The sequence below is a fragment of the Actinomadura madurae genome, from assembly GCF_047130825.1.
Lineage (GTDB): Bacteria > Actinomycetota > Actinomycetes > Streptosporangiales > Streptosporangiaceae > Spirillospora > Spirillospora madurae.
Genome location: NZ_CP083237.1, coordinates 2,261,648 through 2,319,318, shown reverse-complemented (window position 1 = coordinate 2,319,318; position 57,671 = coordinate 2,261,648). Strand labels below are relative to the sequence as shown.

Below are 57,671 nucleotides of genomic sequence, written 5' to 3'. Positions count from 1 at the left end.
GACGGGTCGCCCAGCACGTTCTGGGTGTCGTGGGGGCGCGCCGCCGGCCAGGGGCCGACGCCCGCCGACCCGGTGCGCTACGGGGTCGACTTCGGCGCGCCCGTCGAGGTCGGGTCGGTCGTCGTAGGCGGGCGCTCCAACTACGGACCGCGCGACTACGGGATCCAGGTCTCCTCGGACGGGCGGACCTGGCGCACCGTCGCCACCGCCACCGACACCCCGAAGGAGGGCGGGACGACGGCGTTCCCCAAGGTCAGCGCCCGCTACGTGCGCCTCGACATCACCAGGAGCTGGGATGGGATCCGCGCGAACGTGCAGATGAGCGGGTTCGGCGTACGGCCCTAGGCCGGTTCCGGCAGGTACCGCAGACCGCATCAACGAACTGGAGGTCGATCTTCGTGAAACGCCGTGACATGACCCGTTCCGCCGGTTTCCGTCCCGTCCTGGTCGCCGTCGCCGCCGTGACGGCGGCGGCCGTCACCGGGCTGCCGGGCACCGCGCAGGCCGCGCTGCGGGCCGGGCACGCGCCCCTGTCCCCGGCCGGGCTGACCGTGGGGGACCAGGCCCGGCCGCTGAACGTCGAGGGCGCGCCGCTGTTCGGGTGGACGCCCCGTGACCGGGACCCGGGAGAGGTGCAGAGCGCCTACGAGATCGTCGTGCGGGACCCGTCCGGCAGGACGGTCTGGGACAGCCGGCGCGTCCGGTCGGGCAGCCAGGAGTACGTGAGGTACGCGGGGTCGGCGCTGGCACCGGAGACGTCCTACACCTGGACGGTCCGTACCTGGGACAGGACGGGAAAGCGCTCTCCGTGGGCGCGGCCCTCCACCTTCGACACCGGGATCGCCGACGAGGACTGGCAGGCCACCTGGATCCGGCGCACCACCGCGGAGGCCGACGACTACACCCTCGCCCGCAAGGACTTCACGGTGGGACGGTCCAAGGTGGTGCGCGCCCGCGTGCACATCGCGGCCGGCCAGCAGTACGCGCTCCACCTGAACGGCGAGACAGTCGACCACGGCCCCGCCTTCGAATACCCCGACGACGGCTACTACAGGACGGTCGACGTCACGTCCAGGCTGAAGGCCGGGCGGCCGGCGACGATCGGCGCGCTTTACCACTGGTACGGGTCGGGGCAGGGACGCCCGAAGGGCGAACCGGGCCTGCTCCTCCGGCTGGTCATCGACCACGCCGACGGGACGCGGCAGGTCGTCGTCACCGACGGGTCGTGGAAGGTGGCGCGCGGACCCTGGAAGCAAGCGCCGAAGCGCAACGGCGACGCCGGCGACTACGTCGAGGACATCGACGGCACCGCCGCCCGGCTCGGCTGGGACGAGCCCGGCTACGACGCCTCTTCCTGGGAGGACGCGCAGGCCGTCGGCGCCCATCCGACGCCCGTCTTCAAACACCTGACCGGCCAGGAGACCGCGCTCGCCTACCAGACGGTCAAGCCGGCGAAGGTCACGCGGCTGGAGTCGGGGGCGCTGGTCGCCGACTTCGGGAAGGTGATCCCGGCCGTGCCCGTGGTGCGGTTCCGCGACGGCGCCGCCGGACGGCACGTCGGCATGCACGCCTCCTACGTGCTCAACGCCGACGGGACGGTCTCCCGGTCCAAAGACGACAACCAGGACACCGACCTCGGCTTCGGCTACACCCAGCGCGACGGCGACCAGACGTTCCGGCCGCTGACCTACGTCGGGTTCCGCTACCTGGAGATCGCGCCCGGCTCCGGCGCGGAGGCGGGCGACATCTCCGCGGTCGTCCAGCACAACGAGGTGACGCGCGAGGGCGGCCTCCGCACGTCGAACGCGGGCGTGAACGCGGTCTACGACCTCATGGCGCGGTCGGCGCTGTACGGGTCGCAGACCCAGTTCGTCGACACGCCCACCCGGGAGAAGGGCCAGTTCCTCGGCGACTCGGTCGACACCTCGAAGGCGATGATGGGCGCCTACGGGGAGCGGCGGCTGAGCCGGCAGGCGATCCGCGAGTTCATGGCGTCGCAGGCGCGGTACTGGCCGGACGGCGGCCTCAACGCCGTCTACCCGAACGGCGACGGCAAGCGCGACATCCCCGACTACACCGAGATGTTCCCCGGCTGGGTGTGGGACTACTACGAGCAGTCCGGCGACGCGTCCACGCTGGCGGAGGCGTACCCGGTGATGACCGCGGTCGCCGGCTACGTCCGCCGCTACATCGACGAGGGGACGGGCCTCGTCACCAACCTGGAGGGCGGCTCCGGGCAGTACCAGTACGGCATCATCGACTGGCCCGCCACCATGCGCTACGGGCACGACATGGACACCGCCGCCCGGACCGTCGTCAACGTCCTCGGCGTGGACGTCCTGAACGCCACCGCCCGCGCCGCCGAGACGCTCGGCAAGAGCGGTGACGCGGCCGCCCTGCGCAGGGACGCCGGCGTCCTCACCGGCAACATCAACGCCCGGCTCCGGCGTCCCGACGGCGTCTACATCGACGGCCTGAAGAGCGACGGCGCCCAGAGCACGCACGCCTCCCAGATCGCCAACGCCTACGCGCTCGCCTACGGCGTCGCACCCGCCGGCGCCCGCGACAAGGTCGAGTCGTACATCGCCGGGCTCGGGCTGCAGATGGGGCCGATGACCGCGCACCGCCTGCTGGAGGCGCTCGCCGACCGGCCGCGGGACGTCGTCGCCCGCCTCACCGATACGAAGGGGCCCGGCTGGGGCAACATCCTCGCGCGGGGCGGCACGTTCACGTGGGAGTCGTGGGACGCGCCCGAGACCGGGCAGAGCTTCTCCCATCCGTGGGGCGCCACGTCGCTCGTGGAGGTGCAGCGCACCCTGCTCGGCGTCACCGTGACGGCCCCGGCGTCGGCCGCCGTCCGGATCAAGCCGCCGCTGACCGGGCTGGACCGCGCGTCCGGCACCGTCCCGCTGCAGCGCGGCGACGTCGGCGTCACCTGGACGCGGGCCGGGCACGGCTTCGCCCTGTCCGTGGACGTCCCGGTCAACGTCCGCGCCGAGATCCACGTCCCGGCCCGGTCCGCCCGCGACGTGCGCGTGTCCGGACCCCGCGGTCAGGAGCGGGGCGGTGCCCGCCTCATCGGGATGAAGGACGGCTACGCCGTCTTCGAAGCCGGCTCCGGCCACCTCACCTTCCGCTCTGACCACCTCTGAGGAGCCACCTATGACCGAACTGTCGAGAAGAAGGTTCGTCCAGGCGGGCGGGGTCGCCGCGGCGGCGGTCACGGCGAGCGGCGCCGTCGCCTCGCCCGCGTCGGCCGCCCCCGCGGCGGGCGGGGCCCGGACGCTGCGCCCCGCCGACCTGCGGGTCGACCACCTGCGGTCCCCCCTCGGGATCGACGCCACGAAGCCGACCCTGAGCTGGCGGTTCGCCGCCGGGCCGCGCAACGCCGTCCAGTCCGCCTACCAGGTGCGGGTCGCGACCACGGACGCTCGGTTGGGCCGGCCCGACCTGTGGGACTCCGGCAAGGTCGCCGGCGGCGCCGTGTCGGCCGTGTACGCGGGACGCGCGCTGAAGTCCCGGGAGCGGGCGTCCTGGCAGGTCCGGGTGTGGGACGGGCAGGGCCGCGCGTCCGCGTGGAGCGAGCCGTCCCACTTCGAGATGGGCCTGCTCGGAGCCGCCGACTGGACGGCCCGGTGGATCGGGAACCCCGCGTGGTCGTCCGACCCGGAGCCGGCACCGGCCACGGTCGCGTTCCCCGCCCGTTCCGCCCGGTACGTGCGGCTGAACGTGACCCGGCTCGGGCTGCCGCTCCAGGAGGGCTGGCCGTACAAGGTGTCGCGGCTCCAGCTCGCCGAGGTCCAGGTGCAGGACGGGACGTCCGGCGCGAACCTGGCGTCGAAGGCGCCCGTCACCGCGTCGGAGAGCTACACCGTCCCCGGCCAGTGGGAGCCGAAGGCCGTCACGGACGGGTCGCTCACCAGCGACGCCGCCCCGTTCGGCTACACGAGCCTGGAGCGCAAGGACCAGGCCCTCACGGAGCCCATCTGGATCCAGATCGACCTGGGGCAGGAACAGCGGTTCGACCGGATCCTGCTGTACCCGCGGACGGACGCGACGACCGACGACGGGAGGACGGCCAACTTCCCGGAGGACTTCACCGTCCAGACGTCCACCGACGGGCAGGCCTTCGACACGGCCGCCACGGTCACGGGCCAGGAGGCGCCTCCGCCGCTGCACCGGCAGCCCGAAGCGCTTCCGGTCTTCGCCCGCGAGTTCAAGGTGAGCAAGCGCGTCCGCACGGCACGCCTCTACGCCACCGCCCTCGGCGTCCTGGACGTCACCGTGAACGGGCGCCCGGTCAGTGACGCCGTCCTGGAACCGCCCTACAGCGCGTACAAGGAACGGCTGGTCTACTCGACCTATGACGTGACCGAGCTGCTGCATCACGGCGGCAACACCGTTCAGGCGGAGCTCGGCACCGGGATGGCGCACGTGCCCCCGACGCCCGGCCGCTACGAGAAGCTGACCCGGTCGGACGGCAAGCCCGCGTTCCTCGGCCAACTGGAGATCACCTACACCGACGGGTCGCGCGACGTCATCGCGTCCGGCGCCTCCTGGCGCACGGCCCTCGGCGCCACCACGTTCACCAACTGGTACGGCGGCGAGGACCACGACGCCCGCCGCACGCCGCGGGACTGGACGGACGCGATCGCGGTCGCGTCGCCCACCGCGCGGCTCGCCGCCCGCACGGCACCGCCGATCGTCCCCGTCGCCACCCTGCGCACGAAGAAGATCACGGAGCCGAAGGACGGCGTGTACGTCGTCGACCTCGGCACCAACATCGCCGGCTGGCCGCGGCTGCGCGTCAGCGGGCCCGCCGGGACGAAGGTGACGATGCGCCCCGGCGAGCTGCTCAACGACGACGGGACGGTCAGCCAGCACACCACCGGCTCGCCCATCTGGGACACCTACACGCTGTCCGGCAAGGGCGTCGAGACCTGGCATCCGCGGTTCGTCTACCACGGGTTCCGCTACCTGCAGCTCGAAGGGCTGCCGTCGGCGCCGGACGACGGCACGGTCACCGGGATCGTGCTGCGCGCCGCCAACGAGAAGGCGGGCTCGTTCACCAGCTCGCACGGGCTCCTCAACGACATCCACAAGATCATCGACCGGGCCGTGCAGAGCAACATGTACTCCGTCCTCACCGACTGCCCGCACCGGGAGAAGCTCGGCTGGCTGGAGCAGGCCAACCTGGTGTTCCCCGCCGTCGCCCGCAACTACGACGTCGACGCCTACTACGGCGCGATCGTCCGCGACATCGCCGAGGCCCAGACGCCGGACGGGCTCGTCCCCGACATCGCCCCCGAGTTCACGGTGTTCTCCGGCGGCTTCAGGGACGACCCCAACTGGGGCAACGTCATCGTGTTCGCGCCCTGGCAGATGTACCGCGCGTACGGGGACGTGGCGACGCTGCGCACCTACTACCCGAACATGGTCCGCTACGTGGACTACCTGTCCGCCAAGGCGGACGGGCACCTCCTCGACTACGGCCTCGGCGACTGGATCGCCTTCGACACCAGCACCCCGAAGGGCGTCACCGCCACGTTCGGCTACCACCGTGCCGTGTCCGCCCTCGCCCGGATCGCCAAGGTCATCGGGGAGGACGCGGACGCGGCGAAGTACGAGGCGCTGGCCGGGGACATCGGAGCGGCGTTCAACGCCGAGTACGCCACCGGCGACACCTACGGCTCGGGCAGCCAGGCGTGCGACGCGTTCGCCCTCGACATGGGCGTCGTCCCGGACGGGAAGAGGGACGCCGTCCTCGCGCACCTCGTGCACGCCATCGAGGCGAAGGGCTACCACCTGACCGTCGGCGAGATCGCCCTGCCGTCGGTGTTCCACGTCCTGTCCGCGGCCGGGCGCGACGACGTGATCCACGCGTTCGCCACGCAGACCGGCAACCCCAGCTACGGCTACCAGGTCGTCCACGGCGCGACGTCGCTGACCGAGAACTGGGACGGGCCCACGTCCGGCAACTCCCAGAACCACTTCATGCTCGGCGCGATCGACGAGTGGTTCCACGCCGGGCTCGCCGGCCTCGGCCAGACGGGCGACTCGATCGCCTTCGAGACGCTCCTCGTCCGTCCCGCCGTCGTCGGCGACGTCACCCGCGCCGCCGCCACCTACCGGACGCCGCGCGGGGAGGCCGCGACGTCCTGGCGCCGCACCGGGAAGAAGGTGCGCCTGGACGTCACCGTCCCGCCCGGCACCACGGCGCGGGTCGAGTTCCCGCTCCTCGGCGGGACGGCGAGGCCGAAGGCGCCGCGGGACGCCCGGTGGGTCGGCGTCGAGGACGGCCGCGCCGTCTTCGAGGTCGGCTCCGGCGACTGGGCGTTCGAGGGGAGCGGCTCGTGAGCGGAGGGATGAGCCGGCGGCGCTTCCTGGGGGCGTCGGCGGCCGGTGTGACGGGCGCGGTCGTCCTCGGCGACGCCGGCCCGGCCTCGGCGGCGTCCCCGGCGGCGTCTCCGGCGCGGGGGCGGACCCCGTCCGGGCTGCTCACGTCCCTGCTGCCCGCCGGGCTCGGCGTCACGGCGGCCGGGCCCAGGCTGAGCTGGCAGGTCGCCGATCTCGGACCCGGCACGAGGCAGACGCACTACCAGGTCCAGTTCGCCACCACTCCCGCCCGGCTGGAGCGCGGGCCGCGCCTGTGGGACAGCGGCCGGGTCGCGTCCGCCCGATCGGTCGCCGTGCCGTACGGCGGCCCGGCGCTGGAACCGCAGACCGCCTACTGGTGGCGCGTCCGGACGTTCGACGGGCACCGCTCGTCCCGCTGGTCCGAGCCCGCCCTGCTGGCCACGGGCGTCGGCGCGTGGACGGCCGAGCCGATCTGGACCCCGGCCGCGCCGGCTCCGGGCGACGGCGTCCTCAAGGCCCGGGTGCAGATCACCTCTGTCGCGGCGAGCCTGTGGTTCCGGGCGTCCGGGACGAGCGCCAACTACCTCTGGCAGCTCCGCGCGGGATCGCCGGGCGTGCTGAAGAAGCACGTGTGCGTCGACGGCGCCTACCGGGTGCTGGAGGAGAAGCGGCTCTCCACTCCCGTCGAGACGGGCCGCTGGTACGACGTGACCGTCTCGATGACGGGCGCGACGTTCCGGACGTCCATCGACGGCGCCGAGGTCGACACCACCACCGACGCCACGCACCGGACGGGCACGGTCGGGATGCGCAACGGCTCCACCGAGGCGAACGCCTGGGACCGCGTCACCTTCACCGCCCCGGACGGCACGGCGATCGTCGACGAGGACTTCACCGGCGGCCGCGGCACCTTCGGCGCCGGCACGGTCGCCGGGGGCGTCCTGACGCTCGGCAAGGGGCAGTCGACGCTGTCGTCGGCGGGCTCGGCGGACGACGACTGGGCCCTGCTCCGCACCGAGTTCACGCTGGAGCGGAAGCGGATCATCGCCGCCGTGCTCCACGTCTGCGCGCAGTCGCCCGCGCCCATCCGCCAGTACCCGGCCAAGATCTGGGTGAACGGCGAGGTGGCCGGGTTCGCGTCCATGCGCGGCGGGGCCGGGGCCCCGCGCTACCACTCGTTCGACGTGACGGGCGCGCTGAGGCCGGGACGGCGCAACGCCCTCGCGGCGCTCGCCTTCACCACCGCGGACAAGCGGTTCCTCGCCCAGCTCGCCGTCACCTACGCCGACGGCACGACCACCGTCGTCGGCAGCGGCCGGTCGTGGAGGGCGCGCCGCCAGGCCGGGCTGCTCCGCGACGGCGGGACGATCGGTTCGAGCTTCTACGTCGGCCCCCAGGAGTACTGGGACCTGCGGCACGAGCCGGCCGGCTGGACGAGCCCCGGCTTCGACGACGCCGACTGGCGGCCGGCGTCGGCCAGGCCCGCCATCGAGGGGCTCGAACCCGCGCTGGTCGAGCCGGTCGGGCTGCACGACGTCGAGCCCGCGTCGGTCCGGAGGGTCTCGCCCGGGACCTGGCTCGTCGATCTCGGACGGGAGATCGCGGGCGGCCTGCGCCTGTCGGTGCGCGGCAGGGCCGGGCAGACCGTCGAGGTCCGGCTCGGCGAGGAACTGAACGCCGACGGGACGGTCAGGTACGCGCTCCGCGCGGGCGTCACCTACCAGGAGACCTGGACGCTGCGAGACGGCCGCCAGACCGTCGAGCACTGGGGCTACCGGGGATTCCGGTACGCGCAGCTCATCTGCGACGACGACCTCGACCTCTCCCGCGCCGTCACCGGGCGTGCCTGGCGGGCGGCCTGGCGCGACTCCGACGCGTCGTTCTCCAGCTCCGACCCCGACCTCGACCGCGTGTACGAGATGTGCCGGTACTCGATCGAGGCGACCCGCGGCGACCTCTACACCGACACCCCGACACGCGAACGCGGCCCCTACGAAGGCGACGCGCTCATCAACCAGGCGTCCGAGTACGGCGTGCAGCGTTCCTTCGCGCTGGCGCGGGCGTCCGACGTCTATCTCGCGCGGAACCACACCTGGCCCACCGAGTACCGGCTGATGAACGTCATGTCGGCCTGGCAGGACTACCTGCACACCGGTGACCCGGAGCAGCTCGCCGCCGACTACGACATCCTCGCGGCCAAGCACCTGACGGCGTACCTCGGCGACGACGGCCTCGTCCACAAGGACCCCGGCTCGTCCAGCACGGATTTCGCCGACCTGGTCGACTGGCCGGTGTCCAACCGGGACGGCTACGTCTTCACCGAGGTCAACACGGTGGTGAACGCCTGCCAGTACGCCGCGTTCACCGCCATGGCCGACATCGCGGACGTCCTGGGCAAGACCGCCGACGCGCGGACCTGGAGGGGACGCGCCGGCAAGCTGGCCGCCGCGATGCGGGAGAGACTGCTCGACGCGTCCAACGGCCGCTTCTTGGACGGCGCGGGCACCACGCACAGCGCGCAGCACGCCACCGCGTACCCCGTCGCGCTCGGCGTGGCCGGGCCCGGCACGGTCCCCGACCCCGTCGTCCGCGCCCTGGGCAGGACGCTCGCGGACGGCGGCATGAAGGTCAGCGTCTACGGCGCGCAGTTCCTCCTGGACGCCCTGTTCGCCACCGGCCGGGCCGAGGCGGCGATCGGCCTGATGACGGCCGGCGGCACGAGCTCCTGGCTGCACATGATGGACGACCTCGGCGCGACCATCGCCGCCGAGGCCTGGGACCCCTCCCTCAAGCCCAACATGACGTTCTCGCACGCCTGGGGCTCGGCGCCCGCGAACGTCGTCCCGCGCCATGTCCTCGGCGTGCGGATCACCGCGCCGGGCGCCGCCGAGATCGAGGTCCGGCCGCGCCCCGGCGGCCTGACCCGGATCTCCGGGCGCGTTCCGACGATCCGCGGCCCGGTCTCGGTCGCGCTCGACCGGGACCACCGCCACCGCCTGGAGGTGGACGTGCCGCCCAACACCTCGGCCCGGATCGTCGTCGAGCTGGGCGACGACGACCCGCGCGCCTTCCACGTCACCGGACCCCATGCCCGCGCCCCCCGCGCCACGGGCCGCGACGCCACCGGCCGGCTCCTCACCATCGGCCCGGTCGGCTCCGGCCGCACATCAGTGATCAGGAGGAGATAGGTGAACGAGGATCTGATCGGGCAGGGGGTCACGCGCAGGCGCGTGCTGCAGGCCGGCACCGCCGCCGCGGCCGTGGCGGCGGCCGCCCCCGCCCTCGGCGGCCGGGCGGCCGCCCAGGCGGCACCGCGGCCGGGCGGGGGCGGGTTCGCCCGCCCCGGCGCGGCGGTGCGGCCCCGGTTCCGCTGGTGGTGGCCGGACGGCCTGGTCGACCCGGCGGAGATCCGGCGCGAGATCGACCAGATCGCCGCCGCCGGGTTCGGCGGCGCGGAGATCGTCGCCGTCCACCACAGCATCCGCGACAAGTCCGTCCTCGACCCCGCGGGGCACGGCTGGGGCACCCCCGCCTGGAACGCCGGCGTCGAGGCGGCGCTCGACCAGGCCGTCCGGCGCGGCATCACCGTCGACCTGACGATCGGCCCCGCCTGGCCCGCCGCCGTCCCGACGATCACGGCGGACGACGAGGCCGCCGTGCAGGAGCTCGCCTACGGGACGGTCGCCGTCGCGGGCGGCTCCACCCACGACGGCCCTCTCCCGGATCCGGTCGCCGCACCCGGGGACGGCGTGACCGAACGGCACCTCGTCGCCGTCCACGCCGTGCGGATCGACGCGGCGAACGGCACCCGCAAGGAGACCGGCCTCGACCCCGCGTCGTTCACCGACCTCACCGGCAGCGTCGCGGGGGAGCGGATCACGTGGACGGCCCCGGACGGCGGCGACTGGCTGCTGTTCGCCTATTGGCGGCGCGGCAGCGGGCAGCGGCCCGAGTCCGGCCCGCACAGCGCCCCGGACGGCCACGTCGTCGACCACTTCAGCAGGGCGGGCACCCGCGCCGTCACCGCGTTCTGGGAGGCGCACCTGCTCACCCGCGCCATCCGCAGGCTGATCAGGCGGGCGGGCGCGACCCTGTTCGAGGACTCCATCGAGCTGGAGACGGACGCGCTGAACTGGACGCCGGACCTGCCCGCCGAATTCAGGCGCCGCCGCGGCTACGACCTGATGCCGTACCTGCCGGTGGTCGTCCGCCACGACGAGGACACCATGTTCGCCTACGACGCGGCGACCACGTCCCACGTCCGGCACGACTTCTGGCTGACGCTCTCCGACCTGTTCAACGAGTACCACTTCGCGGCGATCGCCGAATGGGCGCACTCGATCGGCCTTGAGTACCGCGCGCAGCCGTACGGGCTGGAGACGGACGCGATCCACTCCTCCGCCATCCTGGACGTCCCGGAAGGAGAGTCGCTCGGGTTCAAGAACCTGGACGACTACCGCGCGCTCGCCGGAGGCCGCGACATGGGCGGGCGGAAGATCCTCTCCTGCGAGGCAGGGGCCTACCAGGGCGGCGCCTACAACACCACCTGGGGCAAGCTCCTGCGCACCATGGGCGGCGCCTACGCGGCCGGACTCAACCAGACCGTCCTGCACGGCTTCTCCTACGCGACCGCACCGGGCGCGGCGTGGCCGGGCTTCGCGGCGTTCACCCCCTACAACGGCGGCATCGGGTTCTCCGAGTCGTGGGGACCGCGCCAGCCGACCTGGCGGCACGTGCCGGACGTGGCCGGGTACCTGTCGCGCGTCCACCAGGCCATGCAGGCGGGCAGGAGCCGCATCGACGTCGCCGTCTTCCGGCAGAAGGGCTACAGCAAGACCGGCATCGGCGCCGGATGGTTCACGGCGAGCGGCGTGCCGCTGGGCTGGACGCACCAGTTCGTCAGCGCGCCCCTCCTCGAACTCCGCTCCGCACGGGTGTCCGGCGGGCGGCTCGCGCCCGACGGCCCCGCCTACAAGGTCCTGTTCGTGGAAGGCGACCGTTTCTCCGGCAAGGAGTGCACGCTGCCGCTTCACACCGCCCGGACCATGCTGAAGCTGACGAAGGCCGGCCTCCCGCTGGTCTTCCTCGGCGACTGGTCGGCCGCGACCGTCCCGGGCCTCGCGCGGGACGGCGAGAACGAGCAGTTGCGGGCGATCCTCCAGGAGCTGTTCGCCCAGCCCCGCGTCCGCAACGTCGCCGCGGAGGCGGACGTGCCCGGCGCCTTGGACGACCTCGGCCTGCGACCCGCGGTCGGCTACGCGCAGAGCTCCACCCTGCTCACCGCCCACCGGCAGGCCGGGCGCACGGACTACTACTACCTCTGCAACGGCAAGCACGCCGAGACGGTCAAGCCGCCCGTGGCCGCGATCGACCACGACGTGACGTTCACCCGCGCCGACCGCGAGGCCGTCCCGTACCGGCTGAACCTGTGGACGGGCGAGACCGAGCGCGTCGCCGTCTACCGCGAGGACGGCGACCGGGTCACGCTCCGGGTGGCGCTCCACCCGTCCGAGGCCACCGTGATCATGTTCGCGCACGGCGGGCGCGCCCCCTCGGCCACCGCGTCGGACGTCCGGGTCCGCGTCGAGGGACACCGCCTCGTCGCCCGCGCGACCACCGCCGGCACGTACACCACCACCCTCGCCGGAGGCCGCACCGTCACGACCAGGATCGGGGCGGTGCCCGAGGCGCGGACCCTCACGTCCTGGCGGCTCCGGGTGGAGGACATGACACCGGACGGAGTGAGGCGGCACGACATCGCGCTGGACGAGCTCACGGCGTGGCCGGACATCCCCGAACTCGCGGACGTCTCCGGCATCGGCACCTACACCACGACCGTGACCTGGGCGGGCGGCGGTGCCCTGCTCGACCTCGGCGAGGTCTTCGACACCTGCCGCGTCACGGTCAACGGCCGCCGCCTGCCCCCGGTCAGCGTGATCGTCCCGACCGTGGACGCCGGCCCGTACCTGCGGCGCGGCACCAACACGATCGAGGTCGAGGTCGCCACCACGCTGAACAACCGGCTCCGCGTCTCCGACCCGGACGTGTACGGCACCGCGTCCCGCCAGAGGTACGGGCTGATCGGGCCCGTGCGCCTCGTGCCCTACGCCGAGGCCGTGATCCGCTGAACAGGCGTGCGGGAGGGCGTTGGCCCGCCCTCCCGCACGGTGAACCCCTCAATCCCACGTCCTGCACAAGACCGGAAACGCGAGGAATCCATGCACAGCAGCGTATCCAGAAGGCGCCGCGGCGTCACCGCCGTCGCTCTCGGCGTCTCCGCGCTGGTCGCGGCCCAGGCCGCCCCGCTCGGCACCGCCCAGGCCGAACCCGGCCGGGTCCCGGCGCCGTGGGAGCGCTACAACCTCTCCCCGTCGTCCCGGACGCTCCACCCGGGGTCGGTGTTCGAGACCAGCGGGACCGTGGACGATGCGGACGCCGTGCTGAAGGGCCGCGCGACGCGCCTGAGCGGCGCCGGATCATCAGTCACGCTCGACTTCGGCAAAGAGGTCAGCGGCCTCCCCACCCTGCGCTTCGCCGGGTCGGACGGCCCGCGGAAGGTCGGCGTCGCGTTCTCCGAGTCGTCCACCTACGTGGACACGACGAGCGACGCGTCCACCGGCGGCCCCCGAAGCCGCGACGGCGCCCTGTCCGTGGACGTCGACGGAGCCACGTCCTACACCGCGCCCGCGGCTCAGCTGCGCGGCGGCTTCCGCTACCTGACCGTCTTCCTTGAGTCGGACGGCCGGGTCGACCTAAACAAGGTGTCGCTCTACTACACCCCCGCGCCGACGATGAAGGACCCGTCGAAGTACGCGAACCACTTCTATTCCAGCGACGACCTGCTCAACCGCATCTGGTACGCGGGCGCCTACACCGTCCAGCTCAACACCATCTCCCCGAGGACGGGCCGGATCTGGGAGCCGCCGGCGGCGCTGTGGGACAACACCGGCGTCATCGGCGCCGGCGACACCATCCTCGTGGACGGCGCCAAGCGCGACCGGACGGTCTGGCCCGGCGACCTCGGCATCGAGATCCCCAGCGCCTACGCGGCGTTCGGCGACACCGAGTCCGCACGCAACGCGCTCACCACCGTGTACCAGCACCAGCGCGACACCGGCGAGCTGCCCTACGCCGGGCCGGAGCTGGACAAGTTCGGCTCGGACACCTACCACCTGTGGACCCTCGCCGCGAGCTGGGACTACTACCGGTACACCGGCGACGCGCGCTGGCTGTCCGGCGTCTGGGACCGGTACAAGAAGGGCGTCGACTTCATCACCGGGAAGATGGACGACAGGGGCCTGGTGTCCATCACCGGCACGTCCGACTCCGTCCGAATCCTGGCCAAGGGCGAGAACCTCACCGCGAACGTGCTGATGTGGCGCGTCCTCGACACCGGCTCCCGCCTCGCCGGGACACAGGGCGACAGGGCGCTGGCCGCGTCCTACGCCGAGCGGGCCGCCGCGCTCCGCACCGCCGTCGACGCGAACTTCTGGGACGAGACCGCCGGCGCGTACAGGTTCTACCCGGACTCCACGATCCACCCGCAGGACGGCAACTCCCTCGCGGTCTGGTACGGCCTGGCAGACCAGGCGAAGGCCCGCCGCATCAGCACGTCCCTCAAGGGCAACTGGAACGAGATCACCTCCACCGCCCCCGAGAACAAGGGCAACCCGGGCGTCTTCTCCGGATCGATGGAGGTGAACGCCCACTTCGCCGCGGGCGGCCGGGCCGCCGACCAGGCCGGTGTGGACATCATCCGCCGCCAGTGGGGCTACATGCTGAATCACCCGGAAGGGACCGGAAGCACCTTCTGGGAGTCGTTCCGCAACCCCGGGGACGGGTGCGTCTTCTGCAGCTCCTACGTGAGCCTCGCGCACGCCTGGGCGACCGGTCCGACACCCGCTCTCACCTTTTCCGTCCTCGGCCTGAACCCCACCGGGACGGGCGGACGGTCGTTCGACTTCGTCCCGCACCCGGCCGACCTCACGTTCGCCCAGGGCCGCATCACGACGACGGCCGGCGCGGTCACCGCGTCCTGGAAGGTCTCCGACGGCGCCTACACCGCGCGGCTGAAGGCGCCCGGCCGGACGGTCGGCCGTGCCGGAGTGCCCACCTTCGGCGCCCGGATCAAGGTCCGCGTCGACGGCCGCCTCGTCTGGGACGGCGCCCGCGCCCGCACGAAAGGCGTGCACACCGACGGCGAATACGTGTACATCGAGGGTCTGCGAGGCTCGCACACCCTACAGAGCAACCGCACATGACGCCGGTCAGCGAAGGCGGTAGTACAGGTGCGTAACGCCGGTGCCCTCGATGACGCGGTACGGGTCCTTCAGCCGGACGGGCGCCGTGGACGGTCCGGCGAAGAAGGGGATGCCCTTACCCAGGAGGACGGGGACGAGGTCGATGCGGATCTCGTCCAGCAGCCCCGCGTCCAGGCAGGACTGGGCGGTGATGCCGCCGGCGACGCTCACCAGCCCGTCGCCGGCCGCCGCGGACGCCCCGGCGACGGCCCTCTCGATGCCGTCGGTGACGACGGTCAGGCCCGGCGGCGGGTCGTCGGGAGCCTCGTGCGTGACGAGCCAGACCGGGGCGTCGTACGGGTGGCGGCCCTCCCAGCCGTGGGTGATGTCGTACAGGCGGCGGCCGGTGACGACGGCGCCCAGGGCGTCCATCGTCTCGCGGATGTGCCGGGCGCTCGGCGCGGAGACGCGGAACGGCGGCATGCCGCCCACCGTCGGGACCTCCACCGGGCCGTTCCCGTACCAGCCGAACAGATCCTCCACCCCGTCGCCGGGGTCGGCCACGTAGCCGTCCAGGGACATGGTCATCTCGGTGACGACGGTCGCCATGGGGCACCTCTTCCCGATCGGTCCTCACCTGTACCGACCGGCGCGGGTGCCCGGACTCATCGGGCACGGGGATGTTCGGGGGGCGGTTTGGCGGGCACGATGGCGGATTGCACACCATGAAGGAGGACGGACACGGTGACCGTACCGAACGTTGATCTCATCGACGGCAACGCGATGCCGCAGCTCGGCTTCGGGGTGTTCCAGGTCGGGAACGACGAGGCCGAGCACGCGGTGGCGGCCGCGCTGGAGAGCGGGTATCGCAGCATCGACACGGCGAGCGCGTACCAGAACGAGGAGGGCGTCGGCCGTGCGCTGCGCGCGTCGGGCATCCCGCGAGACGAGTTGTTCGTCACCAGCAAGCTGTGGAACAGCGAGCAGGGCTACGACAACGCGCTGCGCGCCTGCGACGCGAGCCTGTCCCGCCTGGGCCTCGACCATCTGGACCTGTATCTGATCCACTGGCCGACGCCGAGCCGGGGCCTCTACCTGGAGACCTGGCGGGCGCTGGAAAGGCTGAAGCAGGACGGACGCGTCCGGTCGATCGGCGTCTCCAACTTCACGATCGAGACGCTGCGGCGGATCGTCGAGGCCGGTCCCGTCCCGGCGGTCAACCAGATCGAGCTCCATCCGTACTTCCAGCAGGACGGGCTGCGCGCCTTCCACCGCGACCACGGCATCCACACCGAGGCGTGGGCGCCGCTCGGGCAGGGGCACGGCCTCCTGGACGACCCGGCGCTCGGCCGCATCGCGCGGGAGCACGGCCGCACCCCGGCGCAGGTCGTGCTCCGATGGCACCTGCAGATCGGGAACATCGTCATCCCGAAGTCGGTGACGCCCGCCAGGATCGCCGAGAACATCGACGTCTTCGGCTTCGAGCTGTCGCCCGACGACCTGAAGGCCATCGGCGAGCTGGACAAGGGCATCCGCGTCGGCCCCGACCCGGCCACCTTCGAGACGGCCTAGCGGCGGGTCTCAGCGGAGCTCGCCCACGCCCACGAGTCCGGCGAACCGCTCGCCGTCGGCCGCGGCGCCGCCGGCGAGCCATTCGCGGGGGCCGGTGAGCCCCGGACGCAGCAGCTCGAAGCCGTCGAAGAACGTGTGGATCCGGGCCCGGGGGCGGGCGCCGAGGCGTGCGCTGGCGCCCTCGTACACCTTCTCGGCCTCCGCCATCTCGTCCGGGAACGCGTCCGTCGCCAGGTGGGAGAGGATCAGCCGGCTGCCGGGCGCCAGCGCGTCCCGGTAGCGGGCGACCAGGGCGCCGGGGTCGTCCTCGTCGGCCACGAAATGCAGGACCGACACCAGCAGCAGCGCGACCGGCTCGGAGAAGTCGATCAGGTCGCGGACGGCGGGATCGCAGAGGACGTCGTCCGGGCGCCGAAGGTCCGCCGCCGCGAACCCGACGTCGCCGGTCCCCGCGAGAAGGGCGCGGCCGTGCGCGCACACGACGGGATCGTTGTCGACGTACACGACCCGGGCGTCCGAGCGGGCGAGCGCCGCCGCCTCGTGCACGTTCTCCCGGGTCGGCAGCCCCGACCCGAGGTCGAGGAACTGGCGGATCCCGGCCGCGGCGGCATCCCGCACCGCCCGGCCGAGGAAGGCCCGGTTCAGCCGGACGCCCCGGACGACCCGCCCCGCGGAGATCTCCACGACGCGCTCGGCGGCCTCCCGGTCGGCGGCGAAGTTGTCCTTGCCGCCGAGCCAGTGGTCGTACATCCGGGCCACGTTGGGGGAGCCGGGGTCGAGTGCCGCGGCGGCCCGGTCCGGGGAGTCGGTCACCGGGTCATGATCGGTCATCGGCCGTCCCGCGGCAACCGGCCCCGCGTTCGTTGCGGAGAGTGACACTCTGTAACGTTCCGTATATGGGGGATGATCGGAGGAGCTGGACGGGGCCGGGCGGGCTTCGGGTGACGGCGGTGCGGCTGACGGGGGCGCACCGGGTGTGGGCGGAGTTCGCCGGAGTCCGGGGCACCAGCGCGTTCCTCGTGACGCGGAACGGGGCTCCCGTGGGGCGCGGCTACTACCGGTCCGTCGACGACCTCGCCGAGATCGTCGACCTCGCCGATCTGCGCGCGGAGTGACGGCTTGCGCCGGCCGGCCCGCCGCGGTCGGCTCCGGCACCCACACCTTCCGCGGCACCACACCGTGACCCACGGCCCGGTGGGCCGCGCGGCGGCCCACCGAGCCATCCCAGTCCTGGAGGGGACCCGGTCTCGGGGGTGACACGGAAGGATCTGGTGGTGTGGGGGAGGGACGGGGCCTTCACGTTGGAGGCAACAGGTAAAGGCCAGCGGCGCCCGCGGAATTCATCGACTTGCCCCTGGCTCGTCGAAGGGTGGGGGCGCGGGCGGGGGGATGCCGGGCACCCCGATCAGCTCCATGAGATGGCGCAGGACAAGGTCGTTCTGCATCATCAGGTCGAAGGCGTCGCGCGCTTCGTACTGCCGTACCTGGTCCGCCACGTGATCGGCGAGCTCCTTGGCCTCGACACGCCGGTCCTTCGCCATCCGCTCGACGACCTCGGCCACCGCGTCCGGGTTCTCTGCCAGTGCGACGGCGTACGGGGTCAGCCATTCACTCTGCCCGCTCTTGAGGAACTGCTGCCACAACAGGCGGCGGTCACCGAAATACATTACGAGCCGGCGCGCGAGGTCATGCTCGTTAGCTGCGTTCTGCCGCTTAATCCACGCTTCGCGCTGGACGTCCCGCACGGATTTGTCCAAGGCCACGATCGTCCGGTGATCGATGGGGCGCGCTTCCCCGTCGGTCTGGTCTCCCGAGAGGAATTCCAGCCTGGTAACGGCGAAGAGGGTCGCGGCCACCTGGTCGAAGTGCTTCTCCGCCTCGCCCGCCTCGTACGGGGCGAAGTCACGCGACACCGCCCGTACCTGTGTGGCCAGGCGCTCTTTCACAATGAACTGGTGCTCTTCGGTACGCGCCGCGAGCACTTCCGGATACTCGTGTCCGGTCACGCACCAGGTGAAATGGACGGTGACCGAAAAGGTGTAGCCATCGCCCTTCGCTGGAACAACGAGATGGAAGGCGCCCGGATGGTGCACCGCCCGGAACGCACCTCCGGAACGCTGTAACCATCGCCGCAGGCGAGTACCGAGACTGAGGTAGGTAGGAACTCTATCGACAGGGCCGTGGTTGCCGCAGTTCATGCGAACCGTGCTCATTTCATGAACTCCTTCGTGAGAAGGCCGTAGAACCGCATGCGTGGACGTAACCCCGGTTCCGCATGGAGGTCGTCCCGCAGCGCGTCGAAGCGAGTGCCGTCTTTCGCCCAGCCGCGCAGGGCATTCCAAGGATCCTGTCCGCAGTATTGGGAGAGCAGGACCTGACGCCACAGCTCCCCGACGAGCGCGGGATCCTCCTCGTAATGCGCGAGGATGCGGGGTCGCCCGCCGTGCGTCAGCTGTGCGACTTTCGTCAGGCACGCGGCCACTAGCCTGCCCAGCTCCCGTGAATCCGATCGCGCCCAGCTGAGCAGATGGCTGAGCACCACACGGGTGGAGCCGCTCGCGTACAACTCCACCACGGTGTCGCGGATGGCGGGGTTCAAGGCGTCGGGATGGCGGCGGGCGATCGACTTCAGCGCCTCCATGGCCTGTCCGGCGGCCTGCTCGCCGAGCAGTGTGCCGAGCAGCCGGACGGCGGTCGACTGCCGGGCGATTTCTTCCGGCCGTGCCTGCTGCAACCACGTTCGGAGAAGGCCCGCTACACGGTCATGCCGCTGAGGGCATTCGGCGACGACCGCCTCCAGTGCCCATGCGGCGGCCATGTGCAGCGCCTCGAAACGGCTGGCGGCCCATCCGGCGATGCAATGCTCGTAGACGAAGTCGAAATCGTAGGCGGCGAACCGCCCCACGGTCTGGGCCGCTTTCAGCCGCACCAGCGGGTCGTTGTCGCGGGCCAACCGCGACAGCCAGTCGAGCAGCGCTTGGTGCGCGACCACGTAGTCGAGCCAGAGCGCGTCCAGTACCGCGGGGGCGAACTTCGCCCGGAACGACAGCCTCCGGTCCACCTCCTGCACGATGTGGGGCCGTTGCTCGCGGGCGTGCTGAAGCCAGTCATCGAGCATGGCCGCGAAGGGAAGCATGCCCAGCTTCGCGTCCTCCTTCTGTTTCTCGACCTCGAAAAGCCGCCCGGCGAGGTCGTAGGCCGCGCGGCAGACCTGAACCGTGGGCTGCCCGTCCAGCACGGCCCCCGCGATCACGAAGGCCCGGCGTCCAAGGTCCCGCTGGTCGTCCTCCTGATGGAGCACGGCGCGCGCCTCATGTCGCCATGGGTCCGGACGGTCGCTGCAGACGTCCTCGACCGATCCGCCCGATCGCAGCGCGGCGGCCAGCCTGACGGCCAATTCCCTGGCGTCCCGCGGGCTGGTCGGTTCTGCTGGAATCCGGCCCAGGACCTCTGTGGGGTCGTGCGGTCCTCCGGCAAGCCGGTGGCCCAGCTGACGGGCCAGCACGTCACACGGGTCTGGCCGCTGATGGTCGGTGACGAGCTCCGACACCTCGCTCGTGTCCGAATCCTGACCCACCACGATGACCATCCGGGCATCGAGCTCCTTGAGCATGTCCCGGCACCCCAGAAGGTCCACCTCTGTGAGGCGCTTGGCCCAGCTCTGCCCGGACGCCTTGTACAGATATCCATGCCCAGGGCTGAGCTTCCCCTTGTCTAGCAGGGTGGGCGGCTCTGTCGAGCGGATCATCCGCAGCTCATGACATCGGTGAGCCAACGCTGCCAGGGCGGTGGTCGTACGCCCCGTTCCCGGCAGTCCTTGCAGTACGGCGACGGGCTCGTTGTCGAGACGGTGGACCAGTGCTTCCTTGGACGCGGTACCGGCGAACCGCAGCCTGATGTCGTCCCGGCGTTCCGGGGGGACAGGGGCGAGCTGCCACGAGTCCTTCCCCTCGGCCATGTGGATGTGCTTGTCGCCTGTGACCTTGTCTCCGCCGAACGCGTCCCCTCCGTGGGCTGTGTTCGGTGGTCTGAACTGGTCGTTGAACATCCGCCGGAGTTCCCGCACCTGCTCCTGGAGCCGTCTGAGCTCCGACGGGCTTCGATCCTGCTCCGGAAGGCCCTCCAGCGCCCTGGGCTCTCCCTCGTCGTCGGACATCGCGGCCGCCTAATAGATGTTCTTGTTACCAGCGACTTTGTCCCCACTGAAGGCGTCTCCCCCATACGAGACGTTCGCCGCCCGGTTCCCCGCCTTGTCTCCATGTGGGTAGGGGGGCGAAGGCGGAAGCGCGGGCCCAGGTTCGCCGCCCTCGGTCCCGTTTTCCGGGTCATAGGGACTGAGCGCGGCGATGGTCGCCAGATCGAACCGTGGAACGTACAGATAGGCGCGATAGACCTGCTTTTTCACGGCGACGCACACCGGGCGGAAGAGTGTCGGACGGGGATGTCCGGGCCCCTGGGTGATGTAGTCACGGTAGATGTCGGAGGAGACGATGATTCCCAAGTCCGCCTCGGAGAGCTCGCGCATCGCCACTCGCAGCGGGTCGGAGTCGCGCAGGCGAGCCGGTTGCACCGCGTGCTGGCCAGGCCACCCCGTCGCGCCGTCCAGATGGAGCGGACCGATGTGGACGGCCATGCGGAGCCGGAGACGGGTAAACGTCTCCTCCGCTTGCCGCCTGTTGTACGACCCCAGTGCCGCGTCCAATTCACGGACGAACACATCCATCAGCGGCCCTGTGTCAGTGCCCGCCGGCAGGACCACGTAGACGCCGTCACCTCCGTCTTGGCGCTGCCACGCACGACGGTTCAGCCGGGCCACGTCGGCGGCGTCGTCCAGTATCCGGCCGAGCGCGGCCTGCAGGGTCCGCTGCTCGGCGTCAGTACGGCTGCTGTAGTCTTCGATGTCGACCGTGAACAGAACACGGTATTCGGGAACGCCCATCTTTTCCTCCGATGCTCCGGGTGCCCAGAGCATCGGGCCAGACCATGCACGGCAATCCGGATAAATCCGGGTTCAGTGCAGATCCGCGAACTCGGTGAGCCGAGCGAGATCGGTGATGACCACACGGCGGCGTCCGGCGACCGACACCAGCCCGTCCGAAGTGAGTGCGCGCAACGCCTTCTGCACCGTGTCCTCCTTGGCGCCGACCAGGCCGCCCAACTCGGCCTGAGTCAAGGGGATGCCCAGGTCCACTCCCGCGTCGCAGGGACGCCCGTGCCGGCCGGCGAGGGCGAGCAGAACCCGAGCCAAGCACTGCCCGGCCGTGTAACCGGCGAAATCAAGGCGTCGCTGGTTGGACCAGCGGAGCCGCTCGATCGTCATCTGGTTCAGGATGAGCGCCGCGGCCGGGTGCCGTTGGAGGAAGCCGACGAACGCCTCACCTCGGATCTGGCACACAACCGCCCGGCCGCATGTGACGACGGTCGCGGACCGCACCGTCTCGCCGAGGACCGCCATTTCTCCGATCATGTCGCCGCTCACCCGGAGCGCCAGCAGCGCCTCTGTGCCGTTCTCCACCCGAGCACTCACCTTGACCAGCGCGTCGATCAGTAACCAGACCGAGCCCGCGGGATCTCCCTGCCGCACCAGAGCACGGTGCGGCCCTAGCGAATGCAGCACGCCCAGCCTGAGCAACCTCGTCCTGTCCGGGACCGAAAGCCGACTCAGGAAGGTGCCCTTCGGCCACGTGCGAGCCTCGAACACGACAGTCTCCGGGTTTCTACGAGGCAAGGGATCGGTGGCGACCACGACACCATCATGCGTCAACGGCACCGGGCGGAGTAGCCGTGAAAATGAGGCCGGTGGAGGAGCCCTCCGTGCGCGGAGCCGAGCCCGAGAGAACCCGCGGCAGGCATACTCGATGTCACGGAGTATAACGCTCCGTATATGGGGGATGATCGGAGGAGCTGGACGGGGCCGGGCGGGTTGCGGGTGACGGCGGTGCGGCTGACGGGGGCGCACCGGGTGTGGGCGGAGTTCGCCGGAGTCCGGGGAACCAGTGCGTTCCTCGTGACGCGGAACGGGGCTCCCGTGGGGCGCGGCTACTACCGGTCCGTCGACGACCTCGCCGAGATCGTCGACCTCGCCGACCTGCGCGCGGAGTGACGGCTTGCGCCGGCCGGCCCGCCGCGTGTAGTCGGTTACCTGTGGAAAAGCGCATGTGGGACGTCGTCGTGGTGGGGTCGGTCAACGCGGACCTGGTGGTGGGCGTCGAGCGCCGGCCCGCGCCGGGGGAGACCGTGCTCGGCTCCGACCTCGTCACCCATCCGGGCGGGAAGGGCGCCAACCAGGCGGTCGCGGCGGCCCGGCTCGGCGGCCGGGCCGGGATCGTCGGGCGGGTCGGCGACGACGGGCACGGCGCGCTGCTGCGCGCCGCCCTCGCCGCGGACGGCGTCGCCCTCGACCACCTGGTCACCACGCCGGACGCGCCGACCGGCGTCGCGCTGATCACGGTCGGGCCGGACGGCGACAACAGCATCATCGTCTCGCCCGGCGCCAACGCCCGGCTGGGCCCCGGCGACGTCGAGGACGCCCGGGAGATGATCGCGGGGGCGGCGGTCGTGTCGTTCCAGCTGGAGGTGCCGCTGCCCGCCGTGGAGGCCGCCGCCGGCGCCGCCGCGCGCGCGGGCGGGCGGGTCGCCCTCAACCTCTCGCCGCCCGCGCCGATCCCCGACGGGCTGCTCTCCCTCTGCGACCCCCTCGTCGTCAACGAGCACGAGGCCGCCTTCCTGCTCGGCGGGGACGGCGACCCCGCGCGCATGGCGGCCGCGCTCGCCGGCTCCGGGCCGCGCTCGGTCGTCGTCACGCTCGGCGCCGACGGCGTCGTGGTCGCCGGCGGCGGCGGCACGACCGCCCTCCCGTCGCCGAAGGCGAAGGCCGTCGACACCACGGGCGCGGGCGACGCGTTCACCGCCGCGCTCTGCCTGCGGCTCGCCCGCGGCGACGCCCTGCCGGACGCGGCCGCCTACGCCACCCGCGCCGGGGCCGCCGCCGTCCGCCGGGCGGGGGCCCAGAGCTCCTTCCCGACGCCGGACGAGCTGCCCGGCGGGTAGCTCAGCGGCCGGTGCGGGCGCGGAGCCGGTACAGCTCGTCGGCGACGTCGTGGACGTCGGCGCCGAGGTCGAACGCGCTCAGCAGGTGCAGGTCGTCCGCGGTCTCGACCTCCAGCATCCGCGTGTGCAGCAGGAGCCGGCGGCGCTCGTCGACTCGGATCGCGGTCACCTCGTCCCACCGGACGCGGCGGCGCCCCGCGTAGCCGGACGCGACGGTGAGGCCGTCGCCGTCGGCGGCCAGCCGGACCGGCGCGACCAGGTCGCGCAGCGCGAGCGCGTTCAGCCCGATCGCCGCGGCGCCCGCCAGGAACAGGAACTGCGGGTCGTGCGAGTACAGCACCACGAGCGCCGTGACGGCCGCCGCCGCGGCGCACTTCACCGCCACGTGACCAGGCGGTACACGCCACCGTCGTTCCGGACTCGCCTCCATGCACGAGACCATAGCCGCAGCGTGACGCTGCCCGCGCCGGGGGCGTCCGATAGCGTCGGCACCATGCGACTCGGCGTGCTGGACGTGGGCTCGAACACCGTGCATCTCCTGGTGGTGGACGCGCACCAGGGGGCACGGCCCCTCCCCGCGTTCTCCCACAAGGCGGATCTACGGCTCGCCGCGCACCTGGAGGACGGCGACCGGCTCTCCGAGGAGGGCGAGCGCCTGCTGCGCGACTTCGTCGACGAGGCGCTGCAGATCGCGGAGGACAAGGGCGTCGAGGACATCGTCGCGTTCGCCACCTCCGCCGTCCGCGACGCCGCCAACGGGGACGAGGTGCTCGCGCGGATCCGCGACGACAAGCGGATCGACATCCGGGCGATGTCCGGCGACGAGGAGGCGCGGCTGACGTTCCTCGCCGTCCGGCGCTGGTTCGGCTGGTCGTCGGGCCGGCTGCTCGTCGTGGACATCGGCGGCGGCTCCCTGGAGATCGCGTGCGGCATCGACGAGGAGCCGGACGTGGCGTTCTCGCTGCCGCTCGGCTCGGTCCGGCTCACCCGCGACCGGTTCACCGCCGACCCGCCGCCGCCGGATGAGGTCCGCGAGCTGCGCCGGCACATCCGGACGGAGATCGCCCGCAAGGTCGGGGACGTCGCCCGCTACGGGCCGGCGGACCACGCGGTCGCCACGTCCAAGACGTTCCGGCAGCTGGCCCGGATCGGCGGCGCCGCGCCCTCGGCGGAGGGCCCGTACCAGCGGCGGGTCCTGGCGGCCGACACCCTGACCGAGTGGACCGAGAAGCTGGCGAAGATGGCCGCCGCCGAGCGGGCCGAGCTGCCCGGCGTGTCCGAGGGCCGCGCTCCGCAGCTGCTCGCGGGGGCGATCGTCGCGGACGCCGCGATGGACCTGTTCGAGCTCGGCGAGCTGGAGGTCTGCCCCTGGGCGCTGCGCGAGGGCGTCATCCTCCGCCGGCTGGACATGATCGTCGGCTGATCCGGCGGAGACGGGGACGTTCCCCGCAATAACGGCTGTCCGGAAATGGTCTGCCGTAGGCCATAACTAGACGCGCTTTGTCTTTACCCCCCGGGCCGCGGCCACGTAGGGAGGAAACTGCGGGCGGCTCTGATCCTGGGGGTTCTTGATGACGGGTGCGAACAGGTTCTCCTCCCTGCCCTGCGGGCGGCGGGGCAAGTGGGTCGTGCTGGCCGTCTGGATCGTCATCCTGGCCGTCGCGATGCCGCTGGCCGGCAAGCTCACCGGCGCGCAGACCAACGAGTCGTCGGCGTGGCTGCCGAGCAACGCCGAGTCCACCCGGGTCGTCGAGGAGTCCGAGCGGTTCACGCCCGCCGACACCTTCCCGGCGGTGATCGTCTACCACCGGGACGGCGCCCCGCTGACCGCCGCCGACCGGGCGAAGGCCGCGGCGGACGTGCCCCGGCTGCGGGCCGTCACCGGCGACCCGGAGGGCTCCGACCCGCCCCGGCGGCTCGCCGTGGACGTCCAGGGCCCGATCCCCGCCAAGGACGGCACGGCCCTGGAGACGATCGTCTCGGTCCAGGTCGGCAACGGGGGCTGGGACCTGCTCGGCCCCGCCGTCGACGACTACCGCGACATCGTCCAGCGTGGGGACCCCGGCCTGTCGGCGCACGTGACCGGCCCGGCCGGGTACGCGGGCGACTTCAGCAACGTCTTCGCCGGCTTCGACGCGACCCTGCTGCTCATCACCGCCGCCATCGTCATCGCGATCCTGCTGATCACCTACCGCAGCCCGATCCTGTGGCTCGCGCCGCTGCTGTGCGTGGGCTTCGCGCTGACGGCCGCCCAGGCGCTCATCTACCTGCTGGCCGCGCACGCCGGGCTCACCGTCAACGGGCAGGCCGCGTTCATCCTGACCGTGCTGGTCTTCGGCGCCGGCACCGACTACGCGCTGCTGCTGGTCGCCCGCTACCGGGAGGAGCTGCGGCGGCACCGCGACCGGCACGAGGCGATGGCGATCGCCCTGCACCGCGCCGGCCCCGCGATCATCGCGAGCGGCTCGACGGTCGCGCTCGGCATGCTGTGCCTGCTCGTCGCCGTCCTCAACTCGACCAAGAGCATGGGCCCGGTGATGGCGATCGGCGTCGTCGTCGCGCTCGCCGCGATGGTCACGCTGCTGCCCGCGCTGCTGGTCATCGGCGGGCGCTGGATGTTCTGGCCCCGCCGCCCGGCCTACGGGACGGCCGAGCCGTCCGAGCGGGGCCTGTGGGCGCGGGCCGGCGCCGCCATCGCGACCCGCCCCCGCATCACCTGGATCGTCACCGCCGTGGTGCTCGGCGCGCTCGCCACCGGGATCTTCGGCCTGCGCACCGGCTCGCTGCCCAGCAAGGACGCGTTCAGCACCGGCAAACCGGACTCGGTCACCGGCGAGGAGGTGCTCGCCCGGCACTTCCCGGCCGGGAGCGGATCACCCGTCCAGATCGTCACCAACGCGGGGACGCAGGACGAGGTCACCGCGGCCCTCGCCACCGTCCCCGGCCTGACCGCGGTCGCGCCGGCCGGGAACGACCCGGGGCGGCCGATCGAGGGCCGGGTGTACCTGGAGGGCACGCTCACCGCCGCGCCCGACAGCGAACGGGCGTTCACCGCGGTCGAGCGCGCCCGCACCGCCGCGCACGCCGTGCCGGGCGCGGACGCCCTGGTCGGCGGGACGTCGGCGGTGACGCTCGACATCAACGACGCCTCCCACCGGGACCAGAACGCCGTCATCCCGCTGGTCCTCGTCGTCGTGCTCGCGATCCTCGGGCTGCTGCTGCGCGCCGTCGTCGCGCCGCTGATCCTCGTCGCGACCGTCGTGCTGTCGTACGCGGCGGCGCTCGGCGTCAGCGCGCTGGTGTTCAACCACGTGTTCGGGTTCGCCTCGGCGGACCCGTCGTTCCCGCTGTGGGCGTTCGTGTTCCTCGTGGCGCTCGGCACCGACTACAACATCTTCCTGATGACGCGCGTCCACGAGGAGGCCAAGCGGCACGGGACCCGGCGCGGCGCGCTGATCGGGCTCGCCGCGACCGGCGGGGTCATCACCTCGGCGGGCGCCGTCCTCGCGGGGACGTTCGCCGCGCTCGGCTCGCTGCCGCTGGTGTTCGTCGCCGAGCTCGGCTTCACGGTGGCGTTCGGGGTGCTGCTCGACACGTTCATCGTCCGGTCGGTGCTGGTCACCGCGCTGAACCTGGATCTCGGCCGGCACATGTGGTGGCCGAGCGCGCTGTCCCGGGCCCGGTCCCCGGCCGCCGCGCGGGAGGCCGCCCCCGCCGCCCGCGAGTAGCGCCGGCGGTCACGACCAGTTGGGGTGGCCGAGCGTGCCCCCCTCCGGGGTGACGACGCGGTCGTCCTCGCCGTCGGCGCGGATCGCGCGGATCACCGGCTCGGTGACGTCGCCGCGCACGTAGGCGAGCCAGCGGCCGTCGCGCGACCACGCCGGGTCCATGTCGCGGACGGCCCCGGACGTCAGGGCGTGCGCGCCGGACCCGTCGGCGTTCACCAGCCAGATGTCGCTGCCGGTCGCCTCGCCGCGCACGAAGGCGACCCGGGACCCGTCGGGCGACCACTCCGGGTCGACCGCGCGCACGCCGTCCGAGGTCAGGCGCGTCCAGGCGCCGCCGGGGTCGTTCGGGTCGAGCGAGTAGATCTGCTCGACGTCGCTGTCCCGCTTGCTCCAGAACACGATCCGGCCCTTGGACGACCACATCGGGTCGTCCTTCGCCGAGGGGTCCGTGGTGACCTGGGTCGCCGGGCCGCCCCGCAGCGGGATCGTGAAGATCTGCCGGACGCCGTCCCTGTCGCCCATGTACGCCAGGCGGGTGCCGTCCGGCGACCAGGTCAGGCGGGTGCCGCGCGCCATGTCCGTGACCTTCCGCGCGCCGCCGCCGTCCGCGTTCATCACCCACGCCTCGGCGCTCCGGTCGCGCTGCCGGGTGAACGCGACGAGCTTCCCGTCGGGGGAGCGCTCAGGCAGGATGTCGCACTGCGAGCCCTTGACGAGCGTCGTCGCGGAGCGGTCGCCCGGCTTGTAGACGCCGATGTCGCCATGGCATTCCCGCGGCCAGCCCGGCGCCGTGTCGACGCGGACGAACATGGGGTCGGCCGGGAACGCGGCGCTCTCCGCGCCGGTGTTCCGCGCGTTGTCGGACGGCCGGTTGAGGAAGTAGACGGCGCCCGCCACGGCGGCCGCGGTCAGCACCGCCGCCGCGGTCGAGGCGATCAGCGTGGTCCGCCGGGACGGCCACTCCCTCCGGCCGCGCCGCGGCGCCGGGGGGAGCACCGGCGGGACGTACTGGCGCTCGGTGGGCGGGTCGGTGCGCCGCTCGTACGCGGGCTCGGTCGGCGGCTCCGGCTGCGGCGCGGGCGGCTGCGGCGCGGGCGCGGCCGCAACGGGTGGCGACGGCGCCTGCGCGGTCGGTGCCGCCGGAGACGGGCCGGGCGGAGACGGTTCGGGCGGTGACGGTTCGGACGGTGACGGTTCGGACGGTGACGGGGCGGGCGGCGCCGGGGCGGGCGGCGCCGCTTCGGACGGTGACGGCGTGGAGGGCGACGGCGTGGACGGTGACGGGGCGGGGGAGGGGGCCGTGACGTCCTGGGAGGTGACGCCCGGGTCGCCGGCGGGCGGGGACGTCCACGCCTCGCCCAGCTCGGTCGTCACGGCGGCCTCCCCGGCGCCGCCGACGAGGGCGAGCAGCAGGTCGCGGGCGCTCGGCCGCTGCGCGGGGTCCTTGCGCAGCGCCGCCTGGACGATCCCGGCCAGCGGCGCCGCCAGGTCGTCGACCTCGGGGTCGGCGTGCACGGCCCGCGCCGCCAGGAGCTGGAAGGACCCCTGCCCGAACGGGTTGCGGCCGCTCGCGGCGAACGCGACCAGGCAGCCCCACGCGAACACGTCCACCGCCGGGGTGACCTGCTGGGTCGTGATCTGCTCGGGCGCGATCCAGCCGGGCGTCCCGACGACCTGGCCCGTGCGGGTGTGGGACGAGGCCATGTCCAGCGCGCGGGCGATCCCGAAGTCGATCACGCGGGGCCCGGAGATGGACAGCAGTACGTTGCTCGGCTTGAGGTCGCGGTGCACCAGGCCCGCGCTGTGGATGGCGACGAGCGCGGCGGCCACCCCGACGGCCACCCCGTGCAGCATGCCCGGCGACAGCGCGCCCTTCTCGCTGACGTGCTGGAGCAGCGACGGCCCGTCGATGTACTCGGTGACCATGTACGCCAGGCCGAGGTCCTCGCCGTGCTCCAGGACCTGCGCGGTGCAGAAGGACGCCACCCGCTGGGCGTTGGCGGCCTCGTCGTGGAACCGGGCGAGGAACGTCTTGTCGCCCGCCAGCTCCGCCCGGACCACCTTCACCGCGACGGGGCGCTCCTCCGGGTCGCGCCCGAGGTAGACGGCCCCCATCCCGCCCTCGCCGATCTTGGCCTCGATCCGGTACCGGCCGATCCGCGTGGGGTCGTCCGGACGCAGCTCACGCAGGGAGGTCGCGTCCATGGAGAGATCACCTTTCAACCCCACGGAGCCACGTCCTGGCGGGCCGCCCCACGGCGGCACGCGGCCCCGACGTTCCATACGATGTCAGAGGACGCGCCCAGGTTCTAGCGTCCGCCCGACGATCTCGGATCAGTGGAAGTTGCGAGCTTTGACGCGGCCGGGGACGGGGAGGCGCCTGAGCCGGGTGGCGCGGACGCTGGTGACACCGTCGGCGCGCTCCAGCCGGCCTCCGACCAGCAGCGCCTGCGAGTCGACGGCGAGGCCACGGTACCGCTGGAACACCTGCGGCGGGCACACCACGTTGATGATGCCGGTCTCGTCCTCCAGGGTCATGAAGACGATGCCGCCGGCGGTCGGCGGGCGCTGCCGGTGGGTGACGAGGCCCGCGACGACGACGTTGGTGTCGCCCGGCGTCCCGGCGAGCCGTACGGCGGAGAGGGCGCCCAGCTCGTCCAGCGCCTCCCGGACGTGGGCGACGGGGTGGGTGTTGGAGACGCCCGTCGCCCACAGGTCGGCGAGGGTCTCCTCGATGGGCGTCATCGGCGGCAGGGCGGGGGCGGACGCGCCCGGGGCGACGCCTTCGAGCTGCCCCGGCCCTGACCCGGCGAGGGCGCCCGCCGCCCACAGGGCCTCCCGCCGCGACAGGCCGAACCCGTCGAACGCGCCCGCGGTGGCGAGGGCCTCCAGGGCGCCGGCCGACAGCGGAACGCGCCGGGCGAGGTCCTCCATGCTCGTGTAGGGGCGCCCGGCCGCGACGGCCTCCGCCGTGTCGTCGCCCAGGTTGCGGATTCCGGCGAACCCGAGCCGTATCGCGGGCTGGGCCGCGGCGGGCGCGTGCGGATGGCCGGACTCGACCTCGATCGGCTCCTCCAGCGTGGGATGGACGTCGCTGGCGTTGATGTCCACGCTCCTGACCACGACACCGTGCCGGCGGGCATCGTTCAGGAGGCTGTGCGGACTGTAGAACCCCATCGGCTGGTTGCGCACCAGGGCGGCCGTGAAGGCGGCCGGGTAGTGGCGCTTCAGCCAGGCGCTCGCGTACACCAGGTGGGCGAAGCTCTGCGCGTGCGACTCGGGGAACCCGAACCCGGTGAAGCCGAGGATCTTCTCGTACACGCTCTCGGCGATCTCGGCCGGGATGCCGCGCTCGGCCATCCCGTCCAGCAGCCGCCGCCTCAGCCGCTCGACCCGTTCGGGGGCGCGCTTGGCGCCCATCGCCTGCCGCAGCCGGTCGGACTCGGCCGGCGTGAAGCCCGCGCAGTCCACGGCGAGCTGCATCATCTGCTCCTGGAACAGCGGGACGCCGAGCGTGCGCGACAGGGCCGGCTCCATCAGCGGATGCGGGCACTCGGCGGGTTCCAGGCCCTTGCGCCGCCGCAGGTACGGGTGGACGGACCCGCCCTGGATCGGCCCCGGACGGATCAGCGCGACCTCCACCACCAGGTCGTAGAACTCGCGGGGCCGCAGCCGCGGCAGCGTCGCCATCTGCGCCCGCGACTCGACCTGGAACACCCCGACCGTGTCGGCGTCGCACAGCATGTCGTACACCTCATGGTCTTCCGGCGGGATCGACTGCAGGTCGTACCGGCGCCCGTGGTGCCGCTCCACCAGGTCGAAGCAGTCGTGCAGCGCGGCGAGCATGCCGAGGCCGAGCAGGTCGAACTTGACGAGGCCGGCCGCCGCGCAGTCGTCCTTGTCCCACTGCAGGACGCTGCGGTCCGCCATCGTCGCCCACTCGATCGGGCAGATCTCGCCGACGGGCCGGTCCGCGATGACCATGCCGCCTGAGTGGATCCCGAGGTGGCGGGGCAGCGTCAGCATCCGGCCCGCCAGCTCCGCCACCGGCGCCGGGATGTCGTTCTCCGCGCCGACCGGGTCGCGCGGGTCGATGCCCTTGGACCACGCGTCCTGCTGGCCGGGGGAGAAGCCGAGCGCGCGCGCCGCGTCCCGCACGGCCATCCGCGGCCGGTAGCTGATGACGTTCGCGACCTGGGCCGTGCACTCCCGCCCGTACTTCCGGTAGACGTACTGGATGGCCTCCTCGCGCCGCCGGTGCTCGATGTCCAGGTCGATGTCGGGCGGGCCGTCCCGGCCGGGCGACAGGAACCGCTCGAACAGCAGCCCGTGCCGGACGGCGTCCACACCGGTGATGCCGAGCGCGTAGCAGACCGCCGAGTTGGCCGCCGACCCCCGCCCCTGGCAGAGGATCCCCCTGCTCCGGCAGAACTCCACGATGTCGTGGACGATCAGGAAGTAGCCGGGGAAGCGGAGCTGCTCGATGACGTCCAGCTCCTTGGCGATCTGCTCGTAGGCGCCGGAGATCCGCTCCCGCTCGGGCGGCCCGTACCGCTGGAGCGCGCCCTGCTGCACCAGGTGCCGCAGCCAGCTCGCCTCGGTGTGGCCGTCCGGGACGGGCCAGTCGGGCAGCCTCGGCGCGACCACGTCGAAGCCGAACAGGCAGTCTCTCGCCAGCGCGACCGTCCGCTCCCGGACGCCGGGGAACCGCGCCAGCCGCCTCGCCATCTCGGCGCCGCCGCGGACGTGCGCGGTCCCGTTCGCGGGAAGCCACCCCGCCATCTCGTCCAGGCCGCGCCGGGCCCGGACGGCCGCCAGCGCCTGCGCCAGCCGCGCGTCGGCTCCGGGCGCCGCGTAGTGGACGTTGTTGGACGCGACCACGTCCACCCCGACACGCCGCGCCAGCGCGAACAGGGCGTCGTTGCGGAGGTCGTCGTCGGGCTGGTCGTGGTCGATCAGCTCGACGAACACGTTGCCGCGGCCGAACCTGCCGACGAGGTCGCGCAGTTCCCGCTCGGCCGCGTCCGGCCCGCCCGCCTCCAGCGCCGCCGGGACCGGGCCCTTCCGGCACCCGGTCAGCACCGCCCAGTGGCCGTCGTGGGCCCCGGCCAGCGCGTCCAGGTCGTACACGGGACGGCCCTTGCGCCCGCCCGCGAGCTGCGCCGCCGTGATCGCCGAGCAGAGCCGCGCGTACCCGGGCGCGCCCCGGGCGAGGACGAGCAGGTGCCGCCCCGCGGGGTCGGACTCGCCGGTCTGCGGTCCCGGCAGGCCGAGGCTCAGCTCCGCGCCGAACACCGTCCCGACGCCGGCCTCGCTCGCGGCCTGCGCGAACTGCACGGCGCCGTACATGCCGTCGTGGTCGGTGATCGCCATCGCCTCCACGCCGAGCCGCGCGGCCTCGGCGACCAGCGAGCCGGGGTCGCTCGCCCCGTCCAGGAAGCTGAACGAGGAGTGGGCGTGCAGCTCCGCCCACGGCACGTCCGCGACCGCCCGGCGCGGCGCGGCGGGCGGCTCCGGCGGCGGCTCCGGACCTCGCGCGCTGTGACCCTCCGCATCGCCTGGCGACCGTCCGCCGGGCCGCCAGGAGAGCCGCTGCTCGACCTCCCGCCACGGAATGGGCGGATTGTGCCACCCCATCAGCGCCCGCTAGTCATAGACGGCCTCGACGTGCCAGCGCCCGCCCTCGACGGCGAGCAGGTAGGCGGCGCCGTCCTCGGTGGTGACCTGGAACCGGGCCCGGCGCCGCGCGGCGGCGGGGTCCCACCAGCGCTCGTCCGCGGGCCACGGGCCCGTCCAGCCGGTGACCGCGGCGGGCCGCCCGCGGACCGCGAGCACCGCGGGCGGCGCGGACACCTCGCACCGCGCGGACACCACGACCGCCGCCCCGGACGCGTCGACCAGCTCGGCGGGGGACGGCTCCGCCGGGACGACCGCCGGCGCGGGCCCGGACACCCGGCCGGGCCACGGTCCCTCCGGCGGGCCGGCGGGTGGCACGTCGCCGACCGGTACCCGCACGACCCGCTCGCCCGGCCCGCGCCCGCCCACCAGCACCGGCCGCGTGATCCCGTGGTGGCCGAGGAGGGCCTGGACGCGGTCGGCGGCCCGCGCGATCCGGTCGGTGACGGCGGTCCGGCCCCACAGCCCCTCCTGCCGCCCCTCGTCGGGGACGAGCTGGTCGGGCGCCAGCTCGACCCAGGTCACGCCGCCCCAGACGGCGTCGGCGCCGCCGCCCGGCCCCGCCGGGTCGTGGGCCGAGAGCTGCCAGCGCACGCGCTCGGCGACGGCCAGCGCCGACAGGCCGTCGTGCCGCCACAGCCGCCGCAGCACGTGACCGCCGGCGAACCCCACCGCGACCTCCAGCCGGACGCACGCCAGCCCGCCCGCCGCGAGCCCCTCGTGCAGCTCGCCCGCCAGCCGCTTCGCCGCGAACACCACCCGCTCCGCCTGCTCGGCGGGCGGGTCGAAGCCGGCGCGCACCGACAGGTCCGCGGCGCCCTCGACCGGCGCGAGCGGGCGCGGTTCCTCGCCCCGCGCCAGCCGGTGCGCGAGCGCCCCGTCCGCCCCGAACCGCCCGGCGACGTGCCCGGACGGCAGCGCGGCGAAGTCGCCGAGCGTCCTGATGCCGAGGCGCCGGAGCAGGTCGGCCAGGTCCGGCCGGTCGAGGACGGCGGGCGGGTACGGCGCGAGGAACGCCGCCGCGCGGCCCTCCGGCACGACCACGCCGCCCTGCCCGGCGCGGGCCGCCAGCTCCGCCGCGAACAGCCCGTCCGCGACGCCGGTCCCGCAGTCGAAGCCGGCCTCCACCACCGTGTCCTGCACCAGGACGCGCAGCGCCTCCTCGCCCCCGTAGAACCGGGCCGGCCCGCGCGCCGCGATGGCGCACAGCCCCGGCCGCACCACCTCCACGCGCGGCGTCAGCTCGGCGACCGCCTCCACCACGGCCTCGAACAGCCGCCCCTCGGCGTCGGTGTCCCGATCGCGGACCACCAGCTCCGGGCAGCGGCGCTGCGCGTCCCGGAGCCGCTGCCCGCGCCGTACCCCCTCGGCCCGCGCCGCCGCCGTGCAGGCCGCCACCTGGCCCTGCGCCACCGCGGCGCCCGGGGTCGCCGCGTCGATCCCGACCGCGGTGACCGGCCAGTCCGGGCACCACACCACCAGCACCCGCGTCACGCGACCCCCTCCCCGGCCGGCGCGTGGGCTCGGGGGAGGACCGGGCGCGGTGTGTGCACCGGCGCCCCCGCCGCGACGGTGCCCGGGACGAGCTCCAGCGGCGGCCGTGCCGTCTCGTCCGTCCTGACGGTGCCGTCCGGGGCGGGGAGCCAGAGGCGGGCGCGGCGGCCGCGCCCGGGCGCGTCGCGGCCCTCGGCGACGATCTCGACGCGGCGGCCGGTCAGCCGCCCGTGGCCGTCGGCGAGGCCCTCCCAGGCCGCGTCCTCCAGCCGGAGCCGCAGCCGGACGCCGGGCCAGTCGCCGGCGAACGCGCCGGTCAGCGTGAGCACGCAGCCGTGCTTGCGGGCCAGCGCCGACAGGCGGCGGACCGCGGCGGCGCCCGGACGCTCCGGCGGGCACAGCAGGACCAGCTCGACGGCCTCGGCCAGCGCGGCCACGACGTCCGGCCAGCGGTCGCCGGGGTCGTCGACGAGCAGCAGCCGCTCGGGGGCGGCGCCCATGCCGGCCGCGGCGGCCGCGCCGAAGCCGGGGAGGCCGACCACGCCGCACCAGCCTCCGGTGCCGTCCTCGCCGCCGTGCCGGGACACGCCCGCGACGAGGGCGAGGCCGAGGGACCCGGCCCCCGGACCGCCGAGGCCGACGATCGAGCCGGGCCGCAGCCCGCCGCCGGGGACCACGGCCCGCAGCGCGGGCAGCACGGGCACCGCCGCGTCCGGACTCGGCCCCGTGTTCTCCAAGGTCGTCGCCAGGTCCCGCAGGGCCGCCTCCGGCACGGTCGTCCCTCCTCTCGCCCCACTCCTGAACAATTTCGAACAAGAGTTCGACCCGTGTCAAGTTGCCGCAGGTCACGGGGCGGAGTCGGGGGAGGTCGGAAGCCCGATGGCGTCGGGCTTCCCGGGATTTTGGGCATGATGGGCGGTATGGAGAACGACGTGCGGACCGTCGCGTGGACGGGCGGGGGGCTCCGGCTCCTGGACCAGACCGTTCTGCCCGGCCGGGTGGAGCACGTCGTCGTGGACGACGTCGACACGCTCGTGGACGCGATCCGGCGGCTCGTCGTGCGCGGTGCCCCCGCCCTCGGGGTGGCGGGCGCGTTCGGCGTCGCCATCGCCGTCCGGCAGGCGGTCCGGGAGGGCTGGGGCGACGCCGAGCGGGACGCCGCGATCGCCCGGGTCCGGCAGGCGCGCCCGACGGCGGTGAACCTCGCGGCCGGTGTCGACCGCGTGCTCCCGTACGTCGCGAAGGGCGCCGACGCGGTGGCGGCGGAGGCCCAGGCGCTCTTGGACGAGGACGTGCGCGGCAACCGCGCCATCGGGGCGTTCGGCGCCGACTGGATCCTCGCGCGGGCGGGCGACCGGCCCCTGCGGGTCCTCACCCACTGCAACGCCGGCGCGCTCGCCACCGCCGGATGGGGGACGGCGCTCGGCGTCGTCCGGGAGCTGCACGCCCGGGGACGCGTCGCGATGGTCTACGCCGACGAGACGCGCCCCCTCCTGCAGGGCGCGCGGCTCACCGCGTGGGAGCTCGACCGGGCGGGCATCCCGTGCGCCGTCCAGGCGGACGGCGCCGCGCCGAGCTCGATCCTGCGCGGCCTCGCGGACGTGGCGGTCATCGGCGCCGACCGGATCGCCGCCAACGGCGACACCGCCAACAAGATCGGCTCGGTGGGCGTGGCGCTGGCGTGCCAGGCCGCCGGGATCCCGTTGGTGGTCGCCGCGCCCTGGAGCACCGTCGACCTCGCGCTGCCGGACGGCGGCGGCATCCCGATCGAGGAGCGTCCGGCCGCGGAGATCCTGTCCTGGGGCGGCGCGAGGACCGCTCCGGACGGCGTGGGCGCGCACAACCCGGCCTTCGACGTCACGCCCGCCCGCCTCGTGACCGCGCTGGTCACCGAGACGGGCGTGCTGGAGGTGTCGGCCGGCGTGACGCCCGCTCAGCGGGCGGCGGAGAACGCGTAGACGGTGGTGGAGTCGAACGTCTCGCCCGGCCGCAGGACGGTGGACGGGAAGCCCGGCTGGTTCGGGGAGTCGGGGAAGTGCTGGGTCTCCAGCGCGAACCCGTCGCCCTGCCGGTAGACGCGGCCGCTCGTCCCGGCGAAGCTCCCGTCGAGGAAGTTGCCGGAGTAGAACTGCACGCCCGGCTCGGTCGTGCTGATCTTCAGGACGCGCCCGGAGCGCGGCTCGGTGACCCGCGCGGCCTCGGTGAGCGCGCCCGCCCGCCGCTGGTCGAGGACGAAGTTGTGGTCGTACCCCTGCCCGATGAGCAGCTGCGGGTCGTTGACGCGGATCCGCTCGCCGATCGCGTGCGCCCGGGTGAAGTCGAACGGGGTGCCCTTCACCGGGGCGAGCTCGCCGGTCGGGATCAGCGTCGGGTCGACCGGCGTGAAGCGGGACGCGTTGAGCCTCAGCCGGTGGTCGTAGATCGTGCCCGTGCCCTCCCCGGCGAGGTTGAAGTACGAGTGGTTGGTCAGGTTGACGATGGTGGCCTTGTCGGTCGTCGCGTGGTAGTCGACCCGCAACCGGTCATCGGCGGTCAGCGTGTAGGTGACGGTGGTCCTGAGCGTGCCCGGGTAGTTCTCCTCGCCGTCCGCGCTGGTGTACTCCAGGCGCAGGCCGACGCTGTCGCGGCCCTTGACGGGGTGCGCGTCCCAGACCTTGGTGTCGAAGCCCTTGAGGCCGCCGTGCAGGCTGTTCTCGCCGTTGTTGAGGGCGAGCTGGTACGTGGTGCCGTCCAGGGTGAACCGGCCCTTGGCGATGCGGTTGGCGTACCGGCCGATGACGGCGCCGAAGTAGGGGCCGCCGTTCAGGTCGACGTAGTCCTTCAGCGTCGGGAAGCCGAGGACGACGTTGGCGCGCCGCCCGTGCCGGTCCGGTGTCTCCAGGGTCTGGACGATGCCGCCGTAGGTGATGATGCGCACCCGGACGCCTCGCCCGCTGGTGAGGGTGTAGCGGTCGACCTTCGTGCCGTCCTCCAGGGCGCCGAACGGCTCCTTGGAGATGCCGGGCCGCGCGTGCGACGGCGCGGCGCCCGCGGGGACGGCGGAGACGGCCAGTGCGGAGCCGACCACGGCCGATGCCGTGATCGCCAGGATCCTCTTCATCGTTACTCCTCGGGGGCGAGGGTGCGGGTCGCGGCGCGGAGGCTCTGGAACAACCGGGCCTCGTACGCCTTGGCGGAACGGACGTCGTGGTCGACGAAGAGCGCGTCGTTCAGCGCGGGGAGCCGCTGGGTCGCGTATCCGGTGTCGATGCCGGGCGCGTAGACCTGGTGCCGGTACCAGGGACGGCCCGGCAGCCCCGCCCGGGTCAGCAGGTCCCGCTCGGTCTGCATGATCTTGTCGTTGAGGCGGCGGAACGCGGCCGTGTCGCCCTTCCGGAGCGCCGCGTCCGCACGCGCCTGCAGGGCCTCCGCCGCGCGCTGCCAGGCCTTGGCCTGCGCGATGTCGCGCGAGACGTCCACGACGACGGACCCGAGCCGCTCGCGCTGCTCTTCGGTGAAGTCGGTGAGGTACTGGACCGTCTCCGACGCGTACGGACGGTAGCGGAGCGCGACCACGTCGGCGTTGGCGAGCCGCAGCGTCGCGATGCCGGCCAGCCGCGACATCGCCGCGTGGTACTCCCAGGTGGGGTCGCCGAACCGCGACATCCAGTAGTGGTCGTCGCAGGTGCAGTGGTAGTTCCCGGCGTTCCCCGTGGAGGACGAGCCCAGATCCATCGCCGGGACCCCGAACCGCTGGAAGAACGCCTGGAAGTCCGAGCCTCCGCCGATGCGGTCGATGGGGGTCGTGCCGTCGTTCTGCGCCTTCCACGCCTCGTACAGCGTCCCACCGGTGCCCGGCCACCGCACGTCCTTGGTCGCGTCGATGACGGACTGGTCCAGCGCCGGTGTCGCCGAGGCGCCGAAATGGGACCCTCCCGCGCCGTCCATGTTCAGGTAGGCGACCGCGTCGCGGAGCCGGTTTCCGCGCTGCTCGGCGTACTCGGTGGAGCCGAACAACCCGTACTCCTCGCCGTCCCAGGTGGCCAGGACGACGGACCGCTTAGGCCGCCAGCCCTTCTTGAGGAGCTGCCCCAGAGCGCGTCCCACCTGGAGCACGTTCTCCGTACCGGACAGGTTGTCGCTGCTGCCGTAGGTCCACGCGTCGTGGTGCGCCCCGAGGATGACCTCCTGCTCGGGATGCTCGCTGCCGGGGATGCGCACGGTGACGTCCCACAGCGGGCGGACCTGGAACGTGTTCTCCAGGTCCAGGTGCACCTTCGTCCCGCCGGGGCCGAACCGGTACGCGAACGGCAGGCCGCCCTGCCATTCCTTCGGAACCTGGTCGCCCTTCAGCGCGCGCAGGAGCGGCTCGGCCGCGCCGTAGGAGATCGGCGTCGTCGGGACGAGCCCCTTGAGCATCGGGGCCTGCGACGGCGGGATCCGGTGCGCGCCCTTCACCGACGGCCAGCCGGGGGTCTGCGGGTCCCCGGCCGCGAGCTGGATCTGCGCGATGCTGCCGCGCTGGATGCCGTCCGCGGCGCGCCACGGCCCGTCCGGGTAGACCGGGCCCCGGGCGGACCCGTCGTCGGCCGGGTCGGAGTAGATCAGCACGCCCTTGGCGCCCCGCTCGGCGGCCTCGCGCGGCTTGATCCCGCGGAACACCGCCCCGTACCGGACGAGGACGATCTTGCCCTGCACGGAGACGCCCTTCTCGGCGAGCAGCGCGAAGTCCTCGGGGCGGCCGTAGTTGGCGTAGACGACCTCGCCGCGGACGTTCCCCGACGGCGACATGCCGTTGTGCCCGGGGATCACGTCGTCGTAGTGCTTCTGCCAGGGACGCTTCTTCTCCTTGACCGGCAGCGTCCGCCGGTGCGGCGCCGTCATCTCCACTTTCACGCGCCGCGGCAGCGACAGGTAGGCGTAGTACGTCCGGACCTCGGGCTTCAGTCCGTACGACCGGAGGCGCTCGACGATGCGCCGGACGCGGTTCCGGTCGCCGGTGGTCGTGGTGAGGCCCGGCTCCTCCGACAGTTCGGCGTCCAGGTCGCGGGCGACCTTCGCGGACGGGACGGCCTTGAACAGGCGCTCGTAACGCCGCTGCCAGTCGGAGTTCTCCTTGGTGAAGCCCGCGATCGGATCGTTCCCGGTGGGGGCGGGGGGCGAGGCCGCGGCCGGGGCCGCGGCGGTGAGCGTGAGGGCGAGGGACACGGCAGGGGCGCCGAGCGCCGCCAGTGCCTGGGTTCGGGAGCGGAACACCAGCGATACCTCCCGGTACGCATTGCGGGTGCACGTACGGGTGCGCCCGGAACGTACGCCGCGATCAACGGAAGATCCAGAACGTTCGCCGGATCCGGCCAGCCCGTCCGGTGGATCGGCCATCATGGTGGACGTGCCGACCCCCGCGACCCCTAACGCCACGCCGCGTCCGGCGGAGCTTGAGGCGGTCTTGGAACGGATCACGTACGCCAACGAGGAGACCGGTTACACCGTCGCCCGCGTGGCGACCGCCAAGAGCGGGGGCGACCTGCTCACCGTCGTCGGCGCGCTGCTCGGCGCCCAGGTGGGGGAGAGCCTGCGCCTGGTCGGGCGGTGGCGCTCGCATCCGAAGTACGGCAAGCAGTTCGAGGTGGACTCGTACACGACCGTCCTGCCGGCGACGATCCAGGGCATCCGCCGCTACCTCGGCTCCGGGATGATCAAGGGGATCGGCCCGGTGATGGCCGACCGGATGGTCGGGCACTTCGGCACCGACATCCTGCGGATCATCGAGGAGGAGCCGGAGCGCCTCGTCGAGGTTCCCGGCCTCGGCCCGAAGCGCACCCGCCGGATCGCGGACGCGTGGGAGGAGCAGAAGGCCATCAAGGAGGTGATGGTCTTCCTGCAGGGCGTCGGCGTCTCCACCTCCCTCGCCGTCCGCATCTACAAGAAGTACGGGGACGAGTCGATCGACACCGTCCGCGAGCGCCCGTACCAGCTCGCGTCGGACGTGTGGGGCATCGGGTTCAAGACCGCCGACACGATCGCGCAGGCGGTCGGCATCCCGCACGACAGCCCCGAGCGGATCAAGGCGGGCCTGCAGTACACGCTGTCCGAGGCGGCCGACGACGGGCACTGCTTCCTGCCCGAGCCCAACCTGGTCACGGCGGCCGAGAAGATCCTCGGCGTGCCGCGCGAGCTGATCGTCCCGGCGCTGGACGAACTGGCCCGCGACGAGGGCGTCGTCCGCGAGCCGATCCCCGGCGGCGCGGAGGACGCCGCGACGATCCCGGCGGTGTACCTGGTGCCGTTCCACCGGGCCGAGCGGTCCCTCGCCCGCGGGCTGCTGGACCTGCTGGACGCGCCGACCGACCGGCTGAAGGCGTTCGCGGACGTCGACTGGGACAGAGCGCTCCCGTGGCTCAGGCAGCGCACCGGACAGGCCCTCGCACCCGAGCAGGAGGAGGCCGTCAAGCTCGCGCTGACGTCCAAGGTCGCGGTGCTGACCGGCGGGCCGGGCTGCGGCAAGAGCTTCACCGTCCGGTCGGTGGTGGAGCTCGCCGCGGCGAAGAAGGCCAAGATCGTCCTGGTGGCGCCGACCGGCCGCGCCGCCAAGCGGCTCGCCGAGCTGACCGGGCACGAGGCGGCGACCGTCCACCGGCTCCTGCAGCTCCAGCCCGGCGGCGACCCCAGATTCGACCAGGACGACCCGCTGGACGCCGACCTGGTCGTCGTGGACGAGAGCTCCATGGTCGACCTGATCCTCGCCAACAAGCTGGTGAAGGCGATCCCGCGCGGCGCGCACCTGCTGCTCGTCGGGGACGTCGACCAGCTCCCGTCCGTCGGCGCGGGCGAGGTGCTGGCCGACCTGCTCGGTGCGGAGGCGATCCCGCGGGTCCGGCTCACGAAGATCTTCCGGCAGGCGCAGCGGTCCGGGATCGTCGTCAACGCGCACCGAGTCAACTCCGGCGACCACCCCCACACGCGCGGCTACGACGACTTCTTCCTGTTCCCGTGCGAGGAGCAGGACGAGGCCGCCGAGATGACCGTGGACGTCGTCGCCAACCGGATCCCGCGCAGGTTCGGCCTCGACCCGCGCCGCGACGTCCAGGTCCTCACGCCCATGCACCGCGGCGCGGCCGGGGCGGGGACGCTGAACACGATGCTCCAGGAGGCGCTGACCCCGCACGACGACGCCCGCCCCGAACGCCGCTACGGCGGGCGCGTGTTCCGCGTCGGCGACAAGGTCACCCAGCTCCGCAACAACTACGACAAGGGCGAGGCGGGCGTCTTCAACGGCACCGTCGGCGTCGTCACGTCCGTCTCCCTCGAAGAGCAGTCGCTCACCGTCCTGACCGACGAGGACGAGAGCATCGACTACGCCTTCGACGAGCTGGACGAGCTCGCCCACGCCTACGCGATCACGATCCACCGGTCGCAGGGCAGCGAGTACCCGGCGGTCGTCGTCCCGCTCACGACCGGCGCGTGGATGATGCTGCGCCGCAACCTGCTCTACACGGGCATGACCCGCGCGAAGAAGCTCGTCGTCCTCGTCGGGTCACGGCGGGCGCTGGCCGCCGCCGTCCGCACCGCCGGGGCCGGCCGCCGCCACACCGCGCTGGCGCACCGCCTCTCTCAGCGGTAGCGCAGCAGCTCCCAGGGGTCGTGGGCGCAGAACACCTCGACCTCGCCGCCGAGCGCCAGCTCCCGCAGCCGGGCCACGTTCGCGAGCCGCAGCTCCCGGTCGACCTCGCCGCCGGCCTGCACGAGCTCCATCAGCGGGTGCGTGACCGGCTCGGGACGGTCCACCTCCCCGTGGTACATGTACGCGTCGCCCGCGTGCAGCAGCCACCGGTCGCCGTCCCGCACCGCCACCCCGGCGTGGCCCGGGGTGTGCCCGCCGAGCGGGATCAGCAGGATGTCCTCCGGCACGCCCTCCAGGGCCCGCACGCCGTCGAACCCGTGCCAGGTCCCGCCCTCGCCGCCCTCGTAGACGACCCACTTCGGGCCGTGGGCGAGCTGCGCCGGGGTCTTGCCGCCGTCGGCCCGCTCCGCCTCGAACAGGTGCACGGCCGCGTCCGGGAAGTCGCTCAGCCCGCCGGCGTGGTCGCGGTGCAGATGCGTCGGGACGATGTGCCGCACGTCGGAGGCCGGGAAACCGAGCCCCTCGACCTGCCGGACGGCCGTGGCGGCGGGGTCGAGCGCCGGCCCCGCCATCTCCACCCAGTCGTCCAGCAGCCGCTCGGACGGACGCTCGATGTCGCCGAGGCCGATGCCGGCGTCCACGAGCACCAGCCCGGCCGACCCGGTCTCCACCAGCAGCACATGGCCGACGGCCCGAGCCGGCCGGAGCGGGCTCTCCGGCCCGTCCGCCGGTTCGATCTCCCGCATGGGAGCGCAGTCGAGGTGGTGAACGCGCATGGGACTCCTCAGATCAGGTCGGCTCAGATCAGGTCGGCGAGCTGGGCGGTCACGCGGTGGATGACCGACACGTCCCGCTGGACGCGGGCGAGCATGATGGCGCCCTGCAGGGACGACAGGACGAGAGCGGCCAGCGGTTCGGCGCGCTCCTCCGGTACGCCCCATCCCCGCAGGGCGGCCGCGATGCCCTGCTGCCACCCGGCGTAGACGTCGTCGCAGGACGCCCGGATGGCCTCGCTCTCGGCGGCCGTCTCCAGCGCCACGGTCGCGACCGGGCAGCCCTTGCTGAAGCCGGACTCGCGCAGGTTCCGCGCGAAGTGGTCGCCCATCGCCGCCAGCCCGGCCCGCGCGTCGGGCGCGGCGAGGACGGCCTCGGTGAGCGCCTCGCCCACCTCGCGGCCGGACAGCGCCACCGACTCGGAGGCCAGCTGCTCCTTCCCGTCCGGGAAGTGGAAGTACAGCGATCCCTTCGGCGCCCCGCTCTCCGCGAGCACCTGGGTGAGCCCGGTGCCGTGGTAGCCCTGTCGCTGGAAGAGGTCCGCGGCCGTCCGCAGCACGCGCTCTCGTGTCTCGCCCCGTGGTGCCATGGGGCGAGACTAGACCGACTGGTCTATAGATTCAACTCCGGAGTCACGTCCCGCGCGTTCCGCGCGCCGTCCGCGTCCTTCCCGCCCTTCCCGTCCTCGCCGTCCTCGGCGGGCGGCGGCGCGGTGCTCTTGCGGACGACGAGGCTGGTCGACAGCTCCATCCGGGTGGCGACGGGCTCGCCCGCCCGGATGCTCAGGATCATCTGGGCGGCGGACTCGGCCATCTGCCGCAGCGGCTGCAGGACGGTGGTGAGGGCGGGGCTCGCCCAGGGGGCGACCGCGACGTCGTCGTAGCCGACCACCGACAGGTCGTCCGGGACGCGCAGGCCGTGGACCCGCGCGGCCTCCAGCGCGCCGAGCGCCTGCAGATCGCTCCCCGCGAAGATCGCCGTGGGCCGGTCCGGCCGGCCGAGCAGCTCCATCGCCCGCTCGAAGCCGCCCTGGACGTGGAAGTCGCCGTAGGTCACGAAGGTCGGCTCCACGTCCAGCCCGGCCATGCTCATCGCGGACCGGAACCCGTCCAGGCGCGCGACGGAGCACAGCATGTCCGCCGGGCCGGTGATGATCGCGATCCGCCGGTGGCCCTGGTCGATGAGGTGCCGGGTCGCCGCCAGGCCGCCGGACCAGTTGGCCGAGCCCACCGACGGGACGTCCGGGTCCGGGTCGCCGGCCGGGTCGATGATGACGAACGGGATCGAGCGGGAGCGCAGCCGCTTCTTGTGCGCCGGCGGCAGGCTGGAGAACAGCAGGATGACGCCGAGCGGACGGCGTCGCAGCACCCCCCCGATCCACTCGGGCCCGGGGGAGTGCCGGGTGCCGCTCTCGGTCAGGACCAGGCTGGCGCCGTTGGCCTTCGCGACGCTCTCCACGCCGCGGATCAGCTCCATCGTCCAGAGGCTCTCGATCTCGTGCAGGACGATCTCGATGAGCGGCGCCTCGGTCGCGGCTCGGGACCCCCGCCGGTAGCCGTGGTGCTCCAGCAGCTGCTCCACCCGCAGCCGGGTCTTGCTCGCCACGTCCTCGCGTCCGTTGAGGACTTTCGAAACCGTCGAAATGGAGACGCCGGCCTGATCCGCCACTTGGGCCAGGGTCACCCGGCCTGTCTCATCGTCCTGCTGCATTCCCGCAGCATAAGGATTTCGGAGCCGCGTTCGAAAGTTGGCGGAAACGAGGCGCGCCTCACTCCGCGATGGTGAGGCGTTCGAGGCGCAGGCCGGTGAAGGCGCCCGCGGTGACCCCGCGGACGCGCTCCGACCACACCAGGTGGTCATGGGCGGACCACAGCGGCATCGCGGGCATGTCGCGCAGCATGGCGCTCTCGGCGAGCCGGGCCGGGATCACGCTGTCGCCCGAGGTGAGCGCCCGCTCGGCGTCGTCGACGAGGCCGGTCGTGTAGGCGTCGTCGAAGCCGGTTCCCGCGTCCAGGAGCGGCGCGAGCGCGGCGACCGGGGCGGGGTAGGCGGCCGTGGTGTGCACGGCGAACGGGCCGTCGACCTCGTGGTCGTGCACGGCCTTGCGGAGGTCGGCGGCGGCGCGCGGGCGGACGTCGAGCTTCAGCTCCTTGCGGAGCTGCCCGGCGACGGCCCGCACCCAGGCGTCGTCGCCGCGGCCCGCCTCGTACCAGAGGTTCAGCGGGCCGGTGAGCCCGCCCGCGTCGGCGAGCGCGGCGACCGCGGCCTTGGAGTCGTGGACGCAGAGACGGCACTGCCCCTCGCGGTGGCCGGGCCGGATGCCCGGCGCGACGAGCGAGTCGGCGGGGGAGTACTGGTGGCCGAGCGGCCCCTCGGTCACGGCGGACCGGTCGATCGCCATCGACAGGGCCTGCCGGACGGTCGGGGACGCGAGGCGCTCCTCCCAGCCGGGGAAGCCCAGGTAGGTCACGTCCCGCCCGGGGACGGCGAGGTGCCGGTCGCCGAAGTCGGCCTCCATCGACTCGTGCCGGTTCGGCGGCACCAGCGTGGCGACGTCCAGGTCGCCGCCGGCGGCGGCCTCGTACTGGCGCTTCGCGTCCGGCATCGCCTTGACCGCGACGGTCCGGCCGCGGCCCGACCGCCGCTTCAGGACGATCTCCCGCGCGCTCCGCGACGCCACCCGGAAGGGGCCGTTGCCCACGGGGGCGCGGCTGTAGGACGTCCAGTCCCGCGACTTCAGGACGCTCTCGGGCAGCGGGAAGAACGCCGGGTCGCCGAGCATGGAGGGGAACCTGCCCAGCGGACGGTCGAGGGTCACCGTGAAGGTCAGATCGTCCTCGACCTTCAAACCGGGCACCTTGTCCTCGCCCTTCCGCGCGCCCTTGACACGGGCGACGTCGGTGAACAGGCGCGACCCGGCCCAGCCCTCGCGCAGCACGGCCGTCCACGCGCCGGTGAACGAGCGGGCGGTGACGGGCGTCCCGTCGTGGAAGGTCTCGCCCTCACGCACCCGGACCGTCCAGACCCGCCGGTCCTCGCTGGTGACCGACTCGGCCGCGGTGTTCACGGACGCGCCCGTGTCGTGGTCGTAGGAGACGAGGCCCCTCCACACCGCGTTGGCGATCATCCGGCCCGCCGTGTCGCGGACGTCGCCCGGCAGCAGCGTGGCGGGGGCGGGCGCGCCGACCGAGATGCGCGGGTCGTCCGGCTCGCTCCAGGCGGCGAAGGCCGCGACCGGGGCCAGCAGTACCGCCACGGCGCCTGTGATCAGGGCGGCGGTGCGGGTGGAGCTCTTCAACGGCCTCTCCCGGGAGCCGGAGCGGACGCGGACGGGACGATCGGGACCAGGATGTCAGGTCCCACCAATCCTGATGGTCCTGAGTCCATTTCGTGACCCGGGAATTGTTGATCAAGCCGGGTATCGCGGTCACACTGGCGCTTGCGAAGATCCGTTCCGTGGAGGCGCGATGCTCCCTCGCACATCCCTTCCCGCCCGGCGCGCGCTGCGGGGCGGCGCCGCCGTCGCGGCCGCCGTGGCGCTCATGGCCGGCTCCGCCTGGGCGTGCCCGCCCGAGCCCGAGAACCAGCGGACCGCCAAGGCCGCCGCCGAGGGCGAGGGCACGAGCGGGGGTCACGCCGGGCACTACCACCGGGCCGACCCCGCCGCCGTGAAGAAGTCCGAGGCGGCCAAGGGCGTGCGGCGCGTCGGCGGCGTGTCCGACGCCAAGGGCGCCATCTCGCTGATGTTCATGGACTACGGCCACGGCCGCCACAAGCGGACGATCATGTACGCGACCGGCGAGTTCGGGCTGAAGGCCTACGACATCACCGCCGACCCCAAGGTCCCCAAGCTGGTCGGGCAGCTGAACATGCCCGGCATGTGGGAGACCGAGGACACCGACTTCGACCCCAAGCGCAAGATCATCTACCTCTCCCGGGACCCGCGCGCGTTCGGTGGCAACACCCAGACCGGAGAGTCGGGCATCTACGTCGTGGACGCCTCCAAGCCGGAGAGCCTGCGGCAGATCACCTACGTGAAGGTCCCCGCCGGGCACACCACGACCTGCGTCAACGACTGCAAGTACTTGTGGACGGGCGGCCCCGCCAAGGCCGACTGGATGCCCGAGGACTGGGGCGGCCGGCCCGTCTGGGTCACCGACGTCCGCAACCCGGCGAAGCCGAAGGTGCACCGGAAGCCGATCGACACGGGCCGCAACGACGGCAAGACCGACTACACGCACGACATCCAGGTCGACTCCGACGGCGTCGCCTGGGCGTCCGGGCGCGGCGGCGTGCGCGGGTACCACACCACCGGCCGCCACTACGACCCGGTCGAGAAGAAGTGGCGCAGGGCCACCGCGTTCGACCCCGTCCCGTACGCGGGCGGCGGCCTCGACGAGGCCACCACCAACTCCGCGTTCATGCACAACAGCTACCGGGCGGTCGGCCGGACGAGGAACCAGGCCGCCGACCCGCGCAGGTGGGGCAACGGCAGGCTGCTGTACGTCACCGAGGAGACGTTCAACGACGGCTGCGCCAACGACGGCCTGCTCGTCATCGCCTCGCTGGAGGGCTCCCACGGCGGGCAGGGCTGGCGGTCCACGCCGGAGAAGCCGTTCCGCCTGCGCACCGTCGGCACGTGGGGCGTCGCGGGCAAGGAGGGCAGCGACCCCGAGAGCACCGACTGCTCCGCACACTACTTCGACGTCCGCGACGGCATCGTCGCGCAGTCGTTCTACTCGCAGGGCACCCGCTTCCTGGACGTCCGGGACCCGACGAACCCGAGGCAGGTCGCCTACTACCGGCCGGCGGACGCCGCGTCCTGGCAGCCGTACTGGCACGGCAAGTACGTCTACGTCGCCGACAACACGCGCGGCGTCGACGTCCTGGAACCGACATTCCGCTGACCCCGCCCACACACCCACGCCGACCCCACCCATACGCGGGCCCGCCCCCTCCCCCCCAGGGGCGGGTCCGCGTCCTCGTCAGGGCCGGTGGTACCGCTCGCCGGACTCGCGGGCGTTGCGCTCCGCCGCGGCGGCGGCCGACCCGGCCGCCTTGCGCAGCGTGTGCCCGGCCTGCTGGACGGCCCGGACCGGACGCGGCGGCAGGTGCCGCGCCGCGCCGCGGTGCCGCCGCCAGTGCTCGCGGGCACGGGCCCGGTGCTCCACGCGCAGGTTCTCGATGAGCCGGTCGATGTCCATCGACACCTCCCCGTACAGCGGCCACAGGTCGCCGGCCGCGGCGCGCTCGTGCAGCCTGCGGGTGAGCCGGGCGCGCCGCTCGCGGGCCACGTCCACCCGCGTCTCCAGCTCGTGCTCGGCGAGGAAGGGCCGGGCGTCGCGGGCCAGGTCCGAGCGGGCCAGCCGCCCGTAGGCCGAGATGCTCGCGGCGATCCCGGCCAGGGCGTCGCCGAGCTCGCGGCGCAGCTCGGGGTCGGTCAGCAGCCGGCCCCGGTCGCCGAGCCGCTCGTCGTCGGCGAGGGACCGGGTGAGCCCGCGCAGCGACAGGGTGAAGTGCTCCATCGTCTCCATCGCGTTGCGCAGCGCCACCCCGGCGTCGATGAGCCGCCGCGCCCGGGTCCGGGGGTTGAGCCGGACGCTCTCCTCGGCGGCCCCGAGGTCACGGTCGGTCCGGCCGATCTCGCGCGCCAGCCGCTCGGCCTCCTCCTGCCAGCGGGCCGCCTCGCCCGCGGCGCGCTCGCCGCGCAGCCCGTCCGCGATGCCGGCGAGCAGCTCCCGCAGCTTCTCCGCCACGTCCTGGACGGCCTCCTCGGCCGGCCGGACCCGCACCGTCGGCACCAGCAGCGTGGCCGCGAGCCCGGTGGCGGCGCCGATCAGCGTCTCCAGCACGCGGTCCTCCGCGCCCGCCTCGCTCGCCGAGCCGAGCGCGAAGATCAGCATCGCGGAGATCGGCGCCTCCAGCACGTGCTCGCCCAGCCGCAGGACGTGCCCGATGGTCAGCGCGGCGAGGATCGCCAGGCCGAGCGTCCACCAGGAGAACCCGATGGTGCTCGCGGCCAGGACCGCGACCAGGACCCCCGCGGTGACCGCGGCGACGCGCAGGATGCTCGCCCGGATCGTCTGGTAGACGGAGGACTGGACGACGAGCAGCGCGGTCAGCGGCGCCAGCAGCGGCTCCGGCCCGCCGGCCGGCAGGACCGCGAGCGCCAGCACGAACGACAGCACGGCCGTGATCGTCAGGCGGGCGATGCGGAACACCGTGGACTGCACCTCGGTCGCGACGCGCAGCGGCGAGCGGCCCGCGCGGTCGTCTCGGCCGGATCGGCGGCGGAAGAACGCGAGCGACATGCGGGCAGTCATTCCCCCATATCGGGGCAGGTCACTCCCGGCGCCGGGCGCGGAACGCGGCGACGTTCGTCCGGTTCGCGCAGGCCTCCGAGCAGAACCGGCGACGGCCCGCGCGGGAGGTGTCGGCGTACACCCGGTCGCAGCCCTCCGCGGCGCAGACGCCCGTCCGGCCGAGGCCGTGCTCGACGATCAGCTCGGCGAGCTTCATCAGCGTGGTCGCGCGGAACCGCTCCACCAGCCGGGAGGACGGCGGCGCGTAGTGCATGTGCAGGCCGTGCGGTTCGTGGTCGGCGAGGTGCGGGTGCATGGGGATCTCCAGCATGAGCCCGTTCAGCAGGGCCATCGCCTCCTCCAGGCCGGGCGCCTCGAAGAAGCGCCGCAGCGTCCGCCCCCACTCCCGCAGCTCGTCGGCGTCGGCGTCCTCGAACTCGTGCCAGAAGAACTCGTTGTCCCGCAGCACGCGGCGCAGCGCGGCGGGGGAGTCGTCCCCGCCGACGCTCGTCACGGCGTTGACCAGTGCGGCGGCCGCGGCCACCCCGTGACTCTTGTAACCAGTGATGCGCATTACCCCGGCCTCCGGTCCCGCCACCGTGCAGTAAATGATATCTTAGTTATAACCCTTACAGACGTCGTCCCTGGGGATGCGCGGTGGAATGCCCACGCTGTGGCTGGCCTGAGTCCGATGTGTACGAGGTGCTGTCGCGGCACCTGACCTCCGAGGGCGTGGTGACCTACACCCGCTGTGCCTGCGGGCGCCTGCAGATGCGCGTGCAGCGCTTCGAGCCGGGACCGGTCGTGTCCGCCGGACGCGACGGGGCGTCCGGGGCGAAGCTCGGCTAGTGCCGCCAGCGGGTGGCCGCGGCCACCTGCTGCGGCGTCGCCCCGTCCAGCAGCGCGATCTCCCCGCGCCGCACCGCCGACACGGTGTCGGTGACGGCCTCGCCGAGCGCGTCCCGCAGGACGGTGTCCGCCTCGAACGCCGCGACCGCCTCCCCGAGCGACACCGGCAGCGCGGCGATGCCCCGGGCGGCGCGCTCCTCCTCCGCGAGACCGGCGGGGTCCGTGCCGACCGGCTCCGGCAGCGTCAGGCCGGTGCCGAGGCCGTCCCGGCCCGCCGCGAGCAGCGCCGCGAGGAGCAGGTACGGGTTGGCGGCGCCGTCCACGCACTTGACCTCCAGGTTCGCCGCGGTCGCGCGCTCGCCCTCGGCGCCCGTGACGAACCGCAGCGCGGCCTCCCGGTTCTCCAGCCCCCAGCACGCGAACGCGCCCGCCCAGTGCGAGGGGATCAGCCGCAGGTAGCTCGCCACCGACGGCGCGCCGACCGCGAGCAGCGCCGGCAGCCGGCGCAGGATCCCGGCGGTGAACGCCTCCCCGGCCGCCGTCATGCCGCACGGGCCGCGGCCGCCCGCCATCGCGTTCGCCGGCCCGTCCGCCGCGTCCTCCCGCCACAGGCTGAGGTGCACGTGCGCGCCGTTGCCGACCGAGTCCGCCTCGACCTTCGGGGAGAACGACGCGGCCATGCCGTGCTCCATCGTCACCGCCCGGATCGTCTCCCTGACCAGGACGGCGGTGTCGGCCGCGCCCACCGGCTCCTCGGCGGCCACCGACACCTCGTACTGCCCCGCCGCGTACTCGGGATGCAGCTGCACGACCGTCACGCCGGTCTCCCGCAGCGCCTTCAGGACGTCCCGCAGGTAGCCCGCCAGCTCGGTGACCCGCGTCATTCCGTAGGCGGGGCCCTTGCAGGCCGGAGAGAACTCGTCCCCGTCGCCCTTCGACACCGCCCACTCGATCTCGAACGCCGCCCTGACCGTCCAGCCCTCCCCGGCCAGGCGGTCGGCCTCGCGGCGCAGCAGGGCCCGGGTGTCCAGCGGGTGGACGGTGCCGTCCTGCGCGTACCGGTGCGCGGGCGCGTGCGCCCAGCCCGGCAGCGCGGCCAGCGGGACGAGCCGGTCCAGGTCGGGATGCAGCCGCAGGTCCCCGACCGGGCCGCCGATGTGGCGCCCGGACACGATCGAGTCGTCCAGCAGGAACACGTCGAACACCGGGGACATCCCGACGCCCCACGCCGCGGCGTGCTCCAGCCGCTCCACCGGGACCGTCTTGGTGCGGGTGATCCCGCTGACGTCCACCCACGTCAGCGCCACGGCCACGAGGCCCTGCCCGGCCATCCTCCGCGCCGCCTCCGCCGCGCGTGCGCCGAGCCGGGCGCGCTCGTGCCCGTCGAGCGGCCGCACGCCGGGGGCCGGTCCTTCCGGGGCGGTGACAGAGGTCGGTTCCACGGTGCTGACTCCCGATCAGGGTGAATGAGGCACGAACACGGTCCGTAAGGGCATCGTAGGGAGAACAGGGGCCGGTTCGAGGGAGGAAGGCGGATGCCGTGCTGGAGTATCTGGAGTCGCTGCCGCTGGTCGACCACCATTGCCACGGCGTCCTCGGCGAGGACCCCGGCCGGGCGGAGTTCGAGGAGATGCTCACCGAGGCCGAGACCGCCGGCCCGCCGGGGGTGAGCATGTTCGACACCCAGGTCGGGTTCGCGCTGCGGCGCTGGTGCCCGCCCGTCCTCGGCCTGGAGGCGCACGCGGAGCCCGCCGAGTACCTGTCCCGCCGGGCCGAGCTGGGTGCGGACGAGGTCAACCGCCGCTTCCTGGAGGCCGCCGGGCTGGACGCGCTCTGCGTCGACACCGGCTACAGCCCGGCCGCCCTGCTCGACCCGCCCGACCTCGGACGCCTCGCCGGCGCGGCGGCGCACGAGATCGTCCGGCTGGAGTCCGTCGCCGAGCAGGTGGTCGCGGACGGCGTCGAGGCGGCCCGGTTCGCCGGCGAGGTGCGCTCCCGGATCGAGGGCCGGGACGCCGCCGGCGCCAAGTCCGTCGCCGCCTACCGGGCCGGGCTGGAGCTGTCGGGCGTGCGGCCGTCCGAGGCGGAGGTCACCGGCGCGGCCGGGCAGCTGATGCTCGCCGCGGAGAGCGGCGGCGAGCCGCCGCGCGTCTGCGACGAGATCCTGCACCGGTTCCTCGTGTGGTGCGCGGTGGACGCCGGGCTGCCCGTCCAGTTCCACGTCGGGTACGGGGACGTGGACGCCGACCTGCGCCGCGGCGACCCGCTGCTGCTCATCGAGCTGCTCCGGGCGATGGACCCCGTCCCGGCGATGCTGCTGCACAACTACCCGTTCCACCGGCACGCCGGCTACCTGGCGCAGGTGCTCCCCAACGTGTACGTCGACGCGGGCCTCGCCACCCACAACCTCGGCCACCGCTCGCCCGCGCTGATCGCCGAGCTGCTGGAGCTGGCCCCCTTCGGGAAGGTGCTGTACTCCTCCGACGCGTTCGGGCTCGCGGAGCTGTACCACCTGGGCGCCCTGCTGTTCCGGCACGGGCTCGCCGGGTTCCTGGCCGGGGGAGTGGAGGACGGCGCCTGGACGTCCCGGGACGCCGCGCGCGTCGCGGAGATGATCGCCTCGGGCAACGCCCGCCGGGTCTACGGTCTGGAGTAGGACGATCATCAAGGGGAGGAGTCCGGCATGGCCGCACGCGAACGCCTGCTCGTCATCGGCGGTGACGCCGCGGGGATGAGCGCCGCGTCCCAGGCCCGCCGGAGGCGCGGCCCGGACGAGCTGGAGATCGTCGTGTTCGAGCGCGGGTGGCACGCGTCCTACTCCGCGTGCGGCATCCCGTACTACGTCGGCGGCGTGGTCGACGACCTCGACGCGCTCATCGCCCGCACGCCCGCCGAGTTCCGCGACCGCGGCATCGACCTGCGGCTGCGCACCGAGGCCACCGGGATCGACCTGGACGGCGCCCGGGTGCGCGTCCGGTCCCTCGACGGGGCCGGGAACGGGGACGAGGACGGGGAGCGCTGGGAGCCCTACGACCACCTCATGATCGCGACCGGGGCCGACCCGATCCGCCCGCGGCTGCCCGGGGCGGACGCCGCCGGCGTCCACGGCGTGCAGGTCCTCGGCGACGGGGTCGCGATCCGTCGCGTCCTCGAAGAGGACGAACCGCGCCGCGCCGTCGTCGTGGGCGGCGGCTACATCGGCCTGGAGATGGCCGAGGCGATGGTGATGCGCGGCCTGGAGGTCTCCCTCGTCGACGCCGCCGACCAGCCGATGCGGACCCTCGATCCGGACATGGGCGCCATCGTCGCGGACGCGATGCGCGGCATCGGCGTGACGCTGTACCTGGGCGAGCCCGTGGAGGGCTTCGACACATCACCGGAGGGGCGCGTCACCGCCGTCCGGACGGGGAGCCGCACGCTCCCCGCGGACCTGGTCGTCCTCGGGCTGGGCGTGCGACCGGCCTCCGGACTGGCCCGGGACGCCGGGGTCGAGACCGGCCCGACCGGCGGCATCGTCACCGACCGGCGGATGCGCACCCGCACCGAGCGGGTGTGGGCGGCCGGCGACTGCGTCGAGACCCGGCACCTGGTCTCCGGCGCCCCGGTCGCGATCGCGCTCGGCACGCACGCCAACAAGCAGGGCCGCGTCGCCGGCGTCAACCTCGGCGGCGGCTACGCCACCTTCCCCGGCGTCGCCGGGACCGCCGTCTCGAAGATCTGCGACGTCGAGGTCGCGCGGACGGGGCTGAACGAGCGCGAGGCGGCCGCGGCGGGGTTCGCGACGCTGAGCGTGGTCGTGGAGTCCACCACCCGCGCCGGCTACCACCCCGGCGCGATGGGGATGACGACCAAGCTGATCGCCGAGCGCCGGTCCGGGCGGCTGCTCGGCGCGCAGATCGTCGGGAAGGAGAACGCCGCCAAACGCGTGGACGGCCTGGCGATCGCGCTGTGGAACGGCATGACGGTCGAGGAGATGACGGGCCTCGACCTCGGGTACGCGCCGCCGTTCTCGCCCGTCTGGGACCCGGTGCTGATCGCCGCCCGCAAGGCCGCCGACGCCGTCGAGCGGGACATGCGTTCCGGAAGCTGATCCGCTTTGTCGGTGATCTCCTCTACGGTGTGGCTCCATGGCGACCGCGGCGGACGAGAACACCTGGGCGATGCCGGACGCGTGGCGGAGGCTCGCCCATCCACGCCGCGACCGCCCGGGGCCATGGCCGGAGGCGCGGATCGACGCGTCGGCGGCCCGGAAGGCACGGGCGCTCGTGGACGGGGCGTACTCGGAGATCGAGACCGTCCTCGCCCTGCCGGGAACGGCCCCCGAGCTCGCCGAGCGCGCTCGCACCCACTTGAACGGGCAACGTGATCCGCTGGGCGCGGCGGTGGTCGCGGCGGCGGCGGTGTCCCTGCGGGGGCTGCGCGAATCCGGCGGGGAGGACCCGTTCCGGGACGCGTGGGCGGCCGAGCACGGCCTGCCCTTCGCCGCCCGCGCCTACGCCGAACTGTGCGAGATCACGGTCGACTACGTCCAGGCCGGGAGCAGGAGGACCTGGGGCGGCGTCCGCGCCCGCCGGCAGTCCGACCACGTCGGCGGCTGGTGGGCGGACGAGCGGGCGGCGCGCCACCTCCGGTCGCTGCTGGCCGCCGCCGGCGAAGGCGTGTACGCGGAGGCCGTCGCGGGGCTGGCGGGCGCGCGGCGGACGTCCCTCCAGAGCATGGTCGTCTCCTATCTCGTGCCGACCCGGCTGGACTGGGCGGACGAGGTCTTCACCGACCCGCTGATCGCGCGACTGCCCCATCACCTGACCTTCCGCTGGATGCTGTTCTGCTCGCTCGGGGCACCGGAGCAGGTCGACCCGGCCGCCCTGCCGCTCGGCTACTACGACCGGAGCCCCAGCATCGTCGCGACCGTCGTGGACGGTGTCGGACCGTCCGCCGCGGTGCCCCTGCTCGCCAGGGCGCTGGACGACCGGTACGTCGACGGCGACACCTCCCGGAACCTGCTGGACGCCCTGGCGCGCCTGCCGGTCGACGAGGCGTTCCAGGCGCTCGTGGACCGGTTCGACCGCAAGTACGTCCGGCCCGCGCTGTCGGCCGCGGCCCGGACGTTCCCCGGGCGGGCGCTGCGGCTGCTGGCCGCGGCGCCGCGCGGGCCCGAGGTCGAGGAGCTGCTGCGGGCGCATCTGCTCACCCATCCGGATCTCGCGGAGGCGATGCCGCCGGAGCTTCCGGAGGAGTCGCGCGCCGCGGTCGAGGCGGCCCGCGCGTCCATCGTGCGGCTGCCGGAGGCGCCGGACGGCGCGCTGCCGCCGCTGCTCGCCGATCCGCCGTGGACGCGTCCCCGGTCGAGGGCCAGGCCCGTCGTGATCAAGGACCTCGGCTCGCCCGGCGCGCGCTCCATCGCCTGGGAGCCGGGCGAGCGGGACGAGTGGACGGTCGACCTGCACCATCTGTGGCGCTGGGTCGATCGGCTGGACTGGCACGTCCAGGCGGAGAAGTTCGAGAAGGGCGGCCTGCCGGCCCACATGCACCCGCTGTTCTTCGTGGAGGGACCCGAGGACCTCGTGCGGCCGCTGCTCGCGGGGTGGGAACCGCCCGACCCCTGGGACGTGGGCGAGTGGATGCGGGTCGTCGTCGCCCGTTTCGAACTGGACGCGCTGGACGCCGCGGTGTTCGCGGCGCGCCGCGACCCGGCGGGCGCCGGCGGGATCCTGCTTCCCTACCTGAGCGACGACGTCGCCCGGCTGATGGCCGACTGGCTCGTCCGGCTCAAGCAGGCCGGGAAGACGGCGCGGGCCTGGTTCCGGCGGCACGGCCTCGGTGCCGTCCCCGCGCTGCTCCCTCCGGCGCTGGGCAAGGCCGGTGCCGGACGGCGCGCCGCCGAGACCGCACTGCGCCGCATCGCGGCCGGAGAGAGCGCCGAAGCCGTCGTCGAGGCGGCGCGCGTCCACGGGGACGCGGCCGCGGCGGCGATCGAGGCGCTGCTGGCCGTCGATCCGCTGGACCTGCTGCCCTCGAAGATCCCCCAGGCCGGGGACTGGGCCGACGTGCGTCTGCTCCCGCAGATCCTCCTGCGCGACCGTGCCCGCGCGCTGCCGGACGCCGCCGCGCGCCACGTCGTGACGATGCTCGCGATGTCCAGGCCCGGCGAGGTCTACGCCGGGGTGGACGCCGTCCGCGACCTGTGCGACCGGGAGTCGCTCGCCGAGTTCGGCTGGGGCCTGTTCCGGCAGTGGGAGGCGCAGGGCGTGCCGTCCAAGGACGGCTGGGCGCTCACCCAGCTCGGCCTGACCGGCGACGACGGGACCGTCCGCCGGCTGACCCCGGTGATCCGGGCGTGGCCGGGCGACGGCGGGCACGCCAAGGCGGTCGCCGGCCTGGACGTGCTCGCCGCCATCGGCACCGACGTCGCCCTCATGCACCTGCACGGCATCGCGCAGCGGGTCAGGTTCAAGGCGCTGCGGGCCCGGGCGCAGGACAAGATCGCCGAGGTCGCCGCGGGGCTGGAGCTGACCGCCGAGCGGCTCGCCGACCGGCTCGTCCCCGACTTCGGGCTGGACGCGGGCGGGACCATGACCCTCGACTACGGCCCGCGAAGGTTCGTCGTCGGGTTCGACGAGCAGCTCAGGCCCTTCGTGTCGGACGAGAGCGGCAAGCGCCGCAAGGCCCTTCCCAAGCCCGGCGCGAAGGACGATCCCGACCTCGCGCCCGCCGCCTACAAGGCCTACTCGACGCTGAAGAAGGACGTCCGGACGGTCGCCGCCGACCAGCTCCGACGCCTGGAGACGTGCATGGTCACGCGGCGCCGCTGGCCCGTGCGGGAGTTCGAGGAGCTGCTGGCCGGGCATCCGTTCGTCCGGCACATCGTCCGGCGCCTGGTCTGGCTGGCCTGTGACGGGGACAGGGACGGCGACGGGTACGGCGGCGCGACCACCGCGTTCCGCGTCGCCGAAGACGGCACCTTCGCCGACGTGGACGACGACGTCCTCACCCTCGCGGGCTCCGCGGCCGTCGGCGTCGCGCACCCCGTCGACCTGGACGGCTCGCTCGGCGCGTGGTCGGAGGTGTTCGCCGACTACGAGATCCTCCAGCCGTTCCCGCAGCTCGGACGCGCCGTCCACCGGCTGGCGGACGAGGAGCGCGCCGGCGGGCGGCTGCCCCGGTTCGAGGGCCTGACCGTCCCGGTCGGGAAGGTGCTCGGGCTGACCTCGCGCGGCTGGGAACGCGGCGCGCCGCAGGACGCCGGCGTCGAGTGCTGGATCTCCCGGCGGCTCCCGGGCGACCGGTGCCTCGCCATCGACCTCGACCCCGGTATCGCGGTCGGCGCCGTGGACGCGCTGCCCGACCAGACGCTGCGCGCCGTCGCCCTCACCCGGCGCCCCGACCAACTCTGGAGGGGCGGTGGGTCGACGGCGTCCTTCGCCGACCTCGATCCGGTGACCGCTTCCGAAATACTCGCCGACCTCGCGACCCTGACCTGAGAGAGACGCCCATGGACGTGCCGAAGCCCCTGCTGGACCCGCCGTGGAAGCGCAGGCCCGCCGCTGCCGGGCCGCCCGGCGACGAGCCGATCCTCGTCCCCGGCCTGACGCCGCCGGACGGGCGCGCCGTCCGCTGGGAACCCGGCGAGCGCGAGCGGTGGGCGAAGACGCGCCCCTACGGATCCTGGCAGGACGACGAGTGGGAGGAGGCCGCCGAGAAGTTCCGGGACGGCCGGATGGGCTACGAGCCCACCCGGGCCGGGTTCCTCGCGCAGGCCCCCGAGCATCTCGCCCGGCCGCTGCTGGCAGGCTGGAAACCCCGTGTGACGTGGGACTTCGACCATTCGCTCCAGCCGATCGTGGCGCGCTACGAGACCGACGCGTGGGACGTGGCGTTCCGCCTGGCGAAGCAGAACCCGTTCGGCACAGGCCCGATCCTGCTGCCGTTCCTGTCCGCCGACGTCGCCCGGCTGTTCGCCGACTGGCTCTACCGGCTCAAGTCGGCGCAGGAGATCGCCCGCACGTGGTTCGGGCGGCACGGGCTCGCG

The 57,671-nt window shown here is 73.6% G+C and carries 40 protein-coding genes (2 of these 40 running past the window's edge); 20 read left to right on the top strand and 20 right to left on the bottom strand.

The features are described from left to right. The 6 genes from K8Z49_RS10660 to K8Z49_RS10635 all read left to right on the top strand — a co-directional run. A protein-coding gene (locus K8Z49_RS10660; RefSeq protein ID WP_412518442.1) for a glycosyl hydrolase crosses the window boundary here: on the top strand, nucleotides 1-345 show its 3' end. It extends 3,375 nt beyond the left edge of the window; the window shows 345 of its 3,720 coding nt (coding positions 3,376-3,720); the start codon falls outside the window, past its left edge; the stop codon is at nucleotides 343-345. A 53-nt stretch (nucleotides 346-398) separates the two neighbouring features. Next, a complete protein-coding gene (locus tag K8Z49_RS10655) occupies nucleotides 399-3,152 on the top strand; it encodes a family 78 glycoside hydrolase catalytic domain (RefSeq protein ID WP_412518440.1) in 2,754 nt (917 codons plus the stop codon). A gap of 10 nt (nucleotides 3,153-3,162) precedes the next feature. Continuing rightward, nucleotides 3,163-6,357 carry a family 78 glycoside hydrolase catalytic domain gene (locus tag K8Z49_RS10650; RefSeq protein WP_075020529.1) on the top strand — a complete coding sequence of 1,065 codons (3,195 nt, stop codon included), beginning with the start codon at nucleotides 3,163-3,165 and terminating at the stop codon, nucleotides 6,355-6,357. Beyond that, nucleotides 6,354-9,545 carry a family 78 glycoside hydrolase catalytic domain gene (locus tag K8Z49_RS10645; RefSeq protein WP_412518437.1) on the top strand — a complete coding sequence of 1,064 codons (3,192 nt, stop codon included), beginning with the start codon at nucleotides 6,354-6,356 and terminating at the stop codon, nucleotides 9,543-9,545. Before K8Z49_RS10650 ends, K8Z49_RS10645 begins: the two co-directional genes overlap by 4 nt. After that, entirely contained in the window at nucleotides 9,546-12,485 is a 2,940-nt protein-coding gene (locus tag K8Z49_RS10640; RefSeq protein WP_412518435.1) for a glycosyl hydrolase, read from the top strand. 90 nt (nucleotides 12,486-12,575) lie between these two features. Next, on the top strand, nucleotides 12,576-14,618 hold the full coding sequence (locus K8Z49_RS10635; protein ID WP_412518433.1) for an MGH1-like glycoside hydrolase domain-containing protein: 2,043 nt from the start codon (nucleotides 12,576-12,578) through the stop codon (nucleotides 14,616-14,618). Nucleotides 14,619-14,624: 6 nt separating this feature from the next. Here K8Z49_RS10635 and K8Z49_RS10630 read toward each other — a convergent pair whose 3' ends face one another. Continuing rightward, entirely contained in the window at nucleotides 14,625-15,206 is a 582-nt protein-coding gene (locus tag K8Z49_RS10630) for a dihydrofolate reductase family protein (protein ID WP_412518431.1), read from the bottom strand. A gap of 174 nt (nucleotides 15,207-15,380) precedes the next feature. On the opposite strand from K8Z49_RS10630, the gene K8Z49_RS10625 reads away from it, so the two are divergent. After that, on the top strand, nucleotides 15,381-16,169 hold the full coding sequence (locus K8Z49_RS10625; protein WP_052357592.1) for an aldo/keto reductase: 789 nt from the start codon (nucleotides 15,381-15,383) through the stop codon (nucleotides 16,167-16,169). Between the two features lie 9 nt (nucleotides 16,170-16,178). Here the strand turns inward: K8Z49_RS10625 and K8Z49_RS10620 are convergent, their stop codons facing one another. Continuing rightward, nucleotides 16,179-17,000 carry an SAM-dependent methyltransferase gene (locus K8Z49_RS10620; RefSeq protein WP_412518429.1) on the bottom strand — a complete coding sequence of 274 codons (822 nt, stop codon included), beginning with the start codon at nucleotides 16,998-17,000 and terminating at the stop codon, nucleotides 16,179-16,181. 65 nt (nucleotides 17,001-17,065) lie between these two features. Here K8Z49_RS10620 and K8Z49_RS10615 point away from each other — a divergent pair, with 65 nt between their 5' ends. After that, a complete protein-coding gene (locus K8Z49_RS10615) occupies nucleotides 17,066-17,284 on the top strand; it encodes a hypothetical protein (RefSeq protein ID WP_143118327.1) in 219 nt (72 codons plus the stop codon). A gap of 225 nt (nucleotides 17,285-17,509) precedes the next feature. Here K8Z49_RS10615 and K8Z49_RS10610 read toward each other — a convergent pair whose 3' ends face one another. The 4 genes from K8Z49_RS10610 to K8Z49_RS10595 all read right to left on the bottom strand — a co-directional run bounded on the left by K8Z49_RS10610 (nucleotide 17,510) and on the right by K8Z49_RS10595 (nucleotide 21,915). Then, nucleotides 17,510-18,382, bottom strand: coding sequence for a hypothetical protein (locus tag K8Z49_RS10610; protein WP_143118328.1), 873 nt, complete (start codon nucleotides 18,380-18,382; stop codon nucleotides 17,510-17,512). Beyond that, nucleotides 18,379-20,325 (bottom strand): hypothetical protein, encoded by a 1,947-nt coding sequence (locus K8Z49_RS10605; RefSeq protein ID WP_412518427.1) that lies wholly within the window; start codon nucleotides 20,323-20,325, stop codon nucleotides 18,379-18,381. The genes K8Z49_RS10610 and K8Z49_RS10605 overlap by 4 nt, the downstream gene beginning before the upstream one ends. Before the next feature lie 9 nt (nucleotides 20,326-20,334). Further along, the gene (locus K8Z49_RS10600; RefSeq protein WP_111831314.1) at nucleotides 20,335-21,108 is read right to left on the bottom strand and encodes a hypothetical protein; all 774 of its coding nucleotides are present in this window, start codon (nucleotides 21,106-21,108) and stop codon (nucleotides 20,335-20,337) included. A 72-nt stretch (nucleotides 21,109-21,180) separates the two neighbouring features. Next, on the bottom strand, nucleotides 21,181-21,915 hold the full coding sequence (locus K8Z49_RS10595; RefSeq protein ID WP_256255275.1) for a Crp/Fnr family transcriptional regulator: 735 nt from the start codon (nucleotides 21,913-21,915) through the stop codon (nucleotides 21,181-21,183). Between the two features lie 138 nt (nucleotides 21,916-22,053). On the opposite strand from K8Z49_RS10595, the gene K8Z49_RS10590 reads away from it, so the two are divergent. Together K8Z49_RS10590 and K8Z49_RS10585 are read left to right on the top strand one after the other, a co-directional pair. Continuing rightward, entirely contained in the window at nucleotides 22,054-22,272 is a 219-nt protein-coding gene (locus tag K8Z49_RS10590) for a hypothetical protein (protein ID WP_143118327.1), read from the top strand. 53 nt (nucleotides 22,273-22,325) lie between these two features. Continuing rightward, the gene (locus K8Z49_RS10585) at nucleotides 22,326-23,219 is read left to right on the top strand and encodes a ribokinase (protein WP_111831316.1); all 894 of its coding nucleotides are present in this window, start codon (nucleotides 22,326-22,328) and stop codon (nucleotides 23,217-23,219) included. Nucleotide 23,220: 1 nt separating this feature from the next. Here K8Z49_RS10585 and K8Z49_RS10580 read toward each other — a convergent pair whose 3' ends face one another. After that, nucleotides 23,221-23,604 carry a PH domain-containing protein gene (locus tag K8Z49_RS10580; protein WP_021599723.1) on the bottom strand — a complete coding sequence of 128 codons (384 nt, stop codon included), beginning with the start codon at nucleotides 23,602-23,604 and terminating at the stop codon, nucleotides 23,221-23,223. Between the two features lie 108 nt (nucleotides 23,605-23,712). On the opposite strand from K8Z49_RS10580, the gene K8Z49_RS10575 reads away from it, so the two are divergent. Continuing rightward, nucleotides 23,713-24,642 (top strand): Ppx/GppA phosphatase family protein, encoded by a 930-nt coding sequence (locus tag K8Z49_RS10575; protein ID WP_024935534.1) that lies wholly within the window; start codon nucleotides 23,713-23,715, stop codon nucleotides 24,640-24,642. 148 nt (nucleotides 24,643-24,790) lie between these two features. Continuing rightward, nucleotides 24,791-26,947 carry an MMPL family transporter gene (locus K8Z49_RS10570; RefSeq protein WP_111831317.1) on the top strand — a complete coding sequence of 719 codons (2,157 nt, stop codon included), beginning with the start codon at nucleotides 24,791-24,793 and terminating at the stop codon, nucleotides 26,945-26,947. Nucleotides 26,948-26,956: 9 nt separating this feature from the next. Here the strand turns inward: K8Z49_RS10570 and K8Z49_RS10565 are convergent, their stop codons facing one another. From K8Z49_RS10565 to K8Z49_RS10550, 4 genes are all read right to left on the bottom strand, one after another. Then, nucleotides 26,957-29,152 (bottom strand): protein kinase domain-containing protein, encoded by a 2,196-nt coding sequence (locus K8Z49_RS10565; protein WP_412518423.1) that lies wholly within the window; start codon nucleotides 29,150-29,152, stop codon nucleotides 26,957-26,959. 129 nt (nucleotides 29,153-29,281) lie between these two features. Next, nucleotides 29,282-32,584 carry an error-prone DNA polymerase gene (locus K8Z49_RS10560; RefSeq protein WP_412518421.1) on the bottom strand — a complete coding sequence of 1,101 codons (3,303 nt, stop codon included), beginning with the start codon at nucleotides 32,582-32,584 and terminating at the stop codon, nucleotides 29,282-29,284. A 9-nt stretch (nucleotides 32,585-32,593) separates the two neighbouring features. Next, nucleotides 32,594-34,117, bottom strand: a complete 1,524-nt coding sequence (locus K8Z49_RS10555; protein WP_412518419.1) for a DNA polymerase Y family protein — start codon at nucleotides 34,115-34,117, stop codon at nucleotides 32,594-32,596. Beyond that, nucleotides 34,114-34,890 (bottom strand): hypothetical protein, encoded by a 777-nt coding sequence (locus K8Z49_RS10550; protein WP_412518417.1) that lies wholly within the window; start codon nucleotides 34,888-34,890, stop codon nucleotides 34,114-34,116. Before K8Z49_RS10550 ends, K8Z49_RS10555 begins: the two co-directional genes overlap by 4 nt. A 147-nt stretch (nucleotides 34,891-35,037) precedes the next feature. Here K8Z49_RS10550 and mtnA point away from each other — a divergent pair, with 147 nt between their 5' ends. Then, nucleotides 35,038-36,075 (top strand): S-methyl-5-thioribose-1-phosphate isomerase, encoded by a 1,038-nt coding sequence (gene mtnA / locus K8Z49_RS10545; protein WP_412518415.1) that lies wholly within the window; start codon nucleotides 35,038-35,040, stop codon nucleotides 36,073-36,075. Here the strand turns inward: mtnA and K8Z49_RS10540 are convergent. Beyond that, on the bottom strand, nucleotides 36,051-37,217 hold the full coding sequence (locus K8Z49_RS10540) for an aldose epimerase family protein (protein ID WP_412518413.1): 1,167 nt from the start codon (nucleotides 37,215-37,217) through the stop codon (nucleotides 36,051-36,053). The genes mtnA and K8Z49_RS10540 overlap by 25 nt on opposite strands. A gap of 2 nt (nucleotides 37,218-37,219) precedes the next feature. Further along, a complete protein-coding gene (locus K8Z49_RS10535; RefSeq protein ID WP_412518411.1) occupies nucleotides 37,220-39,352 on the bottom strand; it encodes a M28 family peptidase in 2,133 nt (710 codons plus the stop codon). Nucleotides 39,353-39,485: 133 nt separating this feature from the next. Between K8Z49_RS10535 and K8Z49_RS10530 the strand changes: the two genes are divergently transcribed. Next, nucleotides 39,486-41,717 (top strand): ATP-dependent RecD-like DNA helicase, encoded by a 2,232-nt coding sequence (locus tag K8Z49_RS10530; RefSeq protein WP_235206442.1) that lies wholly within the window; start codon nucleotides 39,486-39,488, stop codon nucleotides 41,715-41,717. Here K8Z49_RS10530 and K8Z49_RS10525 read toward each other — a convergent pair. Genes K8Z49_RS10525 through K8Z49_RS10510 form a run of 4 tightly spaced genes read right to left on the bottom strand, consistent with a single transcriptional unit; the run spans nucleotide 41,708 to nucleotide 45,789 of the window. Then, nucleotides 41,708-42,493: an MBL fold metallo-hydrolase gene (locus K8Z49_RS10525; RefSeq protein WP_075020547.1), complete on the bottom strand. Its 786-nt coding sequence runs from the start codon at nucleotides 42,491-42,493 to the stop codon at nucleotides 41,708-41,710. The genes K8Z49_RS10530 and K8Z49_RS10525 overlap by 10 nt on opposite strands. Nucleotides 42,494-42,516: 23 nt before the next feature. After that, nucleotides 42,517-43,080, bottom strand: coding sequence for a TetR/AcrR family transcriptional regulator (locus K8Z49_RS10520; protein WP_284454685.1), 564 nt, complete (start codon nucleotides 43,078-43,080; stop codon nucleotides 42,517-42,519). Between the two features lie 23 nt (nucleotides 43,081-43,103). Beyond that, on the bottom strand, nucleotides 43,104-44,201 hold the full coding sequence (locus K8Z49_RS10515) for a LacI family DNA-binding transcriptional regulator (RefSeq protein ID WP_083597477.1): 1,098 nt from the start codon (nucleotides 44,199-44,201) through the stop codon (nucleotides 43,104-43,106). Nucleotides 44,202-44,259: 58 nt separating this feature from the next. Then, nucleotides 44,260-45,789, bottom strand: a complete 1,530-nt coding sequence (locus tag K8Z49_RS10510) for a peptide ABC transporter substrate-binding protein (RefSeq protein ID WP_412518408.1) — start codon at nucleotides 45,787-45,789, stop codon at nucleotides 44,260-44,262. 169 nt (nucleotides 45,790-45,958) lie between these two features. On the opposite strand from K8Z49_RS10510, the gene K8Z49_RS10505 reads away from it, so the two are divergent. Then, a complete protein-coding gene (locus K8Z49_RS10505; RefSeq protein WP_021597666.1) occupies nucleotides 45,959-47,398 on the top strand; it encodes an LVIVD repeat-containing protein in 1,440 nt (479 codons plus the stop codon). A 78-nt stretch (nucleotides 47,399-47,476) separates the two neighbouring features. Here K8Z49_RS10505 and K8Z49_RS10500 read toward each other — a convergent pair whose 3' ends face one another. Beyond that, entirely contained in the window at nucleotides 47,477-48,802 is a 1,326-nt protein-coding gene (locus K8Z49_RS10500; RefSeq protein WP_024935527.1) for an aromatic acid exporter family protein, read from the bottom strand. Nucleotides 48,803-48,833: 31 nt separating this feature from the next. Next, entirely contained in the window at nucleotides 48,834-49,367 is a 534-nt protein-coding gene (locus tag K8Z49_RS10495) for a CGNR zinc finger domain-containing protein (protein ID WP_075020549.1), read from the bottom strand. Between the two features lie 119 nt (nucleotides 49,368-49,486). On the opposite strand from K8Z49_RS10495, the gene K8Z49_RS10490 reads away from it, so the two are divergent. Then, the gene (locus K8Z49_RS10490) at nucleotides 49,487-49,642 is read left to right on the top strand and encodes a hypothetical protein (protein WP_021595566.1); all 156 of its coding nucleotides are present in this window, start codon (nucleotides 49,487-49,489) and stop codon (nucleotides 49,640-49,642) included. Here the strand turns inward: K8Z49_RS10490 and K8Z49_RS10485 are convergent. After that, nucleotides 49,639-51,084 (bottom strand): hypothetical protein, encoded by a 1,446-nt coding sequence (locus tag K8Z49_RS10485; RefSeq protein ID WP_412518404.1) that lies wholly within the window; start codon nucleotides 51,082-51,084, stop codon nucleotides 49,639-49,641. The genes K8Z49_RS10490 and K8Z49_RS10485 overlap by 4 nt on opposite strands. Before the next feature lie 98 nt (nucleotides 51,085-51,182). Here K8Z49_RS10485 and K8Z49_RS10480 point away from each other — a divergent pair, with 98 nt between their 5' ends. The 4 genes in view from K8Z49_RS10480 to K8Z49_RS10465 are tightly spaced (at most 37 nt apart) and all read left to right on the top strand, a layout consistent with a single transcriptional unit that may run on beyond the window. Beyond that, nucleotides 51,183-52,298: an amidohydrolase family protein gene (locus K8Z49_RS10480; protein ID WP_075020550.1), complete on the top strand. Its 1,116-nt coding sequence runs from the start codon at nucleotides 51,183-51,185 to the stop codon at nucleotides 52,296-52,298. Between the two features lie 27 nt (nucleotides 52,299-52,325). Then, nucleotides 52,326-53,732 (top strand): FAD-dependent oxidoreductase, encoded by a 1,407-nt coding sequence (locus K8Z49_RS10475; RefSeq protein ID WP_412518402.1) that lies wholly within the window; start codon nucleotides 52,326-52,328, stop codon nucleotides 53,730-53,732. 37 nt (nucleotides 53,733-53,769) lie between these two features. Further along, nucleotides 53,770-57,123 carry a DUF4132 domain-containing protein gene (locus K8Z49_RS10470; RefSeq protein WP_412518400.1) on the top strand — a complete coding sequence of 1,118 codons (3,354 nt, stop codon included), beginning with the start codon at nucleotides 53,770-53,772 and terminating at the stop codon, nucleotides 57,121-57,123. Nucleotides 57,124-57,134: 11 nt separating this feature from the next. Next, on the top strand, nucleotides 57,135-57,671 hold the 5' portion of the coding sequence (locus tag K8Z49_RS10465) for a DUF4132 domain-containing protein (RefSeq protein ID WP_111831327.1). 1,632 nt of this gene lie beyond the right edge of the window; 537 of the gene's 2,169 nt are visible here — the first part of the coding sequence; its start codon is at nucleotides 57,135-57,137; its stop codon lies off the right edge, out of view.

Coding starts and splice junctions, on each gene's coding strand:
- K8Z49_RS10650 (WP_075020529.1), top strand. CDS start 3,163: ATGACCGAACTGTCGAGAAGAAGGTTCGTCCAGGCGGGCGGGGTCGCC.
- K8Z49_RS10635 (WP_412518433.1), top strand. CDS start 12,576: ATGCACAGCAGCGTATCCAGAAGGCGCCGCGGCGTCACCGCCGTCGCT.
- K8Z49_RS10630 (WP_412518431.1), bottom strand. CDS start 15,206: ATGGCGACCGTCGTCACCGAGATGACCATGTCCCTGGACGGCTACGTG.
- K8Z49_RS10625 (WP_052357592.1), top strand. CDS start 15,381: ATGCCGCAGCTCGGCTTCGGGGTGTTCCAGGTCGGGAACGACGAGGCC.
- K8Z49_RS10620 (WP_412518429.1), bottom strand. CDS start 17,000: ATGACCGATCATGACCCGGTGACCGACTCCCCGGACCGGGCCGCCGCG.
- K8Z49_RS10615 (WP_143118327.1), top strand. CDS start 17,066: ATGGGGGATGATCGGAGGAGCTGGACGGGGCCGGGCGGGCTTCGGGTG.
- K8Z49_RS10610 (WP_143118328.1), bottom strand. CDS start 18,382: ATGAGCACGGTTCGCATGAACTGCGGCAACCACGGCCCTGTCGATAGA.
- K8Z49_RS10605 (WP_412518427.1), bottom strand. CDS start 20,325: ATGTCCGACGACGAGGGAGAGCCCAGGGCGCTGGAGGGCCTTCCGGAG.
- K8Z49_RS10600 (WP_111831314.1), bottom strand. CDS start 21,108: ATGGGCGTTCCCGAATACCGTGTTCTGTTCACGGTCGACATCGAAGAC.
- K8Z49_RS10590 (WP_143118327.1), top strand. CDS start 22,054: ATGGGGGATGATCGGAGGAGCTGGACGGGGCCGGGCGGGTTGCGGGTG.
- K8Z49_RS10585 (WP_111831316.1), top strand. CDS start 22,326: ATGTGGGACGTCGTCGTGGTGGGGTCGGTCAACGCGGACCTGGTGGTG.
- K8Z49_RS10575 (WP_024935534.1), top strand. CDS start 23,713: ATGCGACTCGGCGTGCTGGACGTGGGCTCGAACACCGTGCATCTCCTG.
- K8Z49_RS10570 (WP_111831317.1), top strand. CDS start 24,791: ATGACGGGTGCGAACAGGTTCTCCTCCCTGCCCTGCGGGCGGCGGGGC.
- K8Z49_RS10565 (WP_412518423.1), bottom strand. CDS start 29,152: ATGGACGCGACCTCCCTGCGTGAGCTGCGTCCGGACGACCCCACGCGG.
- K8Z49_RS10560 (WP_412518421.1), bottom strand. CDS start 32,584: ATGGGGTGGCACAATCCGCCCATTCCGTGGCGGGAGGTCGAGCAGCGG.
- mtnA (WP_412518415.1), top strand. CDS start 35,038: ATGGAGAACGACGTGCGGACCGTCGCGTGGACGGGCGGGGGGCTCCGG.
- K8Z49_RS10540 (WP_412518413.1), bottom strand. CDS start 37,217: ATGAAGAGGATCCTGGCGATCACGGCATCGGCCGTGGTCGGCTCCGCA.
- K8Z49_RS10525 (WP_075020547.1), bottom strand. CDS start 42,493: ATGCGCGTTCACCACCTCGACTGCGCTCCCATGCGGGAGATCGAACCG.
- K8Z49_RS10520 (WP_284454685.1), bottom strand. CDS start 43,080: ATGGCACCACGGGGCGAGACACGAGAGCGCGTGCTGCGGACGGCCGCG.
- K8Z49_RS10515 (WP_083597477.1), bottom strand. CDS start 44,201: ATGCAGCAGGACGATGAGACAGGCCGGGTGACCCTGGCCCAAGTGGCG.
- K8Z49_RS10505 (WP_021597666.1), top strand. CDS start 45,959: ATGCTCCCTCGCACATCCCTTCCCGCCCGGCGCGCGCTGCGGGGCGGC.
- K8Z49_RS10500 (WP_024935527.1), bottom strand. CDS start 48,802: ATGTCGCTCGCGTTCTTCCGCCGCCGATCCGGCCGAGACGACCGCGCG.
- K8Z49_RS10495 (WP_075020549.1), bottom strand. CDS start 49,367: ATGCGCATCACTGGTTACAAGAGTCACGGGGTGGCCGCGGCCGCCGCA.
- K8Z49_RS10475 (WP_412518402.1), top strand. CDS start 52,326: ATGGCCGCACGCGAACGCCTGCTCGTCATCGGCGGTGACGCCGCGGGG.
- K8Z49_RS10470 (WP_412518400.1), top strand. CDS start 53,770: ATGGCGACCGCGGCGGACGAGAACACCTGGGCGATGCCGGACGCGTGG.